This is a genomic window from Rhodopseudomonas palustris HaA2 (assembly GCF_000013365.1).
GTDB lineage: Bacteria > Pseudomonadota > Alphaproteobacteria > Rhizobiales > Xanthobacteraceae > Rhodopseudomonas > Rhodopseudomonas palustris_J.
In genome coordinates this window covers 2,860,327-2,917,997 of record NC_007778.1, presented here as the reverse complement: position 1 = coordinate 2,917,997, position 57,671 = coordinate 2,860,327, and the positions used below count along the sequence as shown (strand labels likewise).

Here is a 57,671-nt window from a genome sequence, read left to right as displayed (position 1 = left end):
ATGAGCTTCCTCAAAATCGGCGACCGCGCCGCCGGCGCGATCAAGAGCGGAGGCACCACGCGGCGCGCCGCCAAGATGGTGGTGGTCGACGCCGACCATCCGGATATCGAGGCCTATATCGACTGGAAGGTGAAGGAGGAGCAGAAGGTCGCGGCGCTCGTCACCGGCTCCAAGCTCAACCAGAAGCACCTCAAGGCGATCCTGAAGGCCTGCGTCAATTGCCAGGGCTCCGGCGACGACTGCTTCGATCCCGAGAAGAACCCGGCGCTGCGCCGCGAGGTCAAGATCGCCCGCCGCGCGCTGGTGACCGATGCGATGATCAAGCGCGTCATCCAGTATGCCAAGCAGGGCTACAAGGAGATCGACTTCCCGATCTATGACACCGATTGGGATAGCGAGGCCTACCTCACCGTCTCCGGCCAGAACTCCAACAACTCCGTCTCGCTGAAGGACGACTTTTTGCGCGCGGTGGAGACCGACGGCGACTGGAATCTCACCAGCCGCACCACCAAGAAGGTGATGAAGACGGTCAAGGCCCGCGACCTGTGGGAGAAGATCGGCACCGCCGCCTGGGCCAGCGCCGATCCCGGCCTGCACTTCAACAGCACGATGAACGACTGGCACACCTGCAAGGCGTCGGGCGACATCCGCGCCAGCAATCCGTGCTCGGAATACATGTTCCTGGATGATACCGCCTGCAATCTGGCGTCGGCGAACCTGCTGACCTTCTACGACACCACCGCCAATGTGTTCGACCTGCCCGCCTACGAGCATCTGTGCCGGCTGTGGACCGTGGTGCTGGAAATCTCGGTGCTGATGGCGCAGTTCCCGTCCAAGCAGATCGCCGAGCTGTCTTACGAATTCCGCACGCTCGGCCTCGGCTTCGCCAATATCGGCGGCCTCTTGATGACCATGGGCCTGTCCTACGACTCCAAGGAAGGCCGCGCGCTGTGCGGCGCGCTGTCGGCGATCATGACCGGCGTGTCGTATGCGACCTCGGCCGAGATGGCCGCAAAGCTCGGCCCGTTCCCGGGCTACAAGAAGAACGCCGCGCATATGCTGCGCGTGATCCGCAATCACCGCCGCGCCGCCCATGGCGAGAGCCGCGGCTATGAGGCGCTGTCGGTGGCGCCGGTGCCGCTCGACCACGCCGGCTGCCCGATCCCCGAGGCGATCGCGCATGCCAAGGCGGCGTGGGACAAGGCGCTCGAACTCGGCGAGCTGCACGGCTATCGCAACGCCCAGACCACGGTCGTGGCGCCGACCGGCACCATCGGCCTGGTGATGGATTGCGACACCACCGGCATCGAGCCCGATTTCGCGCTGGTGAAATTCAAGAAGCTTGCGGGTGGCGGCTACTGGAAGATCATCAACCGCGCGGTGCCGGCCGCCTTGCGCATCCTCGGCTATCCGGAAAACCAGATCGCCGAGATCGAGGCCTACGCGGTCGGCCACGGCTCGCTCAGCAACGCGCCGGCGATCAACCGTTCGACGCTCAAAGCCAAGGGCTTCACCGACGAGGCGCTGGCGAAGGTCGAGGCCGCGCTGCCGACCGCCTTCGACATCAAATTCGCCTTCAACAAATGGACCTTCGGCGAGGACTTCCTGCGCGAGACGCTGAAGCTCGACGCCGAGGCGATCGCCGCGCCGAACTTCGACCTGTTGGCCGCGATCGGCTTTTCCAAGCGCGAGATCGAGGCCGCCAACATCCACATCTGCGGCGCCATGACCGTGGAAGGTGCGCCGCACCTGAAGGCCGAGCACTACAGCGTGTTCGATTGCGCCAATCCCTGCGGCAAGGTCGGCAAGCGCTATCTGTCGGTCGAGAGCCACATCCGGATGATGGCGGCGGCGCAGCCGTTCATCTCGGGCGCGATCAGCAAGACCATCAACATGCCGAACGACGCCACCGTGGAGGACTGCAAGTCCGCCTACATGCTGTCGTGGAAGCTCGCGCTGAAGGCCAATGCCCTGTATCGCGACGGCTCGAAGCTGTCGCAGCCGTTGAACTCGCAGCTGATCGCCGACGACGACGAGGACGACGACGCGCTCGACAATTTCCTGGAGAAGCCGATGGCGGCGCGCACCGCCCAGATCTCCGAGAAGGTGGTGGAGCGCCTGGTCGAGCGCATCGTGGTGATGCGCGAGCGCGAGAAGATGCCGGATCGCCGCAAGGGTTACACCCAGAAGGCGGTGGTCGGCGGCCACAAGGTCTATCTGCGCACCGGCGAATATGACGACGGCCGGATCGGCGAGATCTTCATCGACATGCACAAGGAAGGTGCCGCACTTCGCTCCTTCATCAACAATTTCGCGATCGCGGTGTCGCTCGGCCTGCAATACGGCGTGCCGCTCGAGGAATATGTCGACGCCTTCACCTTCACCCGGTTCGAGCCCGCCGGCCCGGTCCAGGGCAACGACTCGATCAAGTATGCGACGTCGATCCTCGACTACGTGTTCCGCGAACTCGCCGTGAGCTACATGGGCCGGTTCGACCTCGCCCATGTCGATCCCAGCGAGACCGGCTTCGACGCCATCGGCAAGGGCGTCGACGAAGGCAAGGCGCCGGAAGGCACGCCGTCCGGCCAGCACGCCGCGACCAAGTACCTGTCGAAGGGCCTGACCCGCTCGCGCACCGACAATCTGGTGGTGATGCGCAGCACGCCGGCGACGCCGGATGCCGGCTCGTCTCCGGTGAAGATGGCCTACTCGCAGCCGGACAGCCACGCCAAGTCGACCTCGCGGATCGGCGACGTCCTCGAAGGCGCCACCGCGCTGAAGCAGGAAGCCGACCACGACCTGTCGCCGACCGAAAAGCTCGAAGCCCTGCAATGGAGCCGCGCCGGCGCCGCCCAGGCCCAGCCCGCAGCCTCCAAAGCCGAACGCCGCGCCGAAGCCAAGGCGCGGGGTTACGAGGGCGACTCGTGCGGCGAATGCGGGAATTTCACGCTGGTGCGGAACGGGACGTGTATGAAGTGCGATACGTGCGGGAGCACGACGGGGTGTAGTTGAGCGAATTAAGCTAATGTCGCTCACCCCAAAAGACTGCATTTGAGGCCGGAACCACAATCTGCCCGCAGATAATTTGCCCGCAGTAATCGCAGCAATATTGGCCCGCCGCACGGCGGGCCAATTCTTTCAGAAGACTTGAAGGCTAGTCAAAAGACCGGCTCGCAAGAATAAGCCGTACGCCAAAACGTAGATCGCAAATAAAACAAGCAGAATGGTTCGTCCGCATCGAGGCGGCGGTGCTCACATCAACACCGTTCTCGCCATCGTCTGCGCCGTCCTGATCAACGGAGCGTTCTGATCGGCCCATTGCTTCCGCGCGAGCGGTGCCGGCACGGACTCCCGAAACTTCCCCCCACCGATATTCTTGACGAACTCGGCGACGTCCATCGGGTCGATCTTCTCCATGGCGGCGAGCTTTTCGAGGATCGGATTCACCTCCTCTCCTTTCGTCTTCGGAAGGATCAGACCGAGATCGTGGACCTCGCATTCGAGTCCCGCCATCGACAACGCGGCGCCGAAGACGGCCGTCGCCTGCGTGCCTCGCCAGAGAAACAGGTGCAGATCGGCTTCCTCCTGCACCTGGGTCGTAATGTCGAGATCCCAGTCGCGGAAGGTCTCCCGGCCCGCCGACAGCAGGTCCCTTCCGCTCTGGTCGAGATAGGGCGGCACATCGTCGTCTTCGTAGACCGCCTTCATCTCGGCAATCAGCCGATCGTGTGCAGGTTCGAAAGTATTCCGTTCGAACCGAGGAACGACACCTCCGCGATGCGGAGCTACCAAGAGTGTTCGGGTCTTTTCGTCGATCTCGCGTACGATCCACCGCTGCCCGGCGAATACGACGAGGCTGCCGATGTTCACGGGATACGAGATCGGCAAAGTCCCCAAGGTGCGGCCGCCGACCGTGAGGCGCCATTCCTCGGGTGTCTCGAAGACCGCGAAGAAGCTTCGCGACTGGACGATCTTCTCGCCTTCAGAGCCGAGCATCAGTGTGCCGTCCGGTGCCTGTTCGAGAAAGCGAATGTCCGTCGAACCGAGGTGGCGCAGCAGGCCCGCGAAGTCCGATGTACCGATCGACGCGAATGGCCCCGGTCCGCACAGGAGATCGAAGAGCGGCTTGGGCGAAATGCCACCCCGCTCCGCGATCACGGAAAGGATCTGGTGGATGAGCGTCGACGGAATCTCGGGGCTTGGCGCCGCCGGCTCGACGAAGCCCGCCAGCAGCAGCCGAACGATCGCGACCGAGCGCACGGTGTTCATGTGGAGTCGGTCCAGAAGACCTGATTTCCGGCTGATGTACGGTTCGCGCACATAGATCCGGAGGATGGCCGGGGTGCCGGCGCGGCGGCCCGTCCGACCCAGCCGCTGGCGCACGGATGCCAAGGCACGCGGTGCCCCGATCTGGGCCACCGACTTCACCGATCCAATGTCCACCCCAAGCTCGAGCGTCGACGTGCACACGGCCGTGGTCGGAAGCTTCCCGTCCTTCAGCCGGATCTCCAGCTCCTCGCGCAGCACCTTCGACAGGCTGCCATGGTGCGGGAAAAACTCGTTCGGGACGTTCGCCTTCTCGCAGCGGCGGCGCAGCCGGTCGGCCGCCGACTCTACCGTACGGCGCGAGCCGCCGAAGACCAGGTTGTTGGAGCCGCGCAATGTGCCGAAGAGGTGGTCGGCGATGTAGTCGAGGGCGATGCGCTGCGGGAGCGCATCCGACGCCGGCTCTTCGTCCGCCTCCGCAACCCCTTCGGCGTGGTCCGGATCGTCGAGGTCCGGCGGCTCCGAATAGCCTCTCACCTGCAGACGCAGCTCGGGCGCGTCCGACTTGGCCTGCAGGATGTCGACCCGGTCCGGATCGACGGGTCTCAACCAGGCGGCCGCCTGCCGCAGATCACCTATAGTTGCCGACAGTCCCACCCGCCTCGCACTGGTCGGCGCCATCGCGTCGATCCGCTTGAGCAGGCTGGCCACGTGAAGGCCGCGCGGACCCTGCAGGAAAGAGTGCACCTCGTCGACGACGATGAAGTCCGCCGCGGCGAGCAACCGCTTTGCGTCGGCCGGCCTTCGGGTGAACATAGCCTCGATCGATTCCGGCGTGATCAGTGCGACGCCCTCCGGTTTGTCGATCGCCTTCCTCTTCGCGGATGGCGAGGCATCGCCGTGCCACTTCACCACGGGGATTTCCATGGCCTCGCAGAGCGTCTCGAGCCGGCGGAATTGATCATTGATCAGCGCCTTCAGCGGGCTGACGTAGAGCACCGAGAACCCCGACTGCGTTCGGTCCGCCACCGCGGTCAGAATCGGCAGGAATGCCGCCTCGGTCTTGCCGGCGGCGGTCGACGCGGCGATCAGGATGTCGCCGGCGCCATCGAGCGCGGCCACAATGGCGCGCGCCTGGATCTCGCGCAGCTCATTCCAGCCCTGATCCCGGATCCAACGCCGGACCTTCGGATGCAGGCGATCGTAGGCTCCCTCAAGGGAGGCGAAGCTTGGTGAGCTCATCACCCTCCTCGCCCGAGTTGGACGTCTCGCCTTCCGTGGTCGGCTGGGTATCAGGAGCGTCCGGGGCGACCTCGACCTGCCCCAGGAGATCCTGCCACTTCGCGGTCGGGTTCTGCTCCAGCACCGACAACATCTGCACGAACGCCTTCACGGTCGTCCGGGGCGCCCGAAAGTAGGCTTCTCCGATGCGCTTGTTGCAGTGATCCATGAAGGCGTGCAGCGCCTCGTCCGGCACCAGGAATCTCTCCGGATCGCCGCCGGCGAAGACCGCGCGGATGTTGGTCAGCAGGACCATCATGTCCTCCGGCGTCAGATTCTGAAGCCGGAGGACCGGGCCGCTGTAGTCCACGAGACCGCCGGTGGCGAAGCGGTTCTCGGCCAGACGGGACTGGAGGGCTTCGTAGCTGTATAGACCCCGCCGCGTATCCATCAGGAATTCCGGGGTCCCGCACATCACGAAGCCGATGCCCGACGTGTTGCCCTGGAGCGCGTCGTTCACGATCCGGAGGATCTCCTCAAAGTTTTGGTTGCGCGCCTGCGAACTCTGAAGCTTGTAGAGATTGACCATCTCATCGAACATCACCACCAGTCCGGCGTAGCCAGCGATGCGGGTCAGACAAGCCAGAGACTTCAGGCTGTCGTAGATGTCGCCGTCGTCGATGATGGTGCGAACCCCAAGCGCTTGGCGCGCCTCCGTTTTGGTGGAAAACTCTCCGCGGAGCCAGCGCAGCGCCGCCGCTTTCAGCTCCTCATCGCCCTCCTCGCTTCCCTTCCAGTACGCCTTCAGCACGACCGCGAAGTCGTAGCCGCCGACGAACTCCTGGATCGGCGCCAGCTTCTGGTCGATCACGGTCTCGACCGGGATGCTGCGCTCCGCCGCCTCCTTCACGGAATCGGTGACAAGGCGCTCCACGACGCCGGCCAGCGCGCCTCCCTCGGGCTTCGTCCGGGTCGCCATGTTTCGGACAGCCTCCGAATACAGCGCGCGCGCCTGGCCACCGGTCGCGTGGATGCGGCGGTCAGGCGCCAGATCCGCATGGATCGTGACGCACTTCCGTTCAAGTGCGATCAGCCGGATCAGATTGGCGAAGAAGGTTTTGCCGGCGCCGTACTCGCCAATCACGAAGCGTACGCAGGCCCCGCCGTCGCCGATACGATCGACGTCCCGCAGCAGCGCGGCGATCTCGGCGGCGCGCCCGACCTGGATGTACGGCAACCCGAGCCTCGGCACGACACCGGCGGATAGCGCCTGAATGATCGTGTCCCGCTCCTTGGGCTTGATCTTCTTCGTGGTGCTCGTCATTCCGCATTCTCTCTCAATTCGGCCAACCGCTCGCGCAGGTCCGGCGCTATCGTAACGTCATGGCCAACCTCGATCAGCGCTTCATCGAACAGGTCGAAGGACCACTCGTTGATGCGCTCGATGGCCCCCTCGGGCAGAAGCTTCATCTCTTTCGCGCGCTGGTCGAACTCGGCGCGCGGCACCGTCCCCTTGATCTCTAGCATCTCGACGAGCTCGGCATGGGCGGTATCCAGCCCTTCGAAAGCCGACCGCCCAGTCGCAGAGGCCTGTGACACAGGCTCTGCCTCTGGGGCTTCGTCGGTGAAGATGTCGGCGAGCAGTTTGGCCACCGCCTGCGTTTCTCGCTGCGTCCTGGCCAACTTCTCCGCGTCGATCTGGATACCCCCAGACGTTTCGGCGGCGATCGGCGCCGGAGGCTCGGGGATCGAAGACACTTCCGCCTGGGGCGGAATGGGAATGCCGGCAACCCGTTTCTCTTCGGTCAGCGCCACCGGCTCGTCCGAAGGTGACGCTGTGGCCGCAGCCCGATGAAGTTCGCTGTAGACCCGCTCCTTCGGCAACCCCAACGCCTTGTGCAGCCGCTCGAGGAATTTCACTTCTTCTGGCCCGACGTGTTCGTTGCCTCCGACCACCGTCAGGGCCGCTCTCGCGATCGCCTCGCGCTCGGCGGGACTGTGCTCCGCCAACTTCCGCATCACCCGCGCCTGCTTGGGCGGGCTGTTGAAGACGGTGACGGCGTATCCGATCAGCCGAGCCTGTTCGATCCCGCCAAGGTCTTTCTCAGCCCGAATGCCGTCGACGATCCGCTGCAGTTCGTCGTGCGATGACTCGCCGTCGACCGCCGCTGCCAGAACCGCAACCTCGATCTGGGCCTTCATAGCGCGATAAGCCGGCCTTTGGTGATCGACGGGGCCGCCTTTCGGCGCCTTGAAGACGATCACCTGGTCGTCGAGCTGCGGTACGCCGCTCCCGTAACGACGATCCGGCTCGATCGCGATGTCGACCTGGTCCAGCAGCCCACCCAACTGGTCCGCCATCCCAGGCGTGATCTTGCCGACAGGAAGCTCAAGTCCGGCAATGGCCAACATCTTGCTCATCTTCGTGCTGGCGCGCTTGTGCTCGCCCATGATCTCCGCCATCCGGTGGCCGAACTTCGCGACCAGGCCATCCTGCGGATCGGTCTGAAGCTCCTTCGGTAGCAGCAACGCCGCGCGCATCGAGTTGCGCTCGTCGGGCTTGCGGCCGACGTAGCGGCTGAACGGCTCGAGTTCGGCGGTGACTTCCTCGACCAACTTTTTGAGTTCGGCTCCGGATCGAGGAGACTGGATCGGGTCCGGAAGTTGCTCATGAGGTCCGGAAATCGGTACTTCGAACGCGCCGCTCGCCGCCTTGTAGTGGATAACAATGTTGGCCGCCGGCTTGGCGGAGATGCCGTTCGGGTACCTCGCCGCGAACCACACTTTCCAAAGTCGGACGAACTCGGTGAAGCATCGGACAGCCGGCGTCCTCAGATACACATCAGGCAGTGCCAGCACCCACAGCAATGCATCCTCTGAGCCGACCGCCTTCGACTGGGACAGCACTTTCCCGAGGTGTAGCCGAACCGCAGCGTTCATCTCCGAGGAATTTTCATGCTCCGGCTTCGGTATGGGAAGCGCCAGGGGAATGCCCGCGGCGATGCGGGCGCAGTTCAAAAATTCGGCCGCATAACGGCGCAGCGATCCGCTATGGCCGTAGACCGACAGGAGCTCTTCCACCTCCTGGACCACCGCGGGCGTCGATGCCCTGTCCCGATCGATGAACAGTCGATGCTCAAGACCATAGAAGAACAGGAAAACGTAACCTACGCCGTAGGTAGGGTCGCGTCGTCCGCCAGCCAGCCAGTCGATGTACGCTCGCCGTGCCCGCGGCGGGATGTCCGCGTAGGATGGCCAATACGGCATCGAGGAACCGCTCACGTCTGGCGGCGCCGCCACCGGCAGCTTGGGATTGACGACGTATTGGTCCGTCGAGCGACCATCCCTCAGCGCCACAGCACTACCGAGGTAGAACAGACCAGCCCGGATCTTAGCGCCACGGACCTCAGTCGTATCCCCTGCGCCGATCCAGCGCGCGTCCGGACGCAGACTTGAAGAACCAGGCCGCAAGCCTTCGATCCGGATTTCTGGCCTGATCTCGACCGTCATGGTGGGCTGCAAAGCTCTAGCGGCAGGGTCGGTCTGCCCCCCGCGCCATTTCCGGACCGCCATAGCAATCACCAGAACGCCGCCGGCGATCGCTGCAAAACCCACGACGGCAGAAGCATGCGTTGTGACGAATTCGTAGGCGGCGCTGATCGCCCAGATCACCAGGCCGACTAGCACCAGAACACCGCATCCTAGCGATGAACTGTCCTTCTTCGCCATGTTCCCCGCCTGCCCAGACGGCCGTCGCGCGTCCTCCGCAACCAGCAGTTCTGGCCGTGAATGATTCAACAGTCAAACCGGGAGTAGCTACCTGCCGGCGTGCTCCACCGCGCAGAAGGCGAGTCCCGGAGCGGGATAGGTGCTTTGCGCCCCGAAAACTTAGCTGTTCTTTTGCTGACGTGGGCGCTTCAGATACGCCACGATCGCATCCTCGGCGATCTCGTAGGCGTTGCGCTCCTCGTCCAAGGCGGCCTTCTTCAGGCCCTTCACGATCTCTGGCTTCATGTACATCAGGACCTGGCGGCGGCCGTCCTTGCGGTCCCGGCTGCCAATGCCGGCGGTCGCCGACCCCACCTTCTTCGCCATCTCCCGTCCCCCGAATAGCTGGCTATTCACATCAGGCTACCGCCGTCACCCGAGTCGGGCAAATCCAATCAGCTATCTGGCTATCTGGCTATTTTGCTATTGACGTATGCTGGCGGGATCCTATATAGCCCGCCACCTTCCGCGTCGTGCGCCGACGCCAGACCCTCGGGAGCGCCAGATGTTCAACGACATCGATGCCGACTACCTGCTCCCGTTCTCGGGCCAGCCAGTCGCCTGACTCCGCCGTCCTCCCTTCGCTACAGGCGCAACTCCCCGGCCTCACCGTGACTTCTTGCTAGTCGTTCTCGACTAACAAAAGCCGCTGTGGATCTGCGGGATGCACTGTCAAGCGAAAAGCGACTCGTTCTCCGCATTTTTCGAAATGTGGGGAAACTGAAGGGCTTAGAAGGTCCTCGAAAACACTCTTTTTGGCGTGCTCGGCGGAGGAGCGCCGTTGCTGCGACGCCTTGTGCCGAGCCCGCTCGCGACGATTCCCGTTAGTTCGCGGGCGCCAAAAGTACCGCTCGAATCCGGGCACTCCCCGCCCGGCGAGGCATCTTGCACCGCCCGACGCTGATCGTCAGGGTGAAATCACAAGTTCGCCGAAGGAGAGAACTCGCAACCAACTGACAGCCGAACGGCTTCAAACGAAAAGAGCGGCCCTGCGCTAACAGAACCGCCCTTCGTTGAAGTCGGATCACCAGTCGTCCGGAGGGACAAACCGAGAGAACCCCGCACCAACCAACACACGGACCGTACAGCTGCTCGGCTCCGTGGTGCAAGGTTCTCTCGGCCGCCCCTCCGAAATCTCGACTTATCCCCAGCACCGGCACCTTTCCGGTGGATGGCGGAGCCATGTCCGGAGAAAGCCCCTTGCAGCCGTACACGCTCGACCAATACCTCGCGCCCGATCCCTGCATCAGGGACCCGCTCCCGTCCCCCACCGTGATCCGCCTGCCGCGCGACACCCGCGCGAGCCGGAAAATCGCGCTACGCAGCAAAGGCAGCGCGCGGGCCGGCATCGTCATCGACGACCACATCACCTACGCCGAGTCCCACCTCGAATTCCAAGCGATGCTCGCCTACAGCGCGCACCCCGACGTCGTCGAGGTGCGCGAACAGCCGCCTTCGATCGAATACGTCGACGACGACGGCGAGGTCCACGACCACACGTTCGACCTGGCCGTAACCTGCGCCGATGGCCGGCGCGTCGCCGTCTTCGCAAAGCCCGCCGCCAAGGTCGCCCGCCGCGACAGCGACCGCCAGGTCGAACTCCTCGCCGCGCAGACACCCCGGGAGTTCGCCGACGAGATCAAACTGCTGACCGAGAACGATCTCACCGACGTCGACCGCTTCAACGCGGCAGCCATCAGGCGCGCTCGGCAGCGACCGGATCCGGCAGACGACGAGGCCATCCAGCCCATCATCGACGCGCTCCGCGGCCCCACCACCATCGGCCACCTGATGCAGGCCGCCGGGATCGGCAGCTGGAGCTACGACGCGATCGTCCGCGCCGTCGCGGACCGCCGCCTCGTCCTCGTCGAGCACACCGCTCTCGACCACGACGCCGTCGTCGAACGTCCCTCCTCCTCGATCAACCGGTAGGTGCGCATGGCCATGACGCTCCGTCCCAAGCTCGTCCTGCCTACGCCACAGCGTTCGGCGCGGCCGGTCCGCTGGGCGTTCGACGACGCCGCTCGCCTCTGCCTCCTCGGCGAGCAGTTCAACTGCATCGAGACCAATGAGCGTGGATGCATCCTCGAATACACCACGAGGACGTCGCCCAACGGCCAGCCGCTGACGTTGCCGATCACATGGGACGAACTCGACGCCCTCGAACGGGATGGCGCGTTCACGTTCGAGCGCAAGGGCTATTCCCTCGAACAGTCGCGCAAAATGCTGCGCGCAGGCGCCCGCCGGATGCGCGATCTGCCGAAGAAACAGCGCGAAACCATCGCCTGGAAGCGGATGCTGATCGAGCGGTTCTGCCAACTGCAGGCGCAGGGCCTCGCCACGATGTCCGAGGCGTCGATCCGCAACGCGCTCGAAATCATCCAGAGCACGCTCTGCAGGGAGGCCGAAGAAACCAAGGCCAAGAAGGGCGCCCAGGCCGGCAGCGAAATCATCACCCTCCGGCGGATGCCGCATCCCTCGACCCTCGTCCGCTGGCTCAAGAAGATGCCCGACACCAGCAAGGAGTCCGCCATGACCCTGATGGACGGCCGCTGCAACAGCGGCAACTTCATCCCGCGGTTCAACGTCGACGAGACCGCCATCCTGTTCAGGTGCGCGCGAGCGTTCCTGATGAAGGAGAAGCCCAGCATCGCCTCCACCAACACGATGATGCGGATCGAATTCAGGAAGGTGAACGCCGAGCGTCGCAGGAAGCATCTGCCGGACCTGAAAATTCCGAGCGAGAAGAAGCTCCGCGACGTCATCGGTTCCTTCACCGCAATCGAGACCGCCGCAGGACGCGAGGGCCTCGACGAAGCCGTCAACCTCTTCCGCCCGTGCAGCGGCGGCGTGCAGGACCTCGTGCGCCCGCTGCAGCGCGTCGAGGTCGACGGCTGGAAAATCCACCTCTACATGATCGCCGTCGCGATCGGCCTCTGGGACCACTTCCCCGAGGATCTCCGCAACGCCATGAAGCCGCTCCGCATGTGGCTCACCGCCGCGCTCTGCTGCACGACGCGCTGCTACGTCGGCCTGTGGATCTCCAAGACGGTCGATGCCGCCAGCACCCTGCAGGCGCTGCGGATGATCTTCACCGACAAAACCGCGCTCGCCTCCTCGTTCGGCGCCACAACGCCCTGGGAGTATCGCGGAACGCCGGAGCTGATGGTGTTCGACACCGGATCCGAAAACTACAACGAGGATGTCGTCGCCGCCCTCACCGACCTGCGCATCCCCTTCCTGTTCCCCCAGACCAGCGCGCCCTCGGCGCGCGGACGCATCGAACGCTCCCACCGCACCCTCGACCAGAAGCTGATCTCGAACCTCTGCGGGCGCGCCATGCCGGTCCAGATGCGCAAACAGTACGAGGGCGAGGCGCGCGCGTGCATCACCGTGGACGAAGCGGTCAAGGTGATCCTCCGCTACATCGTCGACGGCTACCACAACACGCCGCACGCCGGCCTCGGAGGACAGACGCCGCGCTCGAAATGGCTCGACGTCTCCCTCGAGTTCGGAGTCCCGCGCTGCCCCGACATCCATGAACTCCGCCTCGCCCTCGGCGTGGAACGCGAGGCCCGCATGCAGGCCAGCGGCATCCTCGTCCTCGGCAACTGGTACAGGTCGCCCGAGCAGCACGCGCTGTTCCAGAAGATCCGGAACGCGCCCGTCAGGACCCGATACGACCGCGAGAACCTCGGCTGGATCTCGCTCCAGCTCGACGACGTCTCGTGGGCCACCGTGCCCGGTCCGGCCTGGATGCGCGGCGTCAACGCCGACACCTGGATGGCCGCCCGCACCGACCTGCAGCGGCGGTTCAAGATCGAAGCGCAGATGACCGAACCCATCGTGCTCGACGCCATCGCGGCCGCCCTCGAGGTCGACCGCGAGGCCCGAGGACGCAGAGGCATCATCGACTCGCCGCTCACGCAGGACATGCTCGACGCCGTCCAGGCGCGGACCCTGGCCGGCATCGCGTGGACCGACGACAACGCCGTGCCGGCGCAGCGTCCCACCGGCCTGTTCGCAGGCACCATCCCGGTCGGAACGGCCGCCACGGGCGCGCCCGACGAGCAGGATCGGCAGCGCGGCTCGACGCCGACGTCTGGAGGACCCACCCAGCCCGCCTCCGCGAAACCCTCCTACAAGCCGCCGAAGCGCGCCGCGCGCGAGACGCCGCCGACGCCCACAAAACCCAAGCCCGTCCGCTCGTGGACCAAACGCGACACGGAGTGACCGGCATGATCACGCCCGACAACGCCGATCCCGCCGCGTATCTGCGCGCCCTCTGGTCCAAGGACCAGCGCCGCCGCGAGGCGATCATCGAAGCGATCAAATCCGAATACATCCGCGGCGATCGCGACGATCTCCTGGGCAGCACCATCGACATGCTGGTCGACAATGCGGCCCGCAGACGCAACGCCAACCTGCCCCACGGCCACGACAACCGCCGCTACGGCATCGGCATGCTGCTCGTCGCCCCCAGCGGAGCCGGCAAGACCACAGCGCTCCGCGAGGCGTTCCGAAACCACCCGGCCTTTCCGAACTTCGGAGGCGCCGGGTGGTGCCCGCTGATCAGTATCGGGGCGCCCTCCCCCTGCACGCTGCGCCAACTCGCCATGCGCATCCTCGACCAGTTCGACTACGACACGGAGCGAGAACTGCGGGAGAACGCCGCCTGGCGGCGCGTCCACCTCCAGATGCGTGAGCAGAATATCCTGTTCCTGCACATCGACGACCTGCAACACGTGCTGCACCAGGCCGGCGAAGAGGAGATGCAGAAGATCCGGGACACCCTCAAGGATCTCATGACCTCCGCGGACTGGCCGGTCCACATCATCCTCTCGGGCATGCCGGATCTCGTCCCGTTCGTCGCGCACGACCGCCAGCTCCGGCGGAGGTTGAGGTATATCGCTTTCGCCGACCTCTCGGTCGCCCACGACGGCGAGGTCATCAACGACGCCGTCAAAAAGCTCGTCGAGACGTCCGGGTTGAAGCTCGATCTCGACGCCGACGTCGACCTCATCGGGCGTCTCTTCCACGCCGCCAGCTATCAGTTCGGTCTGTCGATCGAGATCGTCGGCGACGCCATCGAGAACGCGCTCCTGCGTAACGAGGGCACCCTCACGCTCGAGGACTTCGCCGTCGTCTACGGATCCCGCACCCTGCAGCCGGCAACCCAGAACCCGTTCGTCGCCAACCTGTGGTCGACCGTCGACACCAGCCTGCTCCGATCGAAGACCGAAGAGCAGAAGCCGGAATCCGCTCCGGCGAAGGCCGGCGGCAAGCTCGGCCGGGACAAGAGGCCGTCCTGATGGTCCTGCGCATCACCGTCCCCCTGGGCGATAGCGAGACCCCGGCCAGCTACGTCAGCCGGTTCGCCGCCGCCAACGGACTGCCCGCCCGCGAGTTCTGCCTGGACTGGGAAACCACGTTCCAGTCCATCGTCGACGGAAGCGCCCAGGCCATCTCCATCATCGCAGGGAAAGCAGACCTCGCCGCCGGCGACCTGATGCAGCACGCCTTCGTCAAAACCAACAAGGACAAGCACGACTACGCCTACCGAGGCGAGCGCCTGCAGCGCGGCTGGCTGAGGAGGAAGGACGTCGCAGTGTGCCCGGCTTGCCTCGCACAAGACCTGGCCTCCACCACCGGCCGCCGCCCTCGCCTGGCCGCCTACGGACGCGCGATTTGGCAGATCGCCGCCATCAAAACCTGCCCGCATCACCACATGCCGCTGATCGTCGCGGCCGACGATCTCACGCCAGGACGGCTGCACGACTTCGCGGATCTGATTGCGCCGGTCCTGCCGAACATCAGCCAGCTCGCCGCCGTCTCGCCGGCGCGGTCACCAACCGACTTCGAGACCTACCTGATCGAGCGTCTCGACAAGACCGGGGCCTCGATCCCCTTCCTCGACAGGTTGGACCTCTACGTGGCCATCCACTGCTGCGAGCTGGTCGGCGCGGTCTCGCTGCACGGACGCACGCCGAGCCTCAAGACCCTGTCCGACGAGGAATGGCGGCTCGCAGGCGCCGCCGGCTTTGACATCCTGCGCGGCGGGACCGAGTCCCTCGACGCCTTCCTCAGGGAGCTGCAACAGACCTATCCGTACACCCGCAGCGGGACCGAAGGTCCGCAGGCCGTGTTCGGTCGCGTCTACCAGGTGCTGGAGTTCGCCGCGCCCGACGCCGCCTACGACCCCGTCCGGGAGGCGATCGGCAGCTACATCCGTGCCAATTTCCCGCTCGCCGCGGGCGACGTGGTGTTCGGGGTCCCCACACCGTCCAGGACCCTGCATTCCATCCGCAGCCTCAGCCTCGAGACCGGCCAACACCCGAAACGTCTCCGGAAGATCCTAGAGGCCTCAGGAGCGCTGACGCCGGCCTCCCGGCTGTCGGTAGACGCCAACGTCCTGTTTCCGGTGCAGGCGGCCCCGCCAGCCCTTCTGGCGGGCCATACCACCCTGTCCCGGCCGGCCGCCAGCAGGCACATCAACGCGCCGCGGTGCCAGATCGACCTCCTGGTCAAGTCCGACCTCATCAAACCGGTCCTCGACGGGCGCGCCGCCGGCGCCGTCGATCAGTACGCCGTCCCCGACCTCGACAGGTTTCTGGAGCAGCTGCTTGACGGCGCCGTGAGGGTCGACAGTCCTGGTCCCGACCAGCTCGACATTCCCGCCGCCGGCAAGCGCGCCTGCTGCTCGGCCGCCGAGATCGTCCGGCTCGTCCTCGACAAGAAGCTCGCCTGGACCGGCCGCAGCGCCGGCGCGCGCGGCTACCTGGCGCTGCTCGTCGACGTCGCCGAACTGCGGCCGCTCGTCCAGGGCGACGACCACGGCGGCATCAAACCGCGCGATGTCGCCAAGCTCCTCGGCGTCAACGACCAGGTCGTCTACAGGCTCATCGAGCATGGACACCTGCCGAGCACCAGCCGCATCCACCCGATTAACCGGTGCCCGCAGACGGTGGTCATGCCCGCCGACCTGCAGGCATTCCAGCGGGCCTACGTGACACTGTTCGGACTCGCGAAGGAGCGCGGGGAGCATTTCAGAAAGACCAAGAAGGCGATGGACGACGCGGGCGTCGAGGCGGTGTTCGATCCGGCCACGCTCGGGGCGACGATCTACCGCCGCAGCGTGTCTGATCAGTCGTTCAATGCTACTTGATGACCCAGCATTACTTTGAAACGATCAACGATGGCGATTTCCTCGTCGTTCCACCACTACCTCTAGGGTCGTGGCCTCACTCATCAAGCACGGCCACCTAAATACCGTCGCCGTGGTCAACCCAATCAACCGCTGTCCGACCGTCGTTGTCATGGCGGCCGAGGTTGATCGCTTCGACGCCGAATTCGTTTCGTTGTTCGCGATCGCCCGCCAGCGCGGCCTGCATCATATGGTCGTCAAGAAGGCGCTCGACGCCGCCGGCATTGAGGCGGCGCTCGACCCGACGGTGATCGGGGCGACGTCCTACCGAAGGTCTGACATCTCCAAAGCCCGCATGTCGACCGCACAGAAAGGCACTCCCGATGATGGCCTATGCTCATTTCAAAGTCGGCCCGAAACGTAGCATCCGCAATGCTTCGCAGTTTCTGGGGATTATGAGAGGTTCGGCAGGACATCTAGGGTAATACTCCCCACCGCTGTGGTCTGCTGATTGACACCGACGTGATCTACTGAATCAATGCAATCCGGAGCTGCAGCTTGCCCAGCATCACTTTCGGCAAGTGAGCGTCCTCAAAATAGAGGAGCGCGGGTAACGCGTTGGCGAGGGGTCATGAGTGCCGAGGTAAAACGTTTCGTCCATGACGAAGCGAACACGGAACGGATCCGTGTCGCCATGCGCGCTGCCATCGCCAATATCGAAACGAATCTAGTTCCGGTCGAGCGCTTGCAGCCAAGGACGCGGCTCGCGCTCGCGGTTTCTCTGCTCGGAGGCGATCATGCGCCGCGAAAGCAGAAATTCACTGCAGGCCTCCGGAACGAACTCCTAAAAGTGGATGCCGACCAGCGTCACTACTGGCTGAGCACCTTCTACACCCTGCTTATGAGTGCGACTTTGCGCCGTGATATGGCAACGTTCTTTACGCCTCCCGCGATAGTCCGCCATCTGCTTGCGCGAGCCGAAAACGCTGGGCTGGATCTGACAACTGCCCGTGTGATCGACCCTGCAGCGGGCGGCGCCGCATTTGTGTCCACCTTGGCCGGCCGCATGACCGAGCTTGGGTGCAAGACGGACGATATCAAGAAGCGCCTCTCGGGAATCGAGATAGACGAACATCTGGCGCTGCTGGGTGAAATACTCCTCAGAGACCGGTTAAACGAAACGCGTGCTGCTGCACGACGCTCCATTCAGGTCGGCGATTCACTGAAAATCGCCAAGACCGCATTCTACGACGCAGTCTTCGTTAACCCCCCGTACGGCCGGTTGCTCGGCCTTGGGCCACAGCTTCCAGAGAGTTGGCTAGCGTTCGCTGCGCGTGGGCACATCAACCGATATGCCCTTTTCATCGACCTTGCCTTCCGGATGGCGAAGCCTGGCGGTCTCGTCGCCACGGTCACGCCATCCAGCTTCTTGGCCGGCTCGCTGTTTCAGAGGTTGCGTGAGTACATCCGCTCAAAGGCCGAAGTGGTCCGCATCGACATTCTGGAGCGCAAGGACGTGTTTCACGACGTCCAGCAAGACGCATGCGTATCGGTGTTCCGGATGCGCTCTCAGTCTGCTTGCCTACCGGCGTTCGTGCCCAAGCTGGGTCGGGTGGATCGCAATTGGCACTTCCAGGAGATCGGAACCATCACCGCGGCGTCATCTGCTCAAGGGGCTCCCTGGGTTCTTCCGGAGCGCGCCGACGGAAGCGACGAAGCGCTGCGGTCTTGCAGGTCGCGTTTGTCGGACTACGGCGTTACGCCAAAAGCTGGGTATTTTGTCTGGAATCGCGAAAAAGAGCGCCTTCAGAGCGGTCGAAAGTTTGGAACGGACTTCCCTCTCATCTGGGCGAGAAACATCAAGCCCGGAGACCCATGCAAACCCCGAAGCAAGTCCGGCACCGGCATCGACTTCGTCTCCTTCGACAAGGACAATCCGGGCATCATCCGACGTTCAGCGATCATTCTCCAGCGGACAACGAATAGCAGGCAACCGCGGCGCCTAGTCGCCGCCGTGATTCCCCGACAGGTGGTCAAGCGTCACAAGGGCTTCGTCGCCGAGAACCACACCATACTTCTGATTCCGCACGAACGCTCGAACCTGTCGCTCCTGTGCAAACTGCTGAACTCGAAAGCGGTTGACAAACGCTTTCGGTGCATCGGCGGGACATCGAGCATTTCGATATCGGCCCTGAAGGATTTGCCCCTGCCCGATCCGCGCGACATGCGGACCGCGATGTCGCGGATCAAGGATTTCGAGACGGCCGTCGAGGTTGCCTATGAGGCCTCCCGTAAGCGAAAGACCGTGGAAAGAGCGGCATGATGGGCAGAAAGCGGCCGGACAGCTTCCAGCGCGGGGACAAGAACGACCCGCTTTCTCGCCAGGAGAGATCCAAGGCGCAGGCCGACCGGATCCGCTCGCTACTGCAAAGCTCCCGCGCTCAAGGCGAAAACCCGAAGCTCTCCAGACCAGGTCATTGCAAGCCAACCACCGTCAGATATGCCTCCACCTCGGCCGCCGACAGTTGGGCCACCATGGACGCGGGCAGGCCTTTGCTGAATGCAGCGTTGGATGCCATAGCGGACGGCGGGGACCGCGCGATGCTTTCTTGGCCGGCCCGCCCCGGCGGCGCGTTCGTGGCGACCTGCGCGCTTCTCAGGGAAGCCCGGTCTTCCGGCCGCCTCGCCCACGCGACCATCGCCTATTGGCCCTGGCGCGAGGGAGCCAAGCAGGCGGCCCGGTCGATCCTCGTTAATCCGCAGGACATCGCGGACGTCTCCCTGGCCGTCTGCAACGCTCCGGACACTTCCTGGCAGGAACGTACCCTGGCGCACATGTCGCTCTGCATGATCGAGATGCGCCTTCGCGATCTGAAGCCCAGGGCTCGGGCGTCTGGCGAGATCGTCGTACGAAATCCGACCTTGCTTGAGACAACTTCGGTTTTCGCTCCTGCGAACTCCAAGGGTGAAGGGGCCTATCTTCCGGACTCCGAGCAAGTGCTTCGCCGAGTTCGGGACTACACATCAATGGGAGAGCCGCACGCCGGGCTGACCGAGCATGTGAGAGCTGTGGGTGACCCGGACTCAACCCCGTTCGCCCTGTTCGGTCTTCCACCGGCGACGGCGCCCGAAGGCCTCGCTCGCTATCTGGGAGCTCCACGCATCAAGGACTTGGGACTCGATCTTGTTGTCGCCGATCTGACCAGCACCGGTCGATCCGAGATCCGTAACTCCTGGGAAAAGAAGCTGGGCGTCTTGTTGACTGCTCTCGGTGCGATCCAGGGTCGGCGCCCGGCGCTATTCGTCCTGACGGACGATAGCTTCACCCATCGGCGCGCATTCAGTCTTCTGCGCATGCATGCCGAGAAGCGGCGTCCGAAGATCAGGGCGCAACAACTGGGATTGTTTCTGGAGAAACCGACGCTGCGCGGGCCGGCGGCCGAGCCGCCGAGGGATACTGCGCCGCTCTCCGTCCAGGCGGACATCAAGGATGCCGCCCTGGCTCCTCTTCGACAGGAATTGCTGGCGATCGGCGGCAAGCTGCGCGATTATGGAGCTGACGACGACGCGGACCAGATCAAGCGTGCCCTGGCTTTTGTCAGACGCTCAGCCTCGCTTCCCCTCGGCATGCGCGAAGCTCGCGACATCACCGATGTCCTCTACGACGAAGTCGGAGAGTTCGACGATGCCCTCAAGAAGCTTTTCCGTCCCAAGATGGCCCTCAGCGACCTCCTCGCGGTCGGCCTGCGTCAGCCCACGTTCGCACCAGCCATCGACGCGGTCGTCCAGCAGATCGAACGCAAAGTCGCGAATTGGGAAGAGGATACCCCGGTCGCGGCAAAGCTCGCCGAACTACTCACATCCGCCGATATCAATTCTGGTAAGACCTCGATCGCACTGCCCGGCCGACGCATCAGCGAGGTCTACCTGGCTTCCGATCGGGCGGTCCATTGCAACTGCGCCATTGTCGACCATCACAGTCTGCTCGATCATCTCGAAGGTCAGGATCCGGAGAGGCTGATCGTCATCGGTCCGACGCCGGAATCCATCCGCGCCTTGCTGACCGCCCGCAAGGTCCCCAGTACGGTCTATCTCCTCGGCGACGCTGCAGGAAGCTCCCTGCTCTCATCCGAATTGGCCGCGATCGAAACTATTCCGGAATTCTCCCAGTTCGCCGTCAGAGCCAAAGCCTTGACGACGGCGCTGCGACGCGGCGGGGCCGACGAGTCTCTAGATCAAGCGGAGGCAGAATTCCATGCCGCACCGCTCGTCAAGGAAAGAGGAGTCGATTTTACGCAATCCGACGGCAGGTATCGCGGTGACGTCGTTCATCTCATGATGCAGAGCGGGATCCGGCTGGATTATCGCCCGGGCGGCGAAGTCCTCAAACAGTCCCCGGGCGAATTGAGACCATTCGAACGGGCACCCGCGCGGGAGATCAGGAAGGATGACCGCATCCTCGTCCTTGATGCTTCGATCCGCGAGCCGCTCCGGCTCGCACTCGCGACGTCCCGCACCAGTCAAGCAGGGCTCTGCGTCTATCATGGCGAGATCGAAAGGATCCGCACCAGACTACCGGGGGGAACGATAGCCGAAAAGGCGCGGCACGTCCTTGCGATCATGAAACGGATCGACGCGACCGTCGGCGATGAGCAGTACAACATTCAACGGTGGCTGAGAGCCGACATCGCGCCAGCGACGGCCATTGGGACGCGAGCGCCGGGGGCCGCCCGTGACTGGAATCGCTTCCGGATATTCATGGAGGCGGTTGGCGTCGATAGCCAGATGGCCGAAGTGTACTGGAAAGCCGCCGTCCTTCCGACGCGTTCGTACCGAGCCCACGAGGGACACCAATTCAATCAGCGCGTCGTGAGCTTCGTGCTGGACAAGGAGGCCGAAGAGGCCTGGAAGACGAAGCAAGGACTGTGGCAGCAGGTGCTGGAGTCCGTCGACGTCGTCATCGACGTCGAGAAAAAATCCGTCGGAGCGAGCAATGGCTGACCCCCTAGCGCTTGCCGGACTTTCGGCGGACGATCGCCAGGAGCTGAAGGAAGCGGTGTGCGATGCCGTGCTTGACCGGACGCGGCAGATCGTCAGCGGCGAAGGCGATTTCGGTAGAACGATCTTCCACGAAAGGCCAGCCAGACGGCTTTCGAGTGGCTTCATCCTGCCGAGGCTCGATGCGGCCGGAGACGACGAATCTAGCGATATCCGGATTGCTTCTCATGGACTCGATTTCAGACTGCTTTCGGGAGGCAGTGGCGAAATCATCGTACAACCCACGTTCAGCGTCTATGTTCGGGCTCTTCCAACAACGGACGAGCTTTTCGCGCGAAACGGCTGGCTCATTCCCCCGCCAGGCTTCAACCAAGCGGCCAAAATCCAGATCCGCGACGCCCGTCGACAAAGGTTCAACAGCGAAATACCTGCCGGCGCGACGCCGGGCGAGAAATCCCGACTTCGCGCTAAAATATCGCGCGAAGTCTACACGGCATTTGGCGTGGTCGTTCCAGCAAATACGCCATCGCCTCCGATCGGGATTGACGCGGAGACCAACGAAACGCCGGCAGCAAACGGAGATCAGCTGGCCGAAAACGGTGATCCGATCGGACTACTGCCTGTTCCCGGACTAGACAGACTGAGAATCCCCAATGCTCTTTCTCAAAGATACGAGGTTCCGCTGAAATGGATCCGGCTGGCCGTCGAGGTCGAGCCGCTACGCCTGCCGCTACCCTGCGAACCAGATGCATGGACACGCGTGACGTCGGCCTACAAGCTGATACTGAATGGCGCGATCAAGGCTGCCTACAGATCGTGGATAGGTTCTCCAGACGGAGAATTGAACGCCTGGCGCAAGGTATATCCTCCGTCGGAATCCTTCTGGTCGCGTGAGAATTGGGACCGCTTTCTCCTCGATGCCCGCGGGCGGCCTAGGATCGAGAAAGATCTCGTTCCAGATTTCGACATCGAGATCCTCGCACAGGCTTTGCAGGACCCGCTGGTCCCGGGGGCCTATTCGACGCGTATCGCGATCGAAAACATGCGCGAAGGCGACCCCACTCAGGAGTTTGGTCTGTTTGGCGTTTCGCTGAACGTGACCATTCCCCCTGATGTCATTGGACCGATGCGGCTGGAGCGAGTGAAGCGCAGCTACCACCTTGCGGGCTTCATGACCATGCCGGCCATGGGCGTGAACGGTGGCGTCGAAGATCTCGGGATTTCCGTTGGCGGACGGCAGATGCGCACAACTTGGATGCCGCGCTACGTGCTTCCCCGGACGACGGCGACCGAGGTCCCGGCCGTCGTTACTCAGTACGGCTCCCTCTGCCTAACGACGACTGATGTCAGCGTCCTTCAGGCGCTCCCGGGCGAGATGGATCAGTGGATCGAAAAGGTGGCGGAAAATACCGCAATCAGCCAGCCGGGCGAGGAAGGTAGCGACATCGACGAGTCCGCGCAGAGGACGCGGTTCGGCGACGACCTTCAGGCGTGGAAACGCGAAGCCGACAGGATTCGGAAGGGTGCCCAGATACTCTCCCGATCGAGGCAGGCTTGGCAGATCGCCCCGAACTCGTCCGCCGCGATCCCCTACCGTGCTTGGATTCTGCTGAACCGGACCATGGCTAGGGCCAACCCGGATACGCCTGGCAACCGACCGAGATGGCGCCTCTTCCAGCTTGCGTTTATTCTGGCGCACGTTCCGACATTTGCATCGCGTGTTCCGGAATTCGCTAGCGACTTCGATGCTGCCTTCGACGAGGATGCGGCAAGCTTGCTGTATATGGCAACTGGCGGCGGCAAGACGGAAGCGTTCTTCGGCATTCTGGTCTTCGCCCTATTCCTGGACCGCATCCGCGGGAAATTACGCGGCGTGACGGCGATGATGCATTATCCGCTCCGCCTACTGACCGTGCAGCAGGCGCAAAGACTCGCCCGACTGCTTGCCAACGCAGAGATGGTTCGCAGAAGCGAGCGGATCGGCGGCGCAGCGTTCGAGATCGGATTCTGGGTCGGCAGCGCGAATACCCCAAATGTCACCGAAGAGCGGCAAGGTAAGCCGTCGGAGCAGATGAGATGCATACCGATCGTGGACAGTCCGCGCGGCCGCGACGAGCAAGCCGTCCTCGCCGGTCAAAGCAGGGCCGACCGTGAGTATGTTATTGCGCACGAAGCCTGGAATAAGTTGCCGCGTTGCCCCTTCTGCAATTCGCCTCGGGAAACCGGACTGCGCCTCTATCCTGAGCAAGATCACCGGCTTGGAATCGTATGTTTCGAAGCAAGATGTGACTGGAACCTCGCGACAAGCGGCCGGGACGGGCATCGTGCGCCGCTTCCCTTCCTGCTGACCGACACCGATATCTACCGCGCGGCGCCATCGGTGCTTTTGGGCACGATCGACAAGTTGGCCCTCCTCGGCCAGAACGTCGCGACGATCGACCGCATCGCCGGCATGCTCGGCATGGCGCGGTATATCCAGGGCGGCCCTCTTGGTCGTCTGCACATGGCGCCTCAGCAGAACGCGGACGTGCCGGCTGATTTCCGACGGGTAGCTCCATCCTTCGCCTCCGGCGACGAGGTGTTCTTCGATCCGTTCCCGAGCCTGATCGTCCAGGACGAGATGCATCTTCTCGAAGAGAGCCTCGGCACATTCGGCGGCATCTTCGAAACCGCCCTGTTCGAATGGATGAGCCGGCTGGCTCCGCTTCTAGGAGATCGCGTGGCCCAGGTTCACGCAGCACCGGGAAAACCGAGGCTTCCGCATGTGATCGGAGCGACGGCGACCGCCGCCGATGTCGCGAAGCACACCAAGGCGGTGTATCAGCGCCAGGTCGTCCAGTTTCCACATCCGGGTCCAGCGCTGCATGAGGGGTTCTATACGCAGCTGGCGACCTTCGAACCGACCGGCGATGCCGCTCAAACGCGGCTCGCCTCCGGAACGACCCCGCGAGGTCTCGAACTCGCTGCTCCATGGGGGCGCGTCTATGCGAGCCTGATGACCAACGGTCGGCTTCACACCGTCACAACGCTCTCGGTACTGGCCGCCCACGCGGCGACGATCACCAGGTGGCAGCGCGATCTGTCGTCATCCGACCCGACCAGGCAGGCACGCGCCGCGGACGAGATGATGGCCAGCGTCTCTTCCGCGCCGTGGGCAGACCGTCGATCGCGCGCATTACGGGAGGCCGCCGCCGCCGGGCGCTACGACAGGCTTGCCCAGCTTGTCGATCTGCACCGCATCCAGCTGACCTACGTCACGAATAAAAAAGGCGGCGATCAGATACTCTCGGCGCTCGAGACGGAGGTACGCGAAATCCACGCAGCGATGGGCGAAGAATACACTTTGTCCGACTTCTCGATGGAGCTGATCTCCGGCGGAGTCGACATCGCAGACATCCAGTCCGTTATCAGGCGATCGGAGCAACCTTTCGACCCAATGTCGGAGGATATTGCGACCACGCTGCGGGGCATCGTCGCCACTTCGGCAATCTCGCACGGAGTTGACGTCGAATTCTTCAACGCGATGGCCTTCGCCGGTATGCCTTCGGACGTGGCTGAGTACATCCAGGCATCCTCTCGCGTCGGACGAACCCACGTAGGTTTCTCGCTGCTGATCCCGACGCCTCAGACGCGGCGCGACCGTTTCATAGTGGAGGTCCATGAGGCCTTCCATCGCCTGCTGGAACGCATGATCTCACCGCCAGCCGTCGAACGTTGGGCGGACCGTGCCATCGGCCGTACGATTCCTTCCATGGTCCAGACCTGGCTCTCTGGTGTCCGGTACAACGAGCGCTTCGTCGCCACCGCGGACGATCAAAAAGCGACCGTGAACATGCCATCGACCGTGGAGGCAGCGGCGAGGCTGCTGCGTAACCGACCCGACTTCGACGATTGCGTGCGCTTCGTCGCGAACGCCGTCGGGATCGGCGCCGCCACCGGAGCTCCTACCAATCCGGATTACTACGGAGACCTGGTCCGCTCCCAGATCGACCGCATCCGTCAGGTGCTCGACAGCAAAAGCTACACAGGCAGTCTCAACGACTTCTGGAAGGCGACGAACACGGGCCTCGTCCGTCCCATGACTAGTCTGCGGGACGTTGACGTGCAGGGGCGCATCCAGGGCAGCCGCCTTTCTCAGAAAAACAGGCCCATTACGGACGAGCAGTTGCTCGGCGCAGTCACAATGATCCGAAACCGCTGCGTCTCGCGCCGCAGAAGATATGGCGCGACAAGCGAACTCGACGACGGTGCAGACGGAGCGACCACATGACTGCCAAACCACCATCCATGCAGCGATCGCGCAGTCAACTCGCCACGGCCTATGCGCCTCATAGCCTCTTCACGTTCGAAGGCGGCTCTGGGGCCTGCATGGCGCTTCCTAGCCCAGGGAACCGGGCTGCCGGAGACGAGCTGAGTCCGAACACACAGAAGATGATCTCCGAACAGATCCAAGAATACTTCGAGGCGTGGGCATTAAGGGCGGCACGCGGGATCGGACTTCGGCATCCGGTCCCCTTGAACCTGGCCGTCGACGGCCGGGTCGTCAGCGACGAGCGGGTGCGGGTGCGCTCTGGAGAATTCGCATTCCAAATTCCAGATCATGTCGGCTACGTCCCGTTCCCCCTTTCGTTCGTCTGCACCCGTTGTAATCTGCATATATCGGTAGATCGGGTGGAACGTCTGACCGACGAAGCATCGCGCTTCCGGACCGCATGCCCGTCGGGTGCGGATAGCTGTGCGGACAATTGGCAGCAGCTCGACGTCGTTTTTGCTCACTGGTCGGGAAGCGTAGAGCCGATCACGCCGAGCCATCGACGGTGGCAGAACGGTGTCGTGCAGGACTACGATCGATGTGAAAATTGCAATGAGGATCGCTTCTACCTGCATCGTCCACCCGGACGACTCGCGAACTGGGTGTTTCAATGCGTCGAGTGCAAACTTCCGAGGCCTGTCCAACAGCGGGATCTGACGACGCTTGAGGAGCTCGGCCCCCTGATCGCACAAAACCAGGCACTGCCCGCCGAAATAAACATGGAGCCGGTCTCCTACAGAGCCTCGGCTGCCTATTACGTTCATGGCGACCGGCTGCTGGTCTTCGATCAGGAACGGTACATCCAGCTGCTGAACTCAACCAATACGGGTCCGCTCGTAGCGCTTCTTTCCAGCGAATACGGCTATCCGCCCACCGCGATCGATGATGCGGAAAAAGAACGTCTCCTGCTGGCGGCCGGTCAGGGCGATAAGTGGAACCGCTATCGGCAATTTCGAAGCTTCCTTCCGACGCTTGAGGCGATGACCCCCTCTCCGGTCGACATGATCAACGAGCAGCGAGCGTATCTCGCCGAAATGGACGCCGACTGGAACAGGACGGTTTTCGCGGGCCATCAGCAGGCCGTGGATGGAATCGAGCGTGCCGGCCGCGAGCGCACGGAATATGTCCGCCGTTTCGATCCTGTGCGCATGGCGCTCGAACACAAGACCCTCACCGAAGAGCGTCTGCGAGGGCGGCAGATGCCTGACGGCAAGGATGTGTCGGTAGATCTTACGATCCTCGACGACTTCCTGTTTCCCGACGACCTTGGGGCTGACGAGCGCTCGCGACTCCTCGATCAAGTCCGTATACGCCGAGACCTGCTGGGGATGGCCGAGTTGCGCCTCGTCCGAGACGTCAGGGTGTGCGAATATACGTTCGGCTACACGCGGACAAGTTCGCTGCCGACGGTCCAACGCGACAAGTCTGGCACAGCTGAATTGCCGGTACGCCTGCGGCTGTTCGACCGAGTGCAGGTCGGTGATCGCGGCGTCCATCCAATACTCTGCCTCGTACAGTCCAACGAGGGCTTCTACATCCGCCTCGACGAGGAATGCGTTCTGGAGTGGTTGGAGGCGAACGGCATCCGCCCTGCCCCCGCCGCTCCAGGCGTCCGGCTGGGCGGACGCCTGATCGAGGAATACGCGCAGATGCAGGCAAACGAAGACGTCCGCTTCTCGCGCTTTCTTGACGAATATCGGCGCGAGCGCAGCGTGCCGCGCCTCGCCTATCCGTACGTCTACACGCTTCTCCACACGATGGCTCACCACCTCCTCGGGACATCGTCCTCGATGTCGGGCCTCGATCTCGGCTCGTTCGGCGAGCACATCTTCGTGCCCGACCTAGCGTTCCTAGTCTATCGGCGGGGCATGACCATGGATCTCGGCAACCTGTCGTCTATGTGGCGCGACCGCGGAGATCCATGGTTCGGCAACGAGGTCCTCGAACGCATGGTCGATCCAGCCAGTCTTCGGTGCGGCTCCGAGAGCGTGTGCAACCATCGCGGTGGCGCATGTCCAGACTGCCTGCTGATCCCCGAGAGCGCATGTCTGACCCGGAACGAGTTGCTGTCGCGCTCAGTATTGATAGGCCGCGGTCAGCCGCGCTGGGACGCCGAAGGCCGCGCGTTGATCGGATACTACGACGTTGCCCGTAGACGAGCGGCAGCGGCCCCGGTCGATCCATGAATGCCGCGCTTGGATCATCGCTCTCCCGCTCGCTCGTCGCCGAGCTCGGCGATGATTGCGCTGCCGCGGCCAAACTGGCCGCCGCCATCACGCTACGCAGATCTGGATCGATCGACGAGGCAAGCCTGCCGGCGCTTTCGCGACCCGTTCTCGACCGGATCTCCGCAGATTTCGTGCGCCGTGGATGGCTAACGCCTTTGGTGTCCGGGTGGCTCATTGGACCCGCCGCCTTGCCAAGTGAGGTGGGGGCATTTTTGGAAGGTGCGGCGGCTATGCGAACCCATGACTCCTCTAAAGAGACGGCGATTGCGGTCGTCACGATGCCGCCACCTCCGAGCGCGATCGGGGTCGCGCTTTCCCAAACAGGCGTCGCTCATAGCTCCCTAGTCCCCACGAATGACGCATTTTTACGTGTCGCTGCCACCGCCATCGACAGTTTCATTCTCATGACGCCATTTCTAAACACCGAGGGACTAAGATATGCCGTCAAACTGTTTTCAGACACGCGTGCCCAGCAGAAACGCCTCATCGTGCGGCGCGCCGGCGACGCGACCCGCGTCGTTCAAGAACACGCAGCAGAACTTTCAACGATCGGCGTGGAAGCCTTCGACTATACTGTCGATCTGGGCGATGGCTTCGAAACTTTCCACGCCAAGGTCGCGCTCGCCGATTCCGCCCTTGCCTATGTCGGCAGCGCCAACATGACCGTATTTGCACGCCATTCTATGGACCTTGGCATCCTCGTTGAAGGACGGTCCGCGCGGGTAATTGCGAACGTGATCCGCGCAGTGCTGCGCGTTGCGAAGCCTTTGCAGATTTGAACGCCCACCGGCTGGCGTAGTGATCGGAGATCTCTCCCTATAATGCCAGCTTTCGCGTTGTGTGGCCGTTTTGACGTAGGGGGCCCACTTTGCTTCGTATTGCAGTGTTCCCGGCGAGGGTCAGCGGAATCCGACCTTGAAAACTCAACGGCTTAATGAAAGCCGCTAATTCGAACAATACCCGTCGCCGCAGGGGGATGCCGATGCCCTTTGGGATGATGTGAGGCGGACCGCCGAGGAAGAGGCCCGGCTCACCTCGTACGGCATCGTCGGGCTGCCCCTGCTCGCCGACGTGCTTCCGCTCCTGGTGAACTCCGTCGGCAACGTCCCGAGCGTCGGCTGCTCGATCGACCAGCTCCGCCCTGCGCTCGCCAGGGCCAGTTGAGCGAAAACGCGAAGCGCGATCCTCCGCGGCGCCATCGCTTAGGAGGATTGATTCGTCATCAACAGATATCGACGGCGCGCCGGGCTCCCCAACGGGGAGGCCAGGCGTATGCTTACGCGGCTCCGCGAATACCGTTCGTTTGAGGGCAAATTGTACTTCGCAGAGCCTCCAGCCGCAGTTCGAGCCGGCTGCCCGGTCGTGTGAATTCAGTAGCTTCGCGGCGGCCGAGGTCACAAAGTGCGGTGGTTCACAGCATTTCACCCCAAATAGACGTCAGATTTATCCTATAAGGGCGTCATATTTGGGGTGAGTGGTGCCTTAGTGGGCTTCACCTTCTCCATCGGGAAAGGAGTGGAGCCAAAATCAAGCAATTCGCGGCGATCCATGGATCGCCGCGAATTGCTTTGTAAAAGTGCCTATCGACGGATTGCCATATTGAAAGGACAAGATTCGAGGCTTTGATGGCGACTCTCGACTTCGGCGAACTTAGCAGTAAGCCTCCGGGGGAGAACCTTGAGGGTCTCGTCCGTTTGATTGGAGAACGGTTGGGCCTGACAGTGTCGTGGACGGGTCGTGGCGCGGATCAAGGCCGAGACCTAATTTTCACCGAAACCCAGTCGGGACGGATCGGATCGACGCCAGTCAGGTGGTTGGTGAGTTGCAAGGACAACTCAAAAACCAATCAATCGGTCAGCGAACAGGACGTCGGCAGTGTCTTGGACAAGATACGGCAGCACGATTGCGCAGGCTTTTTACTGGCGACCACGACAACTGTTGGAGCGGCTCTGAAGGCGAAGTTGGACGGTCTGCAGAGCAATCCCAAGGACCGCATCCAGACCAAAGTTTGGGATCGCTTTGAACTGAGCGCAATGCTGTTATCGGACTCGTTTGCCGATCTGCTGCGACAATTCTTTCCCAAGGAACAGGCAAAGAATGCGGCCATCGCGATCGATGCGGCTCGCGAGCGGATCGAGACCTCGGTGCCCCGGGTTGTTGTCGGCGCGCTACGAGGTCATCTGGTGCCCTACTCCGAGCGGGTGAAATCGTTGAGCGGCGCAACCGTGTGGCCCCACGATGCCGACCAACAGAAGCTCATAGATCAGGTCGTTCCCAAAATCGTCGGCCGCTTGCCCAAAGAGTCTACGATCGCGAAACTCCGGGACCTTCACTTCGATGCGTTTCTCGCGCTCACGGACCGTTTGATCCGTGCCTTTCCGCATGACGCATACACCCATTTACTCGAGCTTGCGCGGACGGACGACGACAGCAGCCGCATCTACAATCTCATCGACATTTTGCGTGAATTCGATCAATTCACTGACGAAATCGAGCTGTCGATTGCAGGGCGGTGCGACGCCGAGACGCTGTGCGAACTGTATGACGATTTCATCGTCGAGAGCCTTGGCGAGGAGGGTTATTGGGGCCGCCATACCCTTTGGGAGATAGAGCGCTTTCACGACCACACCGAGATTCACGACATCGAGGTCGATGAAGTCGCGTTCACGGGCGGCGAAGGAGTCTCCTTCACGGCGCTGGTGCATTTCGACGTCAGCGGCTCGACGGATGACGGTGACGACGGATATTCCAGCCGTGATACGTTCACATATCTGGCATCGGGCTATCTGGATTTCCCCCGCCGCGCAGTTGTCGAAGATCTTAAATTCCGGCCGTAGCTCCAGCGAGCGTAGCCCGGGTGAGCGCAGCGATACCCGGGGCTCATCACGTTGCTGAGACGCCGCTCCCGGATGGTGCTTCGCTTATCCGGGCTACGGACTAGTTCTCCTACACCTGACTGACGAGACGTTTTGGGATCAGCATAAGCTGTGGGAAATAGAGCGATTTCATGACTTCACCGAAATCAAGAACATCGTAACAGTCGTTGTCCACTGCATGCCCAGGGAAAGCTCCTGGATCTCTTGTCCAGCCATTGCGTAGCTCCTGCTGTTTACTATTTCTGCTTACGTACGATCTCAATAACTGACTTATCGACAAACTCGACGAGCATCGCGACAACTCGCTGATCCGATATTTCCTTTCTATCGATAATCACTACGGGCGCATCATCCCGCTCTTGGAATAGTCCGTTGCTCGACACACCCCCCGCAAGGGCAATATTAATGTTCTCGTCGTTCAAGCGAACTTGCTGCCGTTTGACCGATAGAACTAGGCGAAGCTGCCTATCGAATCCTGGATCAGCGTCCTTTAGACAGTGAGGCTCAGCTCTCGTCTCTCGCCCAGCCTGAGCAAACTTAAGTTTCGGCCTAATCAGTGAGGCGACCCGCTCCGCGAGGTCGTTACGGTCCTTCGACACCGCGCCTGGTTGAAGCTCTGATACGCTGATGCAAAGATGCCAGAATAGAGACGAAACTGGCAGTCCGGCCTCCGCTGGACTTACGTGATTAAGGCTCGCGCAGCAGGCGATAACGAGCGCCGCAACTCCATTCTTAATAGAGCAACCGGCACGGGTGGATGCGCTGCGAATAAACGTACACTTAGCCATGCTGCGCCCCTTTCATGCTAGTAACTCCTCGCCGGCACGTCCTCGGCGAATTACGATTTCCACGCCGCAGCCCGTAGGCCGGATTAGCGCAGCGTAATCCGCCGCTCACCGCACGGCGGCGCAATACGCTTCGCTATTGCGCCCTACACACATCACCACGCCTACTCCGCCGCCGCCCGCTCCGCCTGCGGCCTGACGAACGCCACCACGGCGTCGGCGGCCTCCGCGACGAACTCCGGATCGTCGCGCAATTGCTCGAGGCTGCGCGGCTGCGGGATCGGGTCGCCATCGGCGCGTAGCAGCGCGAGGTGGCCGCCGAGTGCTTCGGCGGCGTTGTCGATCGCCTGCTCGAACGTGTCGCCTGCCGAGATGCAGCCGGGCACGTCGGGAAAGGCGACGCCGTAGGAGGTGTCGCGGTCCTTGTAGACCAGCGCGAGATAGCCGGATGTTGCGCTCACCGGACCTCCTTCAGGCCTGCCTGCCGCGTGACCGAACGAACGATCTTCGGATGCAGGTCTTTCTTCGGATGCGGGACCGTCACCTTACCAGCTTTCACCGGATGCTTGAAGTGGTGGTGACTGCCGGTCGCACCAACGAACCGCCAGCCGTCGGCTTCGAGTTCCTTGATCAGATCACGGGAGTCTTTCGGCATGACAGTGCGCAACGAACGTGGTGATGAAATATGTCGAGGCTAGCCGGACGAGCACCGCGCGCAACGCCACTTTCGCCGCAGAAGCGTCGTCCGGATGCCGCGTCGCCAAATCCGGGACGTCGCCCAACTGAACCATCTCCCCCACCAGCGCGTCTCACCATGAGCTTTGCTCGCGCCGGTGCGGCAGGGGGTCGGCCGGACGCTGTCGCGGCTTGCGCCCGCTCCGGGGTTGCGGAACGACCGGCGCCTATCGGGAGATCTTCCATGCGTCTCGTAGTCGCCGGCACGCTCGTGCTGGCTCTGTCGTTTGGCCCGGCCGCCCAGGCGGCGGATGTGCGGTGGACGTTGACCAAGCAGCCCGCCGAACTGCTCGGCATGCCCGCCGGTGAGGAAGAGGCCGACGATGTCTTGCGCTTGACCTGCTTGAAGGGGGGCGCGGTGCAGGTCGGGCTGGGCGGATACAAGAGCCTCGGCAAAGGCAAAGGCGAGCCGCTGAGCGTCACCCTTGCCAGCGCCAACGCCTCGGTGACGCTGAAGGGCAAGTCCACGCTCAGCAAGAATTCCGAGATGACGGGGGCCTACGAGCTGCGCGCCGATCTGGCGGCCGGCGAGGTCGCGGCCCTGAACAGCGTGTTGGCGGACGGAACGGCGATCCGCGTGTCGGGGGCGATCAAGGACGCATGGTCGGTCAAGGGCCTGAAGGCCGTCGCGCAGGGATTCACCGCGGGCTGCTCCAAGAAATAGCCAGCAAGCCTAGCCCGTAGGGCGGTTAGCGCACCGTCATCCGCCGAGCACGACAAAGCGGCGCAATACGCTTCGCTCTTGCGCCCTACGTGTGAGTGCCCTTTTGCCGCCTCGCCTTTGCTGCTAGGCTTGCGCTCATGACCACTGCCGAGGACATCGAAAAGGCCGTCGAACGTCTGCCGCCGCGCGAGCTGGCGCGGTTTCGGGCGTGGTTCGAGGCGTTCGACGCGGAGCAGTTCGATGCCGCGATCGCCCGGGACGCGGAGGCCGGCAGGCTCGATGATCTCGCAGCCGAGGCGCTGGCCGCCCATCGCGCCGGCCAATCGCGCGAGCTGTGAAGCACGTCGCCACGCCGCGGTTCTGGGCGGCGTATGACGATCTCCCCGCGCCGATCAGAAAGCTCGCCGACGCGCAATACGCGCTGCTCAAGAGCGACCCGCGTCATCCCTCGCTGCAGTTCAAGAAGGTCGGCTCATATTGGTCGGTTCGCGTCGGCTTGCGCTATCGCGCCCTCGCCGTCGAAATCGAAAACGGCTTTCTCTGGATCTGGATCGGCTCCCATGCCGACTACGATCGCCTGATCAGATAGAAGCGTAGGGCGGGCCAAGGCACGCAGCGCCGTGCCAACGTCAGACGTCTTTGCCCTCGCGAAGCGCTGCACGTGAGCACGCTTCGCTATTCAGCCCAGGTACTATCCGCCGCCTTTTCTTCTCGAACGAACGAAAATGGCATCCATCCACAACCTCAGCCAAATACCATCTCTGACGACGACGCCTCATCACAACTAATAATTGAAGCTGGACGTATGCCCCGCTAGCGTTCCATTCGGGATTTGGGAACCGAGTTAGGTGCAATGTCTTCCCTCAAGGTCAATCAAATCAAGGTTCGATTACGTGAACTGTTCGAGCCACACCTGAATGTTTCTGACATTTCTCCGCGCGACGCAGAACGAGATCAGAAGATCTTGACGAGATGCTTGGCTGCCTTGGCCGTTTCTACAGTCGCCGGTTGCACGCCAAAACAAGCCGCGGAGTCGGTGTGGGACGGTACCGGCGACAACGGAATCGACGCGGCCTACTATGATCCGTCAGACCAGTCCGTGGTCTTTGTTCAATCAAAATGGATCAACGCGGGGACCGGCGAGCCGGAGGCAAAAGATATAGGAACATTTGCCACAGGTGTTCGCGATGCAATTGAGCAGAATGTCGATGCATTCCACAGTCGACTACACGCCAGTCTTCAGGACATCTTCGCTCAAATCAATACGCCCGGCACCTCTGTCCACCTGGTAGTTGTCACCACCGGTGTAAGTCAACTTGCGAAGCCGAGCACTTTGCACTTTGATCGGCTGCTTTCGGAACTCAATGGCGCGGACCCCAACGAACTGGTCTCGTGGGAACTTCTCGGCTTGAACGAAGTCTATACTCGTCTCGCAAGTGATCCCGAAGGCGGCCGCGTGACGCTTGAGGCACAGATCCTAGATTGGTCTCGCGTCAATTCTCCCTATGTCGCATATTTCGGTATTGTTGACGGGTATCAGCTGAAGACATGGTGGAAGCGCCACGGTAAGAGTTTGGTGGTATCCAACATTCGTCATTCTCTCGGCGGAACCGACGTAAACAATGAGATCCGTCAGACAGCACTCAATTCGCCAGAAAAATTCTGGTATTTTAATAATGGAATCACACTGATCGCTGAGGAGGCAGTTGTTGCTCCCGCCAAGGCTGCGACTCAATCTGCAGGGCAATTTCGTTTTCGAGGTGCATCGATCGTTAATGGGGCCCAAACCGTCAGCTCGCTTGGGCGCATCGAGAACGATACAAACCTCGGATTGGTGCGCGTACCAATCCGAGTGATCCTGCTGGAATCAGCGCCACCCGGCTTCGGAAAGGAAGTCACACGAACGAACAACCTTCAGAATAGGATAGAATCTCGCGACTTCGTGGCCCAGGATCCGGAGCAGAAACGAATCAAGGAGGAGATGGCGGTTGAAGACGTCGACTATCAATTCCTGCGCAGCGAAGAGATTAGCCCGTCGGCGAGTAGCTGTGAGCTGATTGAAGTCACCGTAGCTCTCGCATGCGCATCCGGGGATCCACTTCTCGCAGTGCAGGTGAAAAGCGGAATCGGGAAGTTCTTTAACGATCTTCAGAAGGCCCCCTATCGAACGATCTACAATCCCTCGACCAGCGGAGCTCGTGCTTTCAATGCAACGGCAATGAACCGTCATATCGATGGATGGATCGAACGAAGAAAGAAAAGTATAACAAAGAAGAATGGTGCCGCATGGGGCGTCCTTGTTCACGGAAACCGTATTCTCTCGGCTGGCGTGTTCCGGCTCTACGGCTTGAACCGGCTGTCGAAACCTATTTGCGAATTCAGAAATGAGATCAACGATCCGGCGCCCATTTACAGGCTGTGCACTGATGTTCACGCGCGAATGACGGCTTCGATCGAGAAAGAATTCCCGGAAAAATTCTTGGCTGTTCTGTTCAAGAACCCATCGCATAGCAAGGTCGTCTTTGAGGATGCTATCCGGACAGGTCGGTAGTCCATACGCCTCGATAGACTGTCAGGAAGCGTCGGATGGGTTGATTGCGGCAAGCGTACCCAGCGTGAGCGCAGCGATACGCGGGATTCTTGCCCCGGATGGCGCTTCGCTGATCCGGGCTACAGACGCGCGCACCAACCGCCCTACGCCCCCTTCAACCGCTTCTTATACGCCACCGGGTCCATGTCGCGGATGTCGACGCTGAGGCTGACGATGTCGGGGCAGTGCTCGACCAGGGTCTGGCGCAGCGCGATGCTGAGCGCTTCCTTCTGCGCCGGCGTGCGGCCGGCCAGCATGAACACGGCGAGATGCACGAAGCTGTCGCGCCGGCCGGCGACCAGATAGTCGTCGAAGCCGCGGGCGCGCACTTTGATGTCCGCCGCCTGCATCACCCCGGTCGCCGCAGCGGTGATGGCGAGCTGCTCGATCACGCCGGCGACGCGGTCGCGGCCGAGATGATCGCCCGAATAGTCCATCACGAGATGCGGCATCGCCTGCTCCGGTTCGCTCCCAACCTGGTCTTCTTTGGCGCTGGCGCGGGCGCGGTCAAGACCCGGCCCGCATCACCGGGCGAGCGCACCGCGCATCCATCACGCGCGAAGCGCGCCTGATAGAAGCATTATCGCGAAGAAGATGGATTGCCGGGTCAAGCCCGGCAATGACGGTGAGACAGGATCGGCGGATCCAGTGGCATCGACGCGAGACACACGTCTCTTGACAATAATCCTATTATGATTATAGTCCGCATCGTCCTGTCCGTGAGGGGCGCTTCGCGAGGCGTCGGATAGCGGGACAGATCGGCGGGCCGGGCAACCGGTCCGGAACGATGATTCGAGGACGCCGGCACGGTGCCGGGGAAATCGAATAGACGCGGCGTCCTGCGCGTTGCGGTTCGCACCCGCACGTCCGGGAGGCTGAAGGTCACCGTCCGCCGCTACTACGAGCGGCCGCCGCTTTCGTGGCTGGACGGGCGCACCCGAGGCGGGAGAAATCCCGACGCTCCCTGCGCCCGGAAGAACGGTCCTGAAGCCCAAAATCGCCGCGGTGGGCGCGCCGGAAGGCGTTGCGCGATGGTTCCGCAAAGCCATCGCGACACTCACCACCTTCGCGCCGACCGGCGCGCCCCCGCCCCTCGCTGCGAAGCGACGGGTGCACAGCTCGGGCTCCGCGGAGCCGCGAGATCGCGAAGGCGTGGCCGCTCGATACCAGCCAACCGAACGACCGACAACACGCATCGCGTCGTTCCATGCTGCACCGCGGCGCAAAAGCCCGGAATCCCTCGCCGGATTAAGACTGAGCTAACTACCAGCCGCGATCGCGCCGGCCATTCAGGGGTTGTTATCTGCGCTTATGCAACCAATGCTGCATTGGACAATTGCTTCGGCGGGACTGACCATGCCGACAACAACAACAAAGCCGTCCTCGGGAGACGAAACGCCGGCGGGATCGTCGATCGATCCGGCCGAAGCCGCGCGCCTGCGGCACGAGCTGCGCGAGGCCAGCCAGGCGCTCGAGACGCTCTACGCCGCGCTCGACAATGTCGACAGCGGCCTGCTGATCCTCAACAAAGAGCTGCGCGCGGTCTACAGCAATCCGATCCTGCACGTGATGTTCCGGGCCAACAGTTGCGAGGAGATCCGGCAGACGCGGCCGTTCTACGCCGACATGCTGGCGGCCGCGGCCCAGGCGGTCGCGGTCGATCTCGACGACTACGTCGCGCGCCGGCTGGCCTGGGTGCAGTCCGGCGATCCGAAGCCGATGGATCTGGCGATGATCGACGGCAAGGCGCTGCGCTGCCATCTCGCCGTGCTGCCGGACGGCGGCCGCATGCTGATCTACAGCGACGTCACCGACATCGTGCGCAACGCCGAAGAGCTCGAGCGGCTGGCGACGACCGACGGCATGACGGGGATCTTCAACCGCCGGCACTTTCTGACGCTGGCCGATCGCGAATGGGCGCGCGCCCGCCGCTATGGTCGGCCGTTGTCGTGCCTGATGATCGACATCGACCATTTCAAATCGATCAACGACGATTTCGGCCATCAGGTCGGCGACGACATGATCGTGCATCTGGCGAAATTGGCGCGCGACTGCAAGCGCGACTGCGACGTGCTCGCCCGGATCGGCGGCGAGGAATTCGCGCTGCTGCTGCCAGAGACCGATCTGCCGCAGGCGCTGGCGGTGGCGGAACGACTGCGCGGCGAGGTCGCCGCCAGTTCATTGCTGATGGCCTCGGGTTCGGTCCGCGCCACCGTCAGCATCGGCGCGGCGACGTCGGCCGCGACCATCGACGGCATTTCCGATCTGATGCGGGCCGCCGATCGCGCCCTCTACGAGGCCAAGCACGGCGGACGCAACCGGGTGGTCTGTCACGTCTCGCCCGACGCGGTGCCGAGTGTCGCGGCGCCATGCCTCGATCCGTCGCTCACGGCGGCGCGCCTCTCCTAACCGCATTCAGGAAGCGATCGGCCGCAGCCGTCGAGCGCGCCGGTGATTCCGGGCGCGACTTGCCCGCCGCGCAGCACGCACGCTGCCGCTGCCTTTAGCTATTCTTAACGACGACCTCACCGGCATCACACTGCGCACTCTCTTACCTACGGGATGTTAGGAACTCGCCGACATGGTGCCGTCCATGCCCATCACGGTGTTGTCCAGGTTCCTGCATCCCGATCCGCGGATTCGCCGCGAGCTGGTCGATCTGCTGTACACATCGCTGCCGCAGGTGATGGCGATCAGCGTCACCTCGGTGATCGGCGCGGTCGCGCTCGCGCTGATCGACGGCGATCCCGGCTACGCGGTGATCGCGGTGCTGATCCTGATCGCCGCCTCGGCGCGGATCGCCTCGCTGCTGCGCTACAAATCCCGCGCTGGGCAATTGTCCGATGCCGACGTGGTGCGCTGGGAGCGGATCTACGGCGCCGGCGCCTGCGCCTTCAGCCTCGCGCTCGGCGCGCTGTCCTATCGGACGTTGCATCTCGGCGACGCGCCCGGCGCCTGGCTGGCGTTCGGCCTATCGATGTCGTTCTGCGTCGGCATGGTGTCGCGCGCGGCGATCCGGCCCTGGGTCATTCTGACCGCTGCGGCGACCCTGCTGCTGCCGACCGTCGTCGCCGGGCTGATGCGTCCCGAGCTCACCTACAATGTCGGCGCCGTCATGCTGGTGTTCTTCTGGCTCACCTTGCGCGAAGCCTCCAAGCATCTCAGCGCCGCCTTCGTCGAGCGCCTCGAAGCCCGGCATCGGCTGGCGCTGCAGGCGACCCACGATTTCCTCACCGGTCTGCCGAACCGCGCCGCGTTTCTGCAATCGCTCGCCAGCATCGGCGGCGGCCATTTCGCCATCATCGCGATCGATCTCGACGGCTTCAAGCCGATCAACGACCGTCACGGTCATCACGCCGGCGACGATCTGCTGCGCCAGGTCGCGGAGCGGCTGACCGCCTGCGCCGGCGCCGACGGAATCGCCGCGCGCTTCGGCGGCGACGAATTCATGCTGCTGGCCCCGGTCGCCGCCGGCGAGGACGGCCGCGCCGAGGCGCTGGCGCTGGCGCGCAGGGCGATTGTCGACCTCTCGATGCCCTATCGGCTGTCGGACCTGCCGGTTTGCATCGGCGCCAGCGCCGGCATTCTGGTCAGCGACGGCGGCGTTGCCGACGGCGCGACGTCGCAACTGCTGCAGCGCGTCGACCGCGCGCTGTATGCCGCCAAGCGCGGCGGGGGCGGCTATGCCTGGGCCGACGCGGATGACGAGCCCGCACGCCGCGCGGCGGTCTAGACATTCCCGCTGCGTACCCCTTGCCAATCGCCGCGCCTGCGCCAATCTCAGCTTTCCGCCGCAACGACAATCCGAAACAGCCGGAGCCCCGCATGACCGACGCCCCCTACACGCCCCCCAAAGTCTGGACCTGGGACAAGGAGAACGGCGGCAAATTCGCGTCGATCAACCGGCCGGTCGCGGGCGCGACGCACGACAAGGAGCTGCCGGTCGGCAAGCATCCGCTGCAGCTCTATTCGCTGGCGACGCCGAACGGTCAGAAGGTCACGATCCTGCTCGAGGAATTGCTGGCGCTCGGCCACAGCGGCGCCGAATACGATGCCTGGCTGATCAAGATCGGCGACGGCGATCAGTTCGGTTCCGGCTTCGTCGCGGTCAATCCGAATTCCAAGATCCCGGCGCTGCTCGACCGCTCCGCCTCGCCGCCGATCCGCGTGTTCGAGTCGGGTTCGATCCTGCTGTATCTCGCCGAGAAATTCGGCGCCTTCCTGCCGACCACCCCCGCCGGCCGCGCCGAATGCCTGAACTGGCTGTTCTGGCAGATGGGCAGTGCGCCGTATCTGGGCGGTGGTTTCGGCCATTTCTACGCCTACGCGCCGGAGAAATGGGAATACCCGATCAACCGTTTCGCGATGGAGGTGAAGCGGCAGATGGATGTGCTCGATCGCCGTCTGGCGGACAGCGAATATCTCGCGGGCGCGGACTATTCGATCGCCGACATCGCGGTGTGGCCGTGGTACGGCGGGCTCGTAAACGGCGTGCTGTACAACGACAGCGCCACGTTCCTCGACGTCGCGAGCTACAGCAACGTGCAGCGCTGGACCAAGGCGATCGGCGCGCGCCCCGCGGTGAAACGCGGCCGCATCGTCAATCGCGTCTCCGGCGATCCGGCGAGCCAACTGCACGAACGCCACGACGCTTCCGACTTCGAGACCAGGACGCAGGACAAGCTAGCCGCGGCGAAGTAATCAGAGGCCTCATTCCACTGTCATTCCGGGGCGCTCACGCAGTGAGCGAACCCGGAATCCATATCCCCTGTGCACGCGCTGTGGCACGGCCGAGGTAACAACGCCTAGTCCGGGGAGTATGGATTCCGGGTTCGCGCTGCGCGCGCCCCGGAATGACGATCGGGCAAATCTCGCACTACGCGCCGTGCCGCGGCACCGTGACCTTGCCCTGCGTGGTCGCGATGCCCATCTCGAAACTGTCGGCGATGCGGCGGGCGCGGATGATGAACTGCGCCGCGACCTCCGGTGCGAGCAATTCGTTCGCCGTGGCCTCGAACAGCGCCAGCCAGCGGTCGAAATGCGCGGGCTCCAGGCCCAGCACCAGATGCGGCCGCATCGGCCGGCCACCGTAGCGCCCGGTCTTCAGCAGCATCGACGACCAGAAATCGCTGATCTGCGCGATGTGATGGTCCCAGTCGGCGACCGCGCGGTCGAAGATCGGACCGATCAGGTCGTCCTCGCGGGCGCGCGCATAGAAGGTGCGCACGAGCTGCGCGATTTCGGCCTCGGTGACATTGTGCATTTGACCGATGTAGGCCGCGCCGCGGCTGCGATCAATATGGCGGCTTCATCTTCTGGCGCTGGGTCTTCGCCGCCTCCGCCCACCAGGCGAGATCGTCGGCGAAACGCGGGAAGGCGCGCGCCAGCGATTTGCCACCGTCGTCGATCGGCTCGGCATCGGCGTCGAGCGTCTGCGCGATCGGGCCGACCGCGAGCGTCGACGAGATCACCACCATGCCCATTTCGCTGAGCGTGCCGTGCCAAGCGGTCGCCGCACGCACGCCGGAAAACCGTCCGGCCGAGTAGCTGGCGATCGCCGTCGGCCGCCAGAACCATTCCTCGAGGAAATGATCGGTGAGGTTCTTCAGCCCGGGCTGAACGCCCCAATTGTATTCGCCGGTGACGAACACGAAGCCGTCGGCATCGCGGATCTTGGCCGCGAGTTGTTCCATCGCTTCGGGCGCCTCGCCTTTGGGATATTCCTTGTACATCCGGTCGAGCATCGGCAGCCCGATCGCCTTGGCGTCGATCAGTTCGACGTCGTCACCACGCGCCCGCAGGCCCGCGACGATGTAGTTGGCGAGACGGATGCCCAACCGGTCGGAGCGATACGAGCCGTACAAGACGAGCAGACGGTGGGCCATCGCCGGAGTCCCTTGCTGTGAAACGATCGTCGCCGCGGCGCGACGCACTGCACACTTACACCCGTTCGAGCGCATCGCCGATGCGAACGACGCCACCTTCGATCACGCGGGCGGTGAGTCCGCCGCGACCGCGCACGGCGTTGTAACCGCCCGGCCCCAGCGTCTCTTCCATCCGGCTGCACGGCGCGCAGTCCCCCGCCCCTTCGAGCAGCGCCGCGCCGATTCGAAACCGCTGGCCTTTCAGCGCCACGAGATTGACGCCCCGGATCACGAAATTTCGACGCAGCAATTCGGGCGCAACATCGTCGCGGCCGAGGAAGGCGGCGATGGCGACGAGATCTTCGGCGGCGACCAGCGTCACCTGCCGCGCGCCATTGGTGCTGGTGCGATAGCGATCGCCGTCGATGCCGCGGCCGGCGATCAGCGTCGCCTGCTCGGCGACCAGCACCGCTGCACGTCTTGCCGGACGCAGTCCGATCCAGTCGAGCCGCCCCGGCCGCATCGGTGCGGTCATCAGCCGGCCGAGCGGCGTATCGGGTGCGAAGGGTTTCATCGGGTGCTGGACAAGACCGCGCCCCGGCAGTTGTTCCCGATGGTCAGGATATCCGCCTCAGCTCTTCGGCGGCTTCGGCAGAGCCTGCGCAAAGCCGTTGAAGCAGGCCAGCCGCTCGTCCTGCTCCTTGAGGACGCGGCAGTCGGAAACCGCCTTGGCTCGCGGCTGCTTGGCGCCGGGCTTCGGCGTCTTCGGCTTCGGCGGATAGATCGCATCGTAGCAGTCGAGCCGTTCCTTGCTGCCGTCCTCGATTTCGAGACAGCCCTGCAGTTGCGCCGCGATCGACGGCTTGGCCGGTTGAGCGGCGTCGCTCTTCGCCGCCGCACCGCCGCGCGGTTTGACTTGCACCAGCGGCCGATCCCCGATCATCGGCGGATTGCTCGGCGCGCTCGTGGTCTGCGCCAGCGCCGCCCCCGAAGCCAGCAGCGCAACCATCACAACCATCGTTCTCATCGAACCCATCCCCGTCGATATACGCGCGACCGGCGCGGCCCCTGCGCGTGCGGCAATTGTTCAGACACCCGCGCTTCGTCAAATCCGAGCGCGGCGGCAACGTCAAGCAGGTTGCCCTGCGGTGTCCCACCGCAGGCGAAGGATCAGCGGCGTGAATGCGGCTTGTTTGCGGCGGACATGGCGCTGTCCACGGCTGCGATGCGCCAGTGGCGAGCGGCCGGCTTCTGCGATACTCAAGCACCATGAGACCATTGCTGATCGCCCTTGTCGTCGCCGCTTCGCCACTCGCCGCGGCGGCTCAGGGCTTGTCCCAGGATCGGCGGCCGGCGAAACCGCTCCCGGCCCCCACGCAGACGCCGACGCCGGCCAGGAGCAATCCCTGCGCCGCGTTCGGCCCCGGCTTCGTCCAGGTCGAAGGCAGCGCGACCTGCGTCAAGCTCGGCGGCGGGATCGGGGTCGGGGTCGGGACCGGCGGCGGCAGCCGGCGGTGACGATTTAGGGGAACATTCAGCACTGGCGCAGTTGTGACTGGCATGAGCGCGGCAGATGCCGTGTGATCGCCGGATGACAGATTTGCGACATACCAGACAGGCGTGCCCGACACCGATCGAGATGACCGCCCGCGCGCAGCGCTGGCGGCTGGCGCCGCTCGCCGGTCTCGCTTTGCTGCTCACGGCGCCCGGCATCGCCATCCAGCTCGACCTGCTTCCGTTCTCCTACCGGATCCACGCGTTGCTGCTGGTCTCCGGCCTGTGCATCGGCCTGTGCCTGTGGGCCGGCGTGTCGTTCACGGAACTCGGCTTCGGCAGGCCGCATCAATGGAGCCATTGGCTCGGCTGCGCGGCCGTCACGCTCGCGATCGCCGCGGTGATGCTGCTTCAGACGCAGTTCTTCACCTTCGAGGCCAAGCCGCCGGCCTGGCTGAGCTTCGCGCCGTTCTACGTGCTGGTGTCGAGTCCATGCCAGGAAGTGGTGTGCCGCTCGATCCCGAAACTGATCACCGACAAGCTGTCGCGCGGCGGCTGGGCCTATGTGATGTATTCGGCGGCAATGTTCTCGCTGATCCATCTCTGCTACGGCGACCCGGCGCTGCTGCTCAACACCTTCCTGCTCGGCATTGTGTGGGCGGCCGCGTACCTGTGGATGCGCAACATCTGGCCGCTGATCGTCTCGCATGCCGCGATCGGCACGCTGGCCTTCGCGCTCGGACTGGCCTGAGCGCAGCGCGCCTGCCACGCGGGCCGGCCCGTCTTTGTGGCGCGCGCCGCCCCGATCAGATCTCGAGCTGGGTTCCGAGTTCGACGACGCGGTCGGTCGGGATCTTGAAGAAGGTCGTGGCCCGCGTCGCGTTCAGCGTCATGAAGGTGAACAGCCGCTCGCGCCACAGCGCCATGCCGGGATTGAGGCTCGGCACGAAGGTCTCGCGGCTGAGAAAGAACGAGGTCGACATCATGTTGAACTCGTGGCCGAACTGCTTGCACAGCGTCAGCGCCGCCGGAATGTCGGGGGTCTGCATGAAACCGTAGCGGATGATCAGGCGATGGAAGCCGTCGCCGATATCGGTCATGTGCACGCGCTCGCTGTCGGGCACATAGGGCGTCTCCGCGGTGGTCACGGTCGCCAGCACGACGCGCTGGTGGACGGTCTGGTTGTGCTTGAGATTGTGCAGCAGCGCCGGCGGCACGCCGTCGGTCGCGGCGGTCAGGAACACCGCGGTGCCGCGTGCCCGCGACACGTTGGGCCCGAGCGCGCGCAGCACCACGTCGAGCGGCACCGCCTGCTTCTTGAGCTGCTTGCGCACCAGCGCGCGCCCGCGCCGCCACGTCGTCAGCACCGTGAACGAGATGAAGCCGATGAACAGCGGGAACCAGCCGCCCTGCGCCACCTTGATGATGTTGGCGGCGAAATACGCGAAATCGACCAGCAGCAGCGTGCCCGCCACCACGATCACCAGCGCCATGTTCCAGCGCCACAGCAGCGCCATCACGAACGACACCAGGATGGTGTCGATCATCATCGTGCCGGTGACGGCGATGCCGTAGGCGGCCGCCAGATTGCTCGACGACTGGAAGCCGATCACCAGCGCCATCACGGCGAAGTACAAGGTCCAGTTGGTGAACGGCACGTAGATCTGGCCAGCCTCCTCGCCCGAGGTGTGCACGATCGTCATCCGCGGCAGCAGGCCGAGCTGGATCGCCTGCCGCGCCACCGAGAACGCGCCGGAGATCACCGCCTGCGACGCGATCACGGTGGCCAGCGTCGCCAGCGCGACCATCGGCATCACCATCCATTCCGGCCCCATCCGGAAGAACGGATTCTGGATCGCGGCGGGGTCGGCGATCAGCAGCGCGCCCTGGCCGAAATAGTTCAGCAGCAGCGCCGGCAGCACCAGGCTGAACCACCCCAGCCGGATCGGAAACCGGCCGAAATGGCCCATGTCGGTGTACAGCGCTTCACCGCCGGTGACGGCCAGCACGACGGTGCCGAGCGCGTAGAAACTCATCAGCGGATGACGGATGACGAATTCGATCGCGAAGGTCGGACTGATCGCCTCCAGCACTTCCGGCGCACGGACGATGTTGGCGATGCCGAGCAGCGCCAGCGTGACGAACCACAGGCACATCACCGGCCCGAACAGGCGACCGACCAGCGCGGTTCCGCGCGACTGGATCGCGAACAGGCCGGTCAGCACCAGCGCGGTGATCGGCACGACATACGCCTTCAGGTCGGGCGTCACGACTTCGAGCCCCTCGACCGCGCTGAGCACCGAGATCGCCGGCGTGATCATACTGTCGCCGTAAAACAGCGCCGCGGCGATCACGCCGAGCAGCATCAACGGATAGTGCACGCGCCGCCCGCGCGTCAGCTCGGTCACCAGCGCCAGCAGCGCGAGGCTGCCGCCTTCGCCGTGGTTGTCGGCACGCATGATCAGGATCACGTATTTCACCGTGACCAGCAGCATCACCGTCCAGAACACCAGCGACAACACGCCGAAGATGTTCTCCGGCGACACCATGATCGGGTGATGACCGGCGAAAGTCTCCTTCATGGCGTAGAGCGGGCTGGTGCCGATGTCGCCGAAGACGACGCCGACCGCGCTGACCAGCAGCCCGACGCTGTTCTTGTGCTGGCTCATGCGCGCCCCCCGGCCCGCATCGACCGGTCTGCGGGGACGACAGGCATCGGGCGCGCCGCGGCGACGCCGGGCCGAGAGCCATGCCGCATCGCCCCGGTCATTCGGCCGGCATCCTGGTCCGGTCCCGTGCTTCTGTTCATATCGGCAACGCCCCGTTGTTGACCCGGATCAGACAGCTGACTTCGCCGACCGCTCCCAGCCCTGATCCAATCATCGATTCGATACAAGAATTCTGCGCCGAACAGAATTGCGCCGGATACCCGGTGCAGGACGACGGTCGGTCGAATCGTCTTCCTGCTCAGGATTCGGGTTGAGCACGATCGTCTCCCACAGCCGGCATCCACGTGTCGGGATCATGCGCTAGAAGCACAGGTTGGTGACAAGCTTTCCCTGCTTGTCCTTGATCGCGAACGGACAATCCGCCCGCTTCAACGCCGCGGCGGCGTCGGCGTTGCCGAGCGCGGCGGCCTTTTCGTAGAATCCCTTGGCGGCAGCGGAATCCTTCGGTCCGCCGCGCCCGCTCTGCGCAAACGCCCCCATCCGCTCGAGCGCAGCCGGATGGCCCTGGGCTGCCGCTTTCTCGAACAGCGCCCGCGCGGCGACATCGTCCTTCGGGCCACCTAGACCTTCCGCCAGCATCATGCCGAGCTGGTATTGCGCCTCGGCGTTGGTTTCCGCCCCCTTGGCCAGCAAGGCCCTGGTCTTGCCGGGATCGGATGGCGTGCCGCCGCCGAGCGCTGCGAGATTGCTGACGCCGCGTGGATTGCCGGCTTCGGCCGCGCGCTCGAACAATTGCCGTGCCTTGGCATCGTCCTTGGCGACGCCGGCGCCGGTCGCATAGGCGACCCCGAGTTCGACCATCGCCGAGGTGCTGCCCTTGTCGGCCGCCTTGCGAAACGCCGCAAGCGCCTCCGCCGGCTGCCGGTTCGCCGCATAGGCCCGGCCGAGTGCGTACATTGCGCGGCGCGCGCCGCCTGCAGCGGTCCGGCAATATCTGATCGCGGTCTCGACGTCGCCCGGCGCGATCTCGGCAACGCCCTTGACGCCCGCAGGCTTGTCCGGGTCGGCCGGGTCAGCGGCGATCCGGTCGCACAGCGCCAGGTCGGCGGACTGCGCCCGCGCCGGGGCTGCTGCGACCGACGCCAGCAGCGTCGCAACAATTCCGCCGGCGATCCCCAGAGTGATCCTGCGCACGTTCCCTGCACATCCCGTCATCGGCTTCATGATCCCTTTGCGCCCTGGCTCCGTCCGGCGCCCACAGCCCTGCCGTCCCAAATGCCGCTTCCTCGCCGCGAAAATGGCCTTTGCTGCGGCCGCCGGCAAATCCCGATCCCGGATTACCAAAAGAACGCGTCGTCCCCAACAGTTCGGTCCTCCGACCATAGCATCAACCCGGCCACCGGGAACCAAGGCGGCCGCTCTTCGTTCAAGCCGGACGCTTGACGAGGGACGACAGCAATGACGATCTTGAAATGGGCCCTGATCTTTCTGGTGATCTCGGTGATCGCGGGCATCTTCGGCTTCACCGGCATTTCGGCGGCGTCCGCCGACCTGGCCCGGATTCTGTTCTACATCTTCGCGGTGATCTTCATCGTCCTGCTGATCCTCGGCTTCACGATCTTTCGGACGTAGCGGCGACGGCGTGACGCATCCCTGGCGTGGACGACGACGCAGGGCTGCCATGAACGGCTGATTGAATTGATCTGCCGCAATCGCCCTGCGGTTGGTATCGACCAAGGTCTGCCGCGCGCCGCCGATTCAATATTGCATTGCAGCATCGGCTCTACTAGGTATTCCCCAACAAACCTCGGGGCGGTCGATGAGCGAAGACTGGAATACGAAGTACGGCGTGCGCCGCGTGCGGCGGGATCCTCCGACGCTGGAGGAAGCGATTTTTGCCGCCATGGGTATCACCGACGATCTGGAATCGCAGGCCGAAATCGCCGCATCGCTGATGGGTCTGCCGGTCGAGCAGGTGCAGAGCGAAGTACGCAAGGCCGGCCGTGCCGCCGCACGGACGACGCGGGTGATCACCGGCGAACAAGGCAGCCAGCGTTCGGTCGTCGTCGAGCGGCGCGTATCGCGCCGGGTGATCGGCAACGACAAACGCGTCTGAACGGCGGACGACGCCCGAAGCCTCTGCTTTCAGCGAGCTCTGCTTTTCAGCAACGACGCACAACGAAGAACGCCGCGGGCATCAGCACGCGGCGCTTGCATGTCGGGGTCGCTCACCGATCCCGCGTTCGCGATGATCAATCGGCCTCAGGCGGCGCGGTTGATGCCCGACATTCTGAGAAACAGATTCCAGCACGCCTGATTGAAATCGATCAGCGCGCTGGCGGCGCCGGCCGGAATTTCGATCGTCGGTTGGTTGGCACCGGAGGCTTCCTGCTTGAGATCGATCGTGCCGGTCGACTCGCCCTGCCGGAAGGTCAGGTGGGCGCCGAACTTGTTGGCCAGCGCGCGCATCGCCTGATTCTGCGATCCGGTAGTGATACGCAGATTCTCGTAGCCGAGCGACCGCGCCACCTCCATCAATTGCTTGAACAGGATGCTGCCGATCCCCTTGCGCCGGAGATGCCCCTCGACGCTGAACGCGATCTCGGGCAGCGAATCGGTGGACAGGTCCGGCTGATGCAGTTCGGCCGCCGCGTGGACGGTTCCATCCTCGGCGAAAAAGGCGATGATGATGGTTCCGTCGCCGCCGCACTTCATGGCGTAGCGGTCGATGAATCCCTCGTCGGCATAGCCGTTGAAGCGATCACGCCGGCTCTCGGCGTCCAGCCGCAGCAGGTGGTCCCGCAGCAGCGGCAGTTCCTGGTTGATCAGCGACCTGATCGTCCCTTTGGACCCAGTGAGATAGGCGATGAGTGCGTCGTACATAGATTCACATCTCCTTTGGGGACGACCCTCAAGGAGGCGTTCGATTCCCTAGACCCAAAGTATATTGTGCGACGCACAATTATTTTCAAGATCAAATGGCGGGCAGCTAGGGATACGACTGGCTGCAACGCCATCGAACTTTAAAAAACAGTATAAATCCAAGTCGCTTAACAAACCTTGAGCGAGCGCAAAGTGACGCAGCCAAGCGGTGTTGTTGCACCGCACTCCCGGGTTTCTACGGAACCGGAAATCCCCTTATAGAGGTATTATAAGACCATTTGCGTTTGGGTGACCATGGCGACGAGACGCCCGTCTTCGGTCTCGATTCGGGTCTGCCAGACTTGAGTCCGCCGGCCCCGGTGCACCGGCGTCGCCGTGGCGCGCACGGTGGTTCCGGCCTTCGCCGCAGCGATGAAATTGGTCTTGCTCTCCAACGTGGTGGTGCCCTTGGCGTCAGCCGGCAGATTGACGAAGGTCGCCGCCGCGCCGACCGTATCCGCCAGCGCCATCACCGCCCCGCCGTGAATCGCATCGCCGAGCGTGCACAGATCCGGCCGCACCAGCATGGTTGCGACCACGCGGTCCGGTGTGGCCTCGGCAAAGACGATGCCCATCGAGGCCGCAAACGGCAGCGGGCGCGAATTGATCAGGTCGAGCGGCGTCATCATCCCTCCCCGGCCCGCAGTCTCGCCCCAAGGCGGCGCGGGCTCTGTTTTGGTCCACATTGAGCTTGCCGCGGCAGGATGCATGGCGTCCCGCCGCAGGCAATAACCTGTCAGGTCATGGCGCTAGGCCGGCTCGACCCCGCACCATTCGGCGATGAACAAGGCGGTCGCCTTGGTCGATTGGCGTAGCGATTCCAGATCGACATATTCGTTGAAGCCGTGCATCGCCGCGCCGCTGGCGCCGAAGCACAGGCTCGGAATGTCGTAGTTCAGCCCGTAGAACCGCGTATCGGTCAGCGCCGTGAACACCAGATCCGGCGTCGCGCCGCCATAGACCGCGTCGTAAGCCTTGCCGAACGCGGCCTCCGGCTCTGCGGAGTTGGTGAGCTCGTAGCCCTCCGACAGAAAGCCCGACCACTCCACCTGCGGCGGATTGTTCGACAGGAAGCGATGATCGCGCGCCGCCGCCGCGACGCAGGCGAGGATCTCGGCCTGATGATCGGCGACCGACCAGCCCGGAAGAACCGCGATGCGGCAGTCGACGTCGCACCAGGCCGGCACGCTGGACGCCCAGTCGCCGCCCTTGATGATGCCGGGGTTGAAGTTGATCGGATGCACGACGCTTTTGAAGTGAGGATCGCTCACGGCGCGCTTGTTCCAATCCTCCTCGAGCTTCTCGAGCGCGTGGATCAGATGATAGGCCGCGGTGATGGCGTTGGAGCCGGAGCCGGCTTCGAACACGTGCACGGGAAAACCACGCACCTTCAGGCGAAACCAGATCACGCCGACCTGCGAACGCACCATCTTTCCATCGGTCGGCTCGGGAATGAAGCAGCAATCGGCGCGGTAGCCCCGCTGCAGCGTCGACAACGCGCCGACGCCGGTGCTCTCCTCCTCGATCACCGACTGGAAGTGAATCCGCCCGGTCGGCGTCAGCCCCGCGGCCTTGATTGCGTCGAGCGCATACAGCGCGCCGATCGTGCCCGACTTCATGTCGCAGGCGCCGCGGCCGTACATCCGGCCGTCCTTGACCACCGGCGAGAACGGCGGCGTCGCCCACATCTCCAGCGGCCCGGCCGGCACGACGTCGCAATGCCCCTGCAGGATCAGCGAGCGGCCCTGATTGTTCGCAGGGCGATGGGTGCCGACCACGGTGCGCGCTTTGGAGAAATCATGCTCGATCGGACCGAAGCCGCGCAGGTCCTTGAGGTCGTCGACCTCGATATGCCAGTCGTCGACCTCGTAGCCGCGTTGCCGCAACAGATCGGCGATCATGTCCTGGCAGGGACCCTCGGCACCCCGCGTGCTCGGGATCGCGACGAAATCGCGCGTGGTGGCCAGTTGTGCGTCGAAGCCGGCATCGACAGCATCGAGAATTCTGCGGTGAAGGTCGGACACGCTCATGCGGCGGCTGCTCCATTGTTGTTGATTGCTCCGGCGGCCGCGATCAAACCACAGATCGCCGGAATTTGCAGACAGTTTGGCCGGGCGTTCGAATCAAGCCATCGTTGCGCTCGACGCATGAGGAGAGCCGATGTCCGACGTTTGCGAAGTCCGCCCGTTCTGTTTCGCCATGATGCTGGGCGCCGCCGCGCTCCTGATGCCGGCGAGCCCCGCAGCCGCGCAGCAGCAGGTGTCGCATGAGCGAGACATCATCGATTTGCGGCTCGGCCAGAAGATTCAGGTCGATGACGGATCGTGCCCGAACGGGCAGATCAAGGAGGTCACGGGCGCCACGCTGACGACGTCGGGCGTGACCCGGACGCGCAAATGCGTGCAGCGGTTTCAGCGGCGCTAGAGCTTTTGCGGGCTCGCAGGATTCGGCCGCAGCGATCGCCGGCTAATCGGCCGGATCGAACATGCATTGCAGCGCCGGCTTCGCGATCAGCGTGAAGGTCGCGCTGATCTGCGACTGCTTGGCCGGCGGCACCCATTCGCTCTGGATCGTCGGCACGCCGCTTTCGCGCATGCCGCGCAGCAACGCCTCGCGCAGATCGCTGTCCGGCACCGCCGCGGCCGCGTGATCGTGCAGACAGCCGCAGACCGCGGCGGGATGCGTCCAGCGTCCGGCCATATGAGCGGTGCATTGCCGAATGAAATCGACCCGGGGATCCTGCGCATTCAACAGCGAGCGGGCCTGCGCTTTCGCGCCGGTGCCTGCCAGCAGTGAGGCGCCGAGCACGACGGCGGCGATGCCGCAGACCAGCGGCAACCGGCCGGTACGAATATCCATCACGCCGGCGATCTCACTTGGCCGCAACGCGCATGGGCGCCGCCGCTGGCGCCCCCGGTGAGCCGGCAGCGGTCGAACCGTCGCAGCAACCGATATAGGCGAACGCCCCGACGCCCGGCACGCCACCTTCCGAAGAGCCCGCGACCGACGGTCCGGCCACCACGAAGGCAAAAACAAGGATCAGGCTCAGGGTTCGCATGGAAATTCTCCGGACCGGACGTCGGCGGCAATCGGCGCCATCTGTTGGCAGCTTGATAACCAAACGCGGTTTCCGGACGTCTGCGTTGGCACATAAAATGGTTTCGTCGCCGGCCGAATTGTTTCGTCGCGGGCGATGCGACGAAACATAGCGGGCGGATGTTGGCTCGGCCGCGAGTTCCCGCCGCGGTGTGCCGTCCCGGCCTGTTCAGCCGCAAAGCCGGCCGCCGACATCAAATTGTCATACGCAGCGATTAGTGCGTAGCGCGCTAGGCGAGCGTCTCGATGCCGCAACGGTTGGCGCCGGCGGCGGCTTGTCCGACGTGCAGATTGTATTAAACTTGTTTTCATCGGGCACTTGGTACGAACAGCGCCGGACGTTACAGAAGCGCTGACAGCGTGTCGAAGCACTCATTGTGCCGACCACACGACGACTGCCCGGCCGACGACCCTCACGCGCATGCGCGGGTCGAGGCGACTGACCCCGAACATCAACGCATCGACGCCCGTCGGCGGAACGCAACAATTCCGGGCGCTGCGCGTTTCATAGAGTTAGTGGAGGAGCGCAAATGAAAAACAATGCGCGCATACCGAATGTGATTTCGGCCGACGAGCAGCCCGCGGCCGGTCGTCTCGCCGCGGCCGTCCCCGGGATCCGGAGCGCCGGATCATCGGCCGGCGAAATGGCCTTGCAGAACCTGTTCGGTCACCCGGCGACGCAGTCGATCCCGCAGGGACTGGTGCGGCTGGTCGGCTATCGCGACCCGCGTCCGGCGACGAACCGCCCGCGACCGACGCAGACCCGATAGCCCACCCGCGGGCCCTCTGCACCCATCCGACCGGGCGGACCGACAGCATCTGCCGCTCCGCCCGTGAATGACTGCGATGACTTGAAGAACCAACCGATTACTTGAAGAAGTCGCCGCACTTCTGAACGTCGGGATCCGCGGCGCCCCACGGCATGATCGGCACCGACGAGGTCGAGTTCTTCGGCGAGCCCTCGATCAGCCGGTCCGAGTAGACCATGTACACCAGCACGTTGCGCTTGGTGTCGCAGCCGCGAACGATCTGCATCTTCTTGAAGAACATTGAGCGCCGCCGGCTGAACATGTCGTCGCCCTGGTCGAGCTTCTCCTTGAATCGGATCGGGCCGATTTGCCTACACGCCAGCGAGATGTCGGAAACTTCGTCGGCGAGGCCGAGCCAGCCCTTGAAACCGCCGCGCTCCGGCACGGTGAAGTGACAGGCGACGCCCTGGATCTCCGGGTCGTCGATGCCGTAGGTCGCCAGCTTGTCGTTGGGGCTGAGCAGCTTGAACACCGTCGAGCGGCGGAAGATCAGATCGGGATCTTGCGCGGCGCTGACCGGCGCGGTGGCCGAAATGGTCACGGCCAGCGCGGCCAGGGCCGCGCAGGTCAGACGGGTCAGGAACGACGTGGAGTGGCGAAGTCTCATCGGAATCTCCGTAAGCAGGCTGCCAGCCATGTGGGGGGCGAGACACAGTTGTGAAAGATGCTGGCGCCCTACGACTCTCGTTTAACCTCCTGTGAAGCTTTTTTGTTAGGCTTTGAATCGATTGTGCGGAGATTCCGCTCCAATGCGGGTGAACGAGTTTCGCGGTTGCGACACTCATCTGAGATCAATCAAAAGATTCGAGGACCACCGCGTGCGCCTGGAACAACCGACGATGCCGCGCGCAAGCGCTCCGCGAACCGGACCGATTTTCAAAGCCGCATGGCGCGCCGGGATTCTGACGGCGGCGGGCGTCTTCGCACTGTCCTCCGAGGCTCATGCCGCGAACTGGTGGTGGCCCGAGAACGACGACGCGGTCTACATCCCGGCGCAGCCGGCGCCCAAGCGGTATCAACGGAAGCAGCCGCATCTCGATACGCGGCAGCAGAAGCTGATCGAGAAGCCGACCGCCAAGCCGCAGGGGCCGCTGGTGATCGCGGTGTCGATCGAGCAGCAAAAGATGCGCGTCTACGACGCCAACGGCTTCTTCGCCGAGGCGCCGATCTCCACCGGGATGCGCGGCCACGCCACGCCGATGGGCGTGTTCAGCGTCATCCAGAAAAACAAATGGCACCGCTCCAACATCTACAGCGGCGCGCCGATGCCCTACATGCAGCGCCTGACATGGTCGGGCATCGCGCTCCATGCCGGCGTGGTGCCGGGCTACCCGGCTTCGCATGGCTGCATCCGGATGCCGACATCGTTTGCGACGAAGATGTGGGGCTGGACCCGGATGGGGGCCCGCGTGATCGTCACGCCCGGCGACATCACGCCGACCCACTTCACCCACCCATTGCTGACAGCCAAACGGCCCGCGCCGGCGGACGCGCCGATGGCCTCCGATCCGCAGAAGCCGGGCACGGCGCCGAAATCCGACAAGGCCGCGACGGCCGAACCGGCCGCCGCCCCCGCCGCCGGACTGCATCCGGAACTGCGTGCCGGCATCCTGGGCGACGCCCCCCGCCCGCCGGTCCAGACCGCCGACGCCAGCGCGGCGGACCCTGGCGCCGCGCTCGTGCTGTCCGACTCGCCGGCGCGAGAAAACGCCTCGGCAGAGCCAGCCCCCGCGACGAGCCCGGCCGACGCCCACGCCGAAGCGACAGTCGACTCGATCGCCAAGGACGAGGCCGCCGAGCCCACCGCCGCCGTTGCCAAGGACATCGCCGAAGCGACCGAAGCCCGGCCGGACGACCTCGATCCCGCGACCACCGCCACCGTCGTCATCGCTCCCGGATCCCCTCCCCAAGCGACCGAAAAAGCGCCTTCTTCCAATGAGAAGGCGCCATCCGTTGAGTCCGCGGACAAGCTCGACGGCAAGCCGGATGCCGCCAGCCAGAGCAGCGCCCCGGGCAAGGATCAGTCGCGCCCGGGCGATCCGGCTGCGCCGCCGGCGGCAGAATTGCCGGCAGCCAAGCGCGGCGGCGGCCAGATTGCGATGTTCGTCAGCGCCAAGGACCAGAAGCTCTACGTCCGTCAGAACATGACACCGTTGTTCGACGTTCCGGTGGTGATCGCGGCAGGCGAGCGGCCGCTGGGGACGCATGTGTTTACCGCCGAGCTGGCGAAGGATGACGGCGTTCGCTGGACGGTGGTGTCGCTGCCGGCACCGCAACGGGTCAATGATGCGGGCAATTCCCGCCGATCCAAGAAGACCTTGCCGACACCTGTGAAAGCATCGGTGGAAACAGAAGGCCCCGCCGCAGCGCTCGATCGCCTGACAATTCCCGCCGAAGCCATGGCGCGGATCGCCGACGCGATCACCACCGGAACATCGTTCATCGTCTCCGATCAGGGCATCACTGCGAGCGGCGAAACCGGCCGGGGGACCGATTTCATCATCAGCCTGCGGTAGCTTCGTCCTTCGCCTTCTGCGGCCGCGCGTCCGCCCGATCGGTCGGCCAAGGCTGTGACCGCCGTGCGCCTCCAGGCGTTCGAATCTGCGGGCAACTCGACGCGGGGGCCGAATAACCATTGCCCGGAGCGGTTTTCTGCCTCTAGCTTGACGGCAAAATGCGGAGATTCTGCCGTGTCGGCCATGTGCGCTGGCGGCAGATGACGGCGGAAGGGCACTGACATGCGGATAGCAACGGGTCTCCTGGTAGCGAGCGCGATTTCATTGGCTGCGATCGGAGGAGCCTGGTCGCAGGCCGCGCCGAAGACCACGGGTGCAACGCCGCAGCCGGCACCGCCGCAGGCCGCGCCGGCGCCTGCCCCCGCCAAACAGGCCTGCGCCAATCCCGACGCGATCGGCGTCGGTCGCGTGGTCGAGATCGACACCACGGGCGGCCCGGGATTCGGATTCGAGCACTTCAAGCAGCTCGACTTCCTGCGCGACAAGGAAGTCGTGCTCACCTTCGACGACGGTCCTTGGCCCAGCAACACCCCGGCGGTGTTGAAGGCGCTGGCCGATCACTGCACCAAGGCGATCTTCTTCCCGATCGGCAAGCACGCCACCTATTACCCGGAGATCCTCAAGCAGGTCGCCGCGGCCGGGCACACCATCGGCGCGCACACCTGGTCGCACGCCAACCTCTCGAACAAGAAGCTGACCGAGGATCAGCGCAAGGACGAGATCGAGAAGGGCTTCGCAGCCGTGAAATGGGCGCTCGGCAGTTCGCCGTCGCCGTTCTTCCGCTTCCCGGCGCTGCAACACCCGCCGGAAATGGTCACCTATCTCGGCACCCGCAACGTCTCGATGTTCTCCTGCGATCTGGACTCGTTCGACTTCAAGGCACGCAAGCCGCAGCAGGTCGTCGACACCGTGATGACGAAGGTCGACAAGCTCGGCAAGGGCATCATCCTGATGCACGACTTCCAGAAGAGCACCGCCGAGGCGCTGCCCGAATTGCTGCGGCGGCTGAAGCAAGGCGGCTACAAGGTCGTGCAGATGAAAGCCAAGGCGCCGGTGGTGACGATGGCGAAATACGAAGAGGAACTGGCCAAGAGCAACGCCCTGCCGACCGTCAGCACCCGGCCGGTGAGCTCCGTCGTGCAGACCATCTCCGAGTGATCGGATACCGCTTGCGCCGTTATATTCCGGAGGCCCGATGACGGGCGCGCCGGCGATGCGGATCGAAGGATTCGTGATCGTCTCCGCCGATGGCCATCTCGCGGACGCGTCCGGCGTGATGCCGGATACGCTGAAATTCGCCGGCGACCAGCGCTTCTTTTCGGAGGCGCTCGATCGCGCCGCGCTGATCGTGCATGGCCGCAACTCGTTCGAGGACCAGCCGAACTCGCCGCGGCGCAAGCGGCTGCTGGTGACGCGACAGGTTGCAGGCCTGGCGCCGGACCAATCCAATCCCAACGCCGTCCACTGGAATCCCGCCGGCGCGTCGTTCGAACAGGCCTGCGCGCACGCCGGCGTCTCCTCCGGCATGGTCGCCGTGATCGGCGGCCCGGACGTGTTTGCGATGTTCTTCGATCGCTACCACACATTCTGGCTGTCGGAAGCGCCGCGGGTTCGGCTGCCCGGCGGCGAGCCGTGCTTTCCCGGCGTCCCTGCCCGGACGCCGCAACAGCTTCTCGCCGCCCATGGGCTTATGCCAGTCGATCGGATCGTGCTCGACGCCGATCATGACGTCGGCGTCACAGCATGGCGGCGAGCCGTCGTCTAAACGTCGTGATGGGCCGTCTCGGCGCGCGGCCCCCGGCCGATCCCGGCGATGATCAACAGGCCGCCGATCAGCGACAGGTTCTTCAGCGCGTGGATCATGTTGTTCTGCGCATCGGCGCCGGTCTGGTTCCAGAAGTCGTGGTAGTAATAGATCGTCACTGCAACGAACAGGCTCAGGACCAGCGAGAAGAACCGCGCGCCGAAATTCAGCGCGATCATCAGACCGCAGACCAATTCGGTGACGCCGGCCGCGATCGCCAGCATCTGTGCGAACGGCATGCCTCCGGCGAGATTTTCGAGCTGTGAAGTGTAGGTCGCCAGCATTTCGGGGATGGCGATCTTCTGCGTCATCGCGGTGGTCGCAGCGATGTCGAGCAGCTTGTTGGCTCCGGAGAAGATGAACAGCACCGAGAACAGGAAGCGCCCGAGAGCGATGAAGGCATGCATTGTCGACCCCACTGGCAACGGCGAAAGCGGCGCAAACGCGCCGCAACTATGAGGGGTCGACTGACGGTTTTCAAACGATCAAATGATCGCGCGAAATGTTACGCACCACGGCGAAGCCGATTCAGGATCGAGGGGTCCGTTCGCGCCGGCCCGCCGGCCGATCCACTTAGCCGAACAGCGTGCGCTGACTCCGCCCTGCCCGCTCCTGCGCCTCGACGACGGCCACCGCTGTCATATTGAGGATGCCGCGCGCCGTCACCGAGGGCGTCAGGATGTGCGCCGGCCGCGCCGGTCCGATCAGGATCGGGCCCACCGGCAAGGCGTCGCCCAGCACCTTGATCATCTGGTAGGCGACGTTGGCGGTATCGAGATTCGGCATGATCAGCACGTTGGCGCCGCCCTCGAGCCGGGAATGCGGCAGGATCAGTTCGCGCGCGGTCTGCGACAGCGCGGTGTCGCCCTGCATCTCGCCGTCGGCCTCGATCTCCGGATGGCGCTCGGCG

Annotated in this window: 49 protein-coding genes (2 of these 49 only partly in view); 28 read left to right on the top strand and 21 right to left on the bottom strand. The window is 63.9% G+C overall.

What is annotated here, in order from left to right; all coding sequences use genetic code 11:
• A protein-coding gene (locus tag RPB_RS12810) for a vitamin B12-dependent ribonucleotide reductase (RefSeq protein ID WP_011441433.1) crosses the window boundary here: on the top strand, positions 1-3,012 show its 3' portion. Its footprint begins 762 nt before the window's first position; only the last 3,012 of its 3,774 coding nucleotides appear in the window; its start codon lies off the left edge, out of view; the stop codon is at positions 3,010-3,012.
• A gap of 240 nt (positions 3,013-3,252) precedes the next feature.
• Here RPB_RS12810 and RPB_RS12805 read toward each other — a convergent pair whose 3' ends face one another.
• The 4 genes from RPB_RS12805 to RPB_RS12790 all read right to left on the bottom strand — a co-directional run bounded on the left by RPB_RS12805 (position 3,253) and on the right by RPB_RS12790 (position 9,582).
• Entirely contained in the window at positions 3,253-5,508 is a 2,256-nt protein-coding gene (locus RPB_RS12805; RefSeq protein ID WP_011441432.1) for a DEAD/DEAH box helicase, read from the bottom strand.
• Complete coding sequence (locus RPB_RS12800) at positions 5,480-6,811, bottom strand: ATP-binding protein (protein WP_011441431.1); 1,332 nt, start codon at positions 6,809-6,811, stop codon at positions 5,480-5,482. The genes RPB_RS12805 and RPB_RS12800 overlap by 29 nt, the downstream gene beginning before the upstream one ends.
• Entirely contained in the window at positions 6,808-9,216 is a 2,409-nt protein-coding gene (locus tag RPB_RS12795) for a TerB N-terminal domain-containing protein (RefSeq protein WP_041798236.1), read from the bottom strand. The genes RPB_RS12800 and RPB_RS12795 overlap by 4 nt, the downstream gene beginning before the upstream one ends.
• 159 nt (positions 9,217-9,375) lie before the next feature.
• Positions 9,376-9,582 (bottom strand): hypothetical protein, encoded by a 207-nt coding sequence (locus RPB_RS12790; protein ID WP_011441429.1) that lies wholly within the window; start codon positions 9,580-9,582, stop codon positions 9,376-9,378.
• 873 nt (positions 9,583-10,455) lie between these two features.
• Between RPB_RS12790 and RPB_RS12785 the strand changes: the two genes are divergently transcribed.
• The 11 genes from RPB_RS12785 (at position 10,456) to RPB_RS12735 (ending at position 30,774) form a co-directional block, all read left to right on the top strand.
• The gene (locus tag RPB_RS12785; RefSeq protein ID WP_198135107.1) at positions 10,456-11,187 is read left to right on the top strand and encodes a TnsA endonuclease N-terminal domain-containing protein; all 732 of its coding nucleotides are present in this window, start codon (positions 10,456-10,458) and stop codon (positions 11,185-11,187) included.
• 6 nt (positions 11,188-11,193) lie between these two features.
• Positions 11,194-13,488: a hypothetical protein gene (locus RPB_RS12780; protein ID WP_041798235.1), complete on the top strand. Its 2,295-nt coding sequence runs from the start codon at positions 11,194-11,196 to the stop codon at positions 13,486-13,488.
• Positions 13,489-13,493: 5 nt separating this feature from the next.
• The gene (locus RPB_RS12775; RefSeq protein ID WP_011441426.1) at positions 13,494-14,567 is read left to right on the top strand and encodes an ATP-binding protein; all 1,074 of its coding nucleotides are present in this window, start codon (positions 13,494-13,496) and stop codon (positions 14,565-14,567) included.
• Entirely contained in the window at positions 14,567-16,420 is a 1,854-nt protein-coding gene (locus RPB_RS12770) for a TniQ family protein (RefSeq protein ID WP_011441425.1), read from the top strand. The genes RPB_RS12775 and RPB_RS12770 overlap by 1 nt, the downstream gene beginning before the upstream one ends.
• Before the next feature lie 70 nt (positions 16,421-16,490).
• Positions 16,491-16,823: a hypothetical protein gene (locus RPB_RS12765; RefSeq protein ID WP_198135106.1), complete on the top strand. Its 333-nt coding sequence runs from the start codon at positions 16,491-16,493 to the stop codon at positions 16,821-16,823.
• A 207-nt stretch (positions 16,824-17,030) separates the two neighbouring features.
• Positions 17,031-18,722, top strand: a complete 1,692-nt coding sequence (locus tag RPB_RS12760; protein WP_011441424.1) for an Eco57I restriction-modification methylase domain-containing protein — start codon at positions 17,031-17,033, stop codon at positions 18,720-18,722.
• Positions 18,719-21,400 (top strand): hypothetical protein, encoded by a 2,682-nt coding sequence (locus tag RPB_RS12755; protein WP_041798233.1) that lies wholly within the window; start codon positions 18,719-18,721, stop codon positions 21,398-21,400. Before RPB_RS12760 ends, RPB_RS12755 begins: the two co-directional genes overlap by 4 nt.
• Positions 21,393-25,667 (top strand): DEAD/DEAH box helicase family protein, encoded by a 4,275-nt coding sequence (locus RPB_RS12750; RefSeq protein WP_011441422.1) that lies wholly within the window; start codon positions 21,393-21,395, stop codon positions 25,665-25,667. The genes RPB_RS12755 and RPB_RS12750 overlap by 8 nt, the downstream gene beginning before the upstream one ends.
• Complete coding sequence (locus RPB_RS12745; RefSeq protein WP_011441421.1) at positions 25,664-27,895, top strand: hypothetical protein; 2,232 nt, start codon at positions 25,664-25,666, stop codon at positions 27,893-27,895. The genes RPB_RS12750 and RPB_RS12745 overlap by 4 nt, the downstream gene beginning before the upstream one ends.
• Positions 27,892-28,716, top strand: coding sequence for a hypothetical protein (locus RPB_RS12740; protein ID WP_011441420.1), 825 nt, complete (start codon positions 27,892-27,894; stop codon positions 28,714-28,716). Before RPB_RS12745 ends, RPB_RS12740 begins: the two co-directional genes overlap by 4 nt.
• Before the next feature lie 846 nt (positions 28,717-29,562).
• Positions 29,563-30,774: a restriction endonuclease gene (locus tag RPB_RS12735; protein ID WP_011441419.1), complete on the top strand. Its 1,212-nt coding sequence runs from the start codon at positions 29,563-29,565 to the stop codon at positions 30,772-30,774.
• Between the two features lie 988 nt (positions 30,775-31,762).
• Here the strand turns inward: RPB_RS12735 and RPB_RS12725 are convergent.
• Both RPB_RS12725 and RPB_RS12720 read right to left on the bottom strand, forming a co-directional pair.
• Positions 31,763-32,059: a type II toxin-antitoxin system HicB family antitoxin gene (locus tag RPB_RS12725; RefSeq protein ID WP_011441418.1), complete on the bottom strand. Its 297-nt coding sequence runs from the start codon at positions 32,057-32,059 to the stop codon at positions 31,763-31,765.
• A complete protein-coding gene (locus tag RPB_RS12720; protein ID WP_011441417.1) occupies positions 32,056-32,253 on the bottom strand; it encodes a type II toxin-antitoxin system HicA family toxin in 198 nt (65 codons plus the stop codon). The genes RPB_RS12725 and RPB_RS12720 overlap by 4 nt, the downstream gene beginning before the upstream one ends.
• Positions 32,254-32,517: 264 nt before the next feature.
• On the opposite strand from RPB_RS12720, the gene RPB_RS12715 reads away from it, so the two are divergent.
• The 4 genes from RPB_RS12715 (at position 32,518) to RPB_RS12700 (ending at position 35,548) form a co-directional block, all read left to right on the top strand.
• The gene (locus RPB_RS12715; protein ID WP_011441416.1) at positions 32,518-32,997 is read left to right on the top strand and encodes a hypothetical protein; all 480 of its coding nucleotides are present in this window, start codon (positions 32,518-32,520) and stop codon (positions 32,995-32,997) included.
• A 137-nt stretch (positions 32,998-33,134) separates the two neighbouring features.
• Positions 33,135-33,335, top strand: a complete 201-nt coding sequence (locus RPB_RS12710; RefSeq protein WP_011441415.1) for a hypothetical protein — start codon at positions 33,135-33,137, stop codon at positions 33,333-33,335.
• A complete protein-coding gene (locus tag RPB_RS12705; RefSeq protein ID WP_011441414.1) occupies positions 33,332-33,586 on the top strand; it encodes a ParE family toxin-like protein in 255 nt (84 codons plus the stop codon). Before RPB_RS12710 ends, RPB_RS12705 begins: the two co-directional genes overlap by 4 nt.
• Positions 33,587-33,850: 264 nt before the next feature.
• On the top strand, positions 33,851-35,548 hold the full coding sequence (locus RPB_RS12700) for an AIPR family protein (RefSeq protein WP_157038821.1): 1,698 nt from the start codon (positions 33,851-33,853) through the stop codon (positions 35,546-35,548).
• Between the two features lie 143 nt (positions 35,549-35,691).
• Here the strand turns inward: RPB_RS12700 and RPB_RS12695 are convergent, their stop codons facing one another.
• Positions 35,692-36,039, bottom strand: a complete 348-nt coding sequence (locus tag RPB_RS12695) for a 5-carboxymethyl-2-hydroxymuconate Delta-isomerase (RefSeq protein WP_011441412.1) — start codon at positions 36,037-36,039, stop codon at positions 35,692-35,694.
• A 904-nt stretch (positions 36,040-36,943) separates the two neighbouring features.
• On the opposite strand from RPB_RS12695, the gene RPB_RS12690 reads away from it, so the two are divergent.
• The 3 genes from RPB_RS12690 (at position 36,944) to yghU (ending at position 40,288) form a co-directional block, all read left to right on the top strand.
• The gene (locus RPB_RS12690; protein ID WP_011441411.1) at positions 36,944-37,996 is read left to right on the top strand and encodes a sensor domain-containing diguanylate cyclase; all 1,053 of its coding nucleotides are present in this window, start codon (positions 36,944-36,946) and stop codon (positions 37,994-37,996) included.
• Positions 37,997-38,168: 172 nt separating this feature from the next.
• A complete protein-coding gene (locus RPB_RS12685; RefSeq protein WP_011441410.1) occupies positions 38,169-39,320 on the top strand; it encodes a sensor domain-containing diguanylate cyclase in 1,152 nt (383 codons plus the stop codon).
• Between the two features lie 92 nt (positions 39,321-39,412).
• On the top strand, positions 39,413-40,288 hold the full coding sequence (gene yghU, locus RPB_RS12680) for a glutathione-dependent disulfide-bond oxidoreductase (protein ID WP_011441409.1): 876 nt from the start codon (positions 39,413-39,415) through the stop codon (positions 40,286-40,288).
• A gap of 175 nt (positions 40,289-40,463) precedes the next feature.
• Here the strand turns inward: yghU and RPB_RS12675 are convergent, their stop codons facing one another.
• From RPB_RS12675 to RPB_RS12660, 4 genes are read right to left on the bottom strand one after another with little or no spacing between them, the layout of a single operon-like run.
• The gene (locus RPB_RS12675) at positions 40,464-40,850 is read right to left on the bottom strand and encodes a group III truncated hemoglobin (RefSeq protein ID WP_011441408.1); all 387 of its coding nucleotides are present in this window, start codon (positions 40,848-40,850) and stop codon (positions 40,464-40,466) included.
• A 31-nt stretch (positions 40,851-40,881) separates the two neighbouring features.
• Positions 40,882-41,472: an NADPH-dependent FMN reductase gene (locus tag RPB_RS12670; RefSeq protein WP_011441407.1), complete on the bottom strand. Its 591-nt coding sequence runs from the start codon at positions 41,470-41,472 to the stop codon at positions 40,882-40,884.
• A 55-nt stretch (positions 41,473-41,527) separates the two neighbouring features.
• Complete coding sequence (locus RPB_RS12665) at positions 41,528-42,025, bottom strand: MOSC domain-containing protein (protein ID WP_011441406.1); 498 nt, start codon at positions 42,023-42,025, stop codon at positions 41,528-41,530.
• Between the two features lie 57 nt (positions 42,026-42,082).
• A complete protein-coding gene (locus RPB_RS12660) occupies positions 42,083-42,478 on the bottom strand; it encodes a hypothetical protein (protein WP_041798231.1) in 396 nt (131 codons plus the stop codon).
• Positions 42,479-42,720: 242 nt separating this feature from the next.
• On the opposite strand from RPB_RS12660, the gene RPB_RS12655 reads away from it, so the two are divergent.
• Both RPB_RS12655 and RPB_RS12650 read left to right on the top strand, forming a co-directional pair.
• A complete protein-coding gene (locus RPB_RS12655) occupies positions 42,721-42,969 on the top strand; it encodes a hypothetical protein (RefSeq protein ID WP_041798230.1) in 249 nt (82 codons plus the stop codon).
• Positions 42,970-43,042: 73 nt separating this feature from the next.
• Entirely contained in the window at positions 43,043-43,696 is a 654-nt protein-coding gene (locus tag RPB_RS12650; RefSeq protein ID WP_011441403.1) for a CPBP family intramembrane glutamic endopeptidase, read from the top strand.
• A gap of 55 nt (positions 43,697-43,751) precedes the next feature.
• Here the strand turns inward: RPB_RS12650 and RPB_RS12645 are convergent, their stop codons facing one another.
• Together RPB_RS12645 and RPB_RS12640 are read right to left on the bottom strand one after the other, a co-directional pair.
• On the bottom strand, positions 43,752-45,614 hold the full coding sequence (locus RPB_RS12645; protein ID WP_011441402.1) for a potassium transporter Kup: 1,863 nt from the start codon (positions 45,612-45,614) through the stop codon (positions 43,752-43,754).
• Positions 45,615-45,974: 360 nt separating this feature from the next.
• Positions 45,975-46,829, bottom strand: a complete 855-nt coding sequence (locus tag RPB_RS12640) for a tetratricopeptide repeat protein (protein ID WP_049824747.1) — start codon at positions 46,827-46,829, stop codon at positions 45,975-45,977.
• 243 nt (positions 46,830-47,072) lie between these two features.
• Here RPB_RS12640 and RPB_RS24155 point away from each other — a divergent pair, with 243 nt between their 5' ends.
• Both RPB_RS24155 and RPB_RS12630 read left to right on the top strand, forming a co-directional pair.
• Entirely contained in the window at positions 47,073-47,246 is a 174-nt protein-coding gene (locus RPB_RS24155; protein ID WP_011441400.1) for a DUF1328 domain-containing protein, read from the top strand.
• A gap of 187 nt (positions 47,247-47,433) precedes the next feature.
• Positions 47,434-47,730: a hypothetical protein gene (locus tag RPB_RS12630; protein WP_011441399.1), complete on the top strand. Its 297-nt coding sequence runs from the start codon at positions 47,434-47,436 to the stop codon at positions 47,728-47,730.
• A 146-nt stretch (positions 47,731-47,876) separates the two neighbouring features.
• Here the strand turns inward: RPB_RS12630 and RPB_RS12625 are convergent, their stop codons facing one another.
• From RPB_RS12625 to RPB_RS12615, 3 genes are all read right to left on the bottom strand, one after another.
• Positions 47,877-48,497, bottom strand: coding sequence for a GNAT family N-acetyltransferase (locus RPB_RS12625; protein ID WP_011441398.1), 621 nt, complete (start codon positions 48,495-48,497; stop codon positions 47,877-47,879).
• 266 nt (positions 48,498-48,763) lie between these two features.
• Positions 48,764-49,162: a PaaI family thioesterase gene (locus RPB_RS12620; protein ID WP_041798708.1), complete on the bottom strand. Its 399-nt coding sequence runs from the start codon at positions 49,160-49,162 to the stop codon at positions 48,764-48,766.
• A gap of 123 nt (positions 49,163-49,285) precedes the next feature.
• Positions 49,286-50,566: an ArgE/DapE family deacylase gene (locus tag RPB_RS12615; protein WP_011441396.1), complete on the bottom strand. Its 1,281-nt coding sequence runs from the start codon at positions 50,564-50,566 to the stop codon at positions 49,286-49,288.
• A 130-nt stretch (positions 50,567-50,696) separates the two neighbouring features.
• Here RPB_RS12615 and RPB_RS12610 point away from each other — a divergent pair, with 130 nt between their 5' ends.
• A complete protein-coding gene (locus tag RPB_RS12610; RefSeq protein WP_011441395.1) occupies positions 50,697-50,960 on the top strand; it encodes a DUF6719 family protein in 264 nt (87 codons plus the stop codon).
• Between the two features lie 42 nt (positions 50,961-51,002).
• Here RPB_RS12610 and RPB_RS12605 read toward each other — a convergent pair whose 3' ends face one another.
• Positions 51,003-51,395 carry a hypothetical protein gene (locus RPB_RS12605; protein ID WP_011441394.1) on the bottom strand — a complete coding sequence of 131 codons (393 nt, stop codon included), beginning with the start codon at positions 51,393-51,395 and terminating at the stop codon, positions 51,003-51,005.
• Between the two features lie 13 nt (positions 51,396-51,408).
• Positions 51,409-51,594, bottom strand: coding sequence for a hypothetical protein (locus tag RPB_RS24150; protein WP_080507778.1), 186 nt, complete (start codon positions 51,592-51,594; stop codon positions 51,409-51,411).
• A gap of 568 nt (positions 51,595-52,162) precedes the next feature.
• On the opposite strand from RPB_RS24150, the gene RPB_RS12600 reads away from it, so the two are divergent.
• The gene (locus RPB_RS12600; protein ID WP_011441393.1) at positions 52,163-52,402 is read left to right on the top strand and encodes a hypothetical protein; all 240 of its coding nucleotides are present in this window, start codon (positions 52,163-52,165) and stop codon (positions 52,400-52,402) included.
• Positions 52,403-52,499: 97 nt separating this feature from the next.
• Here RPB_RS12600 and RPB_RS12595 read toward each other — a convergent pair whose 3' ends face one another.
• Positions 52,500-53,048: a CreA family protein gene (locus tag RPB_RS12595; RefSeq protein ID WP_011441392.1), complete on the bottom strand. Its 549-nt coding sequence runs from the start codon at positions 53,046-53,048 to the stop codon at positions 52,500-52,502.
• 232 nt (positions 53,049-53,280) lie between these two features.
• Between RPB_RS12595 and RPB_RS12590 the strand changes: the two genes are divergently transcribed.
• The 3 genes from RPB_RS12590 (at position 53,281) to RPB_RS12580 (ending at position 56,722) form a co-directional block, all read left to right on the top strand.
• Positions 53,281-54,957: a L,D-transpeptidase gene (locus RPB_RS12590; RefSeq protein ID WP_157038820.1), complete on the top strand. Its 1,677-nt coding sequence runs from the start codon at positions 53,281-53,283 to the stop codon at positions 54,955-54,957.
• A gap of 222 nt (positions 54,958-55,179) precedes the next feature.
• Positions 55,180-56,115, top strand: a complete 936-nt coding sequence (locus RPB_RS12585) for a polysaccharide deacetylase family protein (RefSeq protein ID WP_011441390.1) — start codon at positions 55,180-55,182, stop codon at positions 56,113-56,115.
• 37 nt (positions 56,116-56,152) lie between these two features.
• Positions 56,153-56,722 (top strand): dihydrofolate reductase, encoded by a 570-nt coding sequence (locus tag RPB_RS12580; protein ID WP_011441389.1) that lies wholly within the window; start codon positions 56,153-56,155, stop codon positions 56,720-56,722.
• Here RPB_RS12580 and RPB_RS12575 read toward each other — a convergent pair.
• Positions 56,719-57,168, bottom strand: a complete 450-nt coding sequence (locus RPB_RS12575; protein ID WP_011441388.1) for a DoxX family protein — start codon at positions 57,166-57,168, stop codon at positions 56,719-56,721. The genes RPB_RS12580 and RPB_RS12575 overlap by 4 nt on opposite strands.
• Positions 57,169-57,334: 166 nt before the next feature.
• Positions 57,335-57,671 carry the 3' end of an NADP-dependent malic enzyme gene (locus tag RPB_RS12570; protein ID WP_011441387.1) on the bottom strand. 1,973 nt of this gene lie beyond the right edge of the window, so the window shows 337 of its 2,310 coding nt (coding positions 1,974-2,310); the start codon falls outside the window, past its right edge; its stop codon occupies positions 57,335-57,337.

Bases quoted from the DNA above. Each gene is read 5' to 3' on its own strand.
- RPB_RS12670 (WP_011441407.1), bottom strand. From the start codon at position 41,472: ATGGCCCACCGTCTGCTCGTCTTGTACGGCTCGTATCGCTCCGACCGG.
- RPB_RS12805 (WP_011441432.1), bottom strand. From the start codon at position 5,508: ATGAGCTCACCAAGCTTCGCCTCCCTTGAGGGAGCCTACGATCGCCTG.
- RPB_RS12690 (WP_011441411.1), top strand. From the start codon at position 36,944: ATGCCGACAACAACAACAAAGCCGTCCTCGGGAGACGAAACGCCGGCG.
- RPB_RS12625 (WP_011441398.1), bottom strand. From the start codon at position 48,497: ATGTACGACGCACTCATCGCCTATCTCACTGGGTCCAAAGGGACGATC.
- RPB_RS12755 (WP_041798233.1), top strand. From the start codon at position 18,719: ATGATGGGCAGAAAGCGGCCGGACAGCTTCCAGCGCGGGGACAAGAAC.
- RPB_RS12775 (WP_011441426.1), top strand. From the start codon at position 13,494: ATGATCACGCCCGACAACGCCGATCCCGCCGCGTATCTGCGCGCCCTC.
- RPB_RS12710 (WP_011441415.1), top strand. From the start codon at position 33,135: ATGACCACTGCCGAGGACATCGAAAAGGCCGTCGAACGTCTGCCGCCG.
- RPB_RS12695 (WP_011441412.1), bottom strand. From the start codon at position 36,039: ATGCCGCATCTCGTGATGGACTATTCGGGCGATCATCTCGGCCGCGAC.
- RPB_RS12645 (WP_011441402.1), bottom strand. From the start codon at position 45,614: ATGAGCCAGCACAAGAACAGCGTCGGGCTGCTGGTCAGCGCGGTCGGC.
- RPB_RS24155 (WP_011441400.1), top strand. From the start codon at position 47,073: ATGACGATCTTGAAATGGGCCCTGATCTTTCTGGTGATCTCGGTGATC.
- RPB_RS12595 (WP_011441392.1), bottom strand. From the start codon at position 53,048: ATGAGACTTCGCCACTCCACGTCGTTCCTGACCCGTCTGACCTGCGCG.
- RPB_RS12585 (WP_011441390.1), top strand. From the start codon at position 55,180: ATGCGGATAGCAACGGGTCTCCTGGTAGCGAGCGCGATTTCATTGGCT.
- RPB_RS12800 (WP_011441431.1), bottom strand. From the start codon at position 6,811: ATGACGAGCACCACGAAGAAGATCAAGCCCAAGGAGCGGGACACGATC.
- RPB_RS12780 (WP_041798235.1), top strand. From the start codon at position 11,194: ATGGCCATGACGCTCCGTCCCAAGCTCGTCCTGCCTACGCCACAGCGT.
- RPB_RS12745 (WP_011441421.1), top strand. From the start codon at position 25,664: ATGACTGCCAAACCACCATCCATGCAGCGATCGCGCAGTCAACTCGCC.
- RPB_RS12715 (WP_011441416.1), top strand. From the start codon at position 32,518: ATGCGTCTCGTAGTCGCCGGCACGCTCGTGCTGGCTCTGTCGTTTGGC.
- RPB_RS12735 (WP_011441419.1), top strand. From the start codon at position 29,563: ATGGCGACTCTCGACTTCGGCGAACTTAGCAGTAAGCCTCCGGGGGAG.
- RPB_RS12600 (WP_011441393.1), top strand. From the start codon at position 52,163: ATGAAAAACAATGCGCGCATACCGAATGTGATTTCGGCCGACGAGCAG.
- RPB_RS12720 (WP_011441417.1), bottom strand. From the start codon at position 32,253: ATGCCGAAAGACTCCCGTGATCTGATCAAGGAACTCGAAGCCGACGGC.
- RPB_RS12685 (WP_011441410.1), top strand. From the start codon at position 38,169: ATGGTGCCGTCCATGCCCATCACGGTGTTGTCCAGGTTCCTGCATCCC.
- RPB_RS12665 (WP_011441406.1), bottom strand. From the start codon at position 42,025: ATGAAACCCTTCGCACCCGATACGCCGCTCGGCCGGCTGATGACCGCA.
- RPB_RS12605 (WP_011441394.1), bottom strand. From the start codon at position 51,395: ATGGATATTCGTACCGGCCGGTTGCCGCTGGTCTGCGGCATCGCCGCC.
- yghU (WP_011441409.1), top strand. From the start codon at position 39,413: ATGACCGACGCCCCCTACACGCCCCCCAAAGTCTGGACCTGGGACAAG.
- RPB_RS12760 (WP_011441424.1), top strand. From the start codon at position 17,031: ATGAGTGCCGAGGTAAAACGTTTCGTCCATGACGAAGCGAACACGGAA.
- RPB_RS12610 (WP_011441395.1), top strand. From the start codon at position 50,697: ATGTCCGACGTTTGCGAAGTCCGCCCGTTCTGTTTCGCCATGATGCTG.
- RPB_RS12575 (WP_011441388.1), bottom strand. From the start codon at position 57,168: ATGCATGCCTTCATCGCTCTCGGGCGCTTCCTGTTCTCGGTGCTGTTC.
- RPB_RS12740 (WP_011441420.1), top strand. From the start codon at position 27,892: ATGAATGCCGCGCTTGGATCATCGCTCTCCCGCTCGCTCGTCGCCGAG.
- RPB_RS12615 (WP_011441396.1), bottom strand. From the start codon at position 50,566: ATGAGCGTGTCCGACCTTCACCGCAGAATTCTCGATGCTGTCGATGCC.
- RPB_RS12650 (WP_011441403.1), top strand. From the start codon at position 43,043: ATGACAGATTTGCGACATACCAGACAGGCGTGCCCGACACCGATCGAG.
- RPB_RS12750 (WP_011441422.1), top strand. From the start codon at position 21,393: ATGGCTGACCCCCTAGCGCTTGCCGGACTTTCGGCGGACGATCGCCAG.
- RPB_RS12620 (WP_041798708.1), bottom strand. From the start codon at position 49,162: ATGACGCCGCTCGACCTGATCAATTCGCGCCCGCTGCCGTTTGCGGCC.
- RPB_RS12660 (WP_041798231.1), bottom strand. From the start codon at position 42,478: ATGAGAACGATGGTTGTGATGGTTGCGCTGCTGGCTTCGGGGGCGGCG.
- RPB_RS12770 (WP_011441425.1), top strand. From the start codon at position 14,567: ATGGTCCTGCGCATCACCGTCCCCCTGGGCGATAGCGAGACCCCGGCC.
- RPB_RS12655 (WP_041798230.1), top strand. From the start codon at position 42,721: ATGAGACCATTGCTGATCGCCCTTGTCGTCGCCGCTTCGCCACTCGCC.
- RPB_RS12675 (WP_011441408.1), bottom strand. From the start codon at position 40,850: ATGCACAATGTCACCGAGGCCGAAATCGCGCAGCTCGTGCGCACCTTC.
- RPB_RS12640 (WP_049824747.1), bottom strand. From the start codon at position 46,829: ATGACGGGATGTGCAGGGAACGTGCGCAGGATCACTCTGGGGATCGCC.
- RPB_RS12700 (WP_157038821.1), top strand. From the start codon at position 33,851: ATGTCTTCCCTCAAGGTCAATCAAATCAAGGTTCGATTACGTGAACTG.
- RPB_RS12580 (WP_011441389.1), top strand. From the start codon at position 56,153: ATGACGGGCGCGCCGGCGATGCGGATCGAAGGATTCGTGATCGTCTCC.
- RPB_RS12590 (WP_157038820.1), top strand. From the start codon at position 53,281: ATGCCGCGCGCAAGCGCTCCGCGAACCGGACCGATTTTCAAAGCCGCA.
- RPB_RS12795 (WP_041798236.1), bottom strand. From the start codon at position 9,216: ATGGCGAAGAAGGACAGTTCATCGCTAGGATGCGGTGTTCTGGTGCTA.
- RPB_RS12790 (WP_011441429.1), bottom strand. From the start codon at position 9,582: ATGGCGAAGAAGGTGGGGTCGGCGACCGCCGGCATTGGCAGCCGGGAC.
- RPB_RS12630 (WP_011441399.1), top strand. From the start codon at position 47,434: ATGAGCGAAGACTGGAATACGAAGTACGGCGTGCGCCGCGTGCGGCGG.
- RPB_RS24150 (WP_080507778.1), bottom strand. From the start codon at position 51,594: ATGCGAACCCTGAGCCTGATCCTTGTTTTTGCCTTCGTGGTGGCCGGA.